Below are 57,671 nucleotides of genomic sequence, written 5' to 3' on the forward strand. Positions count from 1 at the left end.
CATCTAGGGTCGTCGTAGACGACGACGTTGATAGGCCACAGGTGTAAAGCCGGCGACGGCAAAGCCGAGTGGTACTAATCACCCGATAGTTGACGTTCGGTGGGTGAGATGATTCGATTAACGTTCCAAGCGATTGTCAAAACGATCGCTTGAAGGCATGAATGAATAATGGACTTTAAAGATATTTGTCACGGTTGGCAAGAGTGCCACGCTGGAGTGACGGTAGTTGGAAACGACTTTGAATGGTATTAAACGGTGTCTATAGCGACGGTGATCCACCTCTTCCCATCCCGAACAGAGAAGTTAAGCCCGTTAGCGCCGATGGTACTGCCGAAAGGTGGGAGAGTAGGTCGATGCCAAATTTAGAGAGAGCGAGTTCAAATGACTCGCTCTTTTTTATTGTTTGAATTTTTAATTCGTTCACTACCTCCTCCGACTCCTCTTGGGTAAGCTGGGCTGTTAAGTTTTCCATGTTTTGTCATCCTGAGCTTGCGAAGGATCTCCCGCGACAACGTGAGATATTGGCAGGAGATGCTTTGCGATGAAGTTCATTTTCAATTGTTTTACCTGATTTCTGGTAGTTCTATTCCTTTGATTTTCCGGTATAGATTTAGGGCGTAAGAGTCTGTCATTCCGGAAACATAGTCTGTTACGGTTTGAATTTTTGTGTAGATGGAATCGTCTTTGTGTACTTTGTATTGTTCCGGCATAACAGAAAGAATGTTACGGGCGTAATAGGTCTCCGGTTTTAGAACGGCATCGATATATTCTTTCAATATAGTAGCCAGGATTTTGAAACCTGCAATCTGAATTTGGGTAACGATGTTGGTATGGTAAATTCGTGAGTATGCCACTTCTGTGCATGCTTCGTATGCCATTTTGTTGGTTCCGCTCAAGTGACTGATTAGACTGCCCTCAAAGGTGCCGTTCATGATCGCTTCATAGTTTTGGCAAAAGATGTCGGCACAGGCATTGATTAATTTATTGATGATTCCGGCACGCAAGAACGCTATATATTCGTTTTTATCTGTTACGATTTTAAAGGTGCGTGCAATGGTTTTTAGGTCGTCCTTGTCTGTTTCTTTATCGTAAAAATTGAGTAGGATTTTGGTTGTTTCTTCATAGGATAGAATTTTCAATTTGTGAGAATCTTCGATATCCATAATTTGGTAACAGATGTCATCTGCGGCTTCCACTAGAAAAACAAGGGGATGGCGGACGTATCTTAACGGTTTATCGCTTAGTTGAATAATTCCGAGTTCTTTGGCGACTTCCATGTAAATCTCTTTTTCACTTTGAAAAAAACCATATTTATGTCCTTTGGGGGAGGCTTTGGATTCAAAAGGATATTTGACAATGGAAGCAAGAGTCGAAAGAGTCATTGTATAGCCTCCCGGACGCCGTCCGTTAAAACTGTGAGTCAATAGGCGGAAAGCGTTTGCGTTGCCTTCAAAATGGCTGATATCAGCCCATTCTTCGTCCGTGAGGAGTTTCTTGAGATATTGTCCTTCTCCTTCAATGAAAAAATAAGATATGGCTTCTTCCCCCGAGTGTCCGAAGGGAGGGTTACCTAAATCATGAGCGAGGCACGCTGTGCTTACAATCGTGCCGATTTCTTCCAAAATTTCCGGATGTTCCAGTGTTTCTTTTGTTTTGATGAATTGGGCTATTTTGTTACCAAGGGAACGTCCCACGCTAGCAACTTCAAGGCTATGTGTCAGCCGGTTGTGCACGAAGATGTTTCCCGGTAAGGGGAATACCTGCGTTTTGTTTTGTAAACGACGGAACGGGGAAGAGAAGATCAGGCGATCATAATCTCTTTGAAATTGCGAACGGTCGTGTGAGCGAAACATGGTGATTGTGCTTCCCGGTTGATAGCGCCTTGATGATAATAGTTTATTCCAATCCATCATAATGGTCATAAGTTTACAGATTACGAGTTGCAAGTTATAGTTTTGAAACCTGCAATGAATAAGGCAAAAATAGTAATAAAAAAAAGAGGAAGCAACCGGCTTCCTCTTTATTGTTCTTATTTTGAAATGAAGTGGTAGTGGCTACCAAATCTTTCGAATGCTGCTTTATCAAGAGATTCCCTGTGATCGGGGTGAGCGATGTTGATAAGCGCTTTCGCTCTGTCTTGAAGGGTTTTCCCGTAAAGATCGGCGATCCCGAATTCCGTAACGATGTAATGGACGTCGAAACGAGTGGTAACGACTCCGGCTCCGTTCAAGAGGGTCGGGCAAATTTTGCTGACGCCTTTGTTGGTTACGGCAGGAAGTGCGATGATAGGTTTACCTCCTTCGCTGGCTGCAGCTCCGCGAATGAAGTCTAATTGACCACCGCAACCACTGTAGAATTTGATTCCGAGTGAATCGGCATTTACTTGTCCGGTAATATCCACGGAGAGTGCAGAGTTGATAGCCGTCATTTTCGGTTGTTGGGCAATGATGAACGGATCATTCGTGTAGCCCACGTCCATCATGGCAACTCCTGGGTTATCATCGATGAAGTCATAGACTCTTTTGGAACCCATCAAGAAGGTTGAAACAATTTTACCTTTGTCGAATTTTTTGTTCATGTTGTTGACAACGCCTTTCTCGTATAACGGTAATACGCCGTCAGCGAACATCTCGGTATGGATACCCAGGTTTTTGTGGTTGCCCAGCTGTGAAAGTACTGCATTCGGGATTGCACCGATACCCATTTGTAGGGTGGCTCCGTCTTCGATCAAGGAAGCCACGTTTTTACCGATGGCAATATCCTGTTCGGATAAGGTGGCTGGGTGTGCTTCGATAAGCGGGGTATTGTCTTCGCAGAAGATGTCGATGTCAGATAATCTGATAATAGCGTCCCCCCATGCTCTGGGAACGTTCGGGTTGATAACACCGATAACAGTTTTAGCGTTCTGTACGGCAGCTAATGTCGCATCCACGGAAGTTCCCATGGATACAAAGCCATGTTTGTCGGGAGGACAAACTTGAATCATGACTACGTCTACCGGATGAATGCCGCTTCTGATTAATTTTTGGGTTTCGCTCAAGTGAACTGGTACGTAGTCTGCATAACCTTCTTGGGTGGGTTTGCGCACGTTGCTACCCACAAAATAAGATTCCAGACAGAATATGCCTTCAAATTCAGCTTCTGCATAGGGGGCACTACCCTCGGTGTGTAGATGTTGTATTCTCACGTTTTTTAATTCACCAGCACGACCTCTTTTGCAAAGTGCCTGGATTAAACCTTGAGGGGCACAAGCCACGCTGTGAATGTGAATCCGGTCGTTGGATTTTACAACTTTTACAGCCTCGTCAAATGACACTGTTTTTATTCCCTGATACATAGTAATTTATTTTATTTCTATTCCTTATGATTTAATAATAGCTATCTCTTAAAAAAACGCTCGCAAGTTAGCAACACTCTTTTAATTAAACAATTTTTTCCGTAATTATTAGCTTCCAAATAAGACCGGGAATTGCGGTTACATTAGCCCCTTCAGAATGGCTTTTCCGATAAATAGGTAAATATTCAGTCCGATAATATCATTTGTCAACGTGATAAACGGTCCCGTTGCCAATGCCGGATCTATTTTCATCTTGTTGAGTAGTAGAGGAAATGCCGTGCCGAACATGGAGGCAAACATAATCACGATGAATAAAGAAATCGTTACTGTAATGGGCATCGCGTAAGAGTTCAGACCAAAAAAGAGGGATAGGATGAAAATTATAGAAGAGCAAATAGAAGCATTGATTGTAGCACACGATATTTCTTTCGTGATGCTTTGAAAGATGTTTTTCGGGTTTAGCGAATTGGAAGCAAGTCCTTTTACCACGATGGCGGAGGATTGGATACCCACGTTTCCACCCATTGCCGTGATAACGGGAATGAACATTGCAGTGGCAGGGAATAGGGCAATATCCGCCTCGTAGAAGGAGATCATGTAGGCTGCCAGCATCCCCCCGAATAATCCGATAATCAACCAGGGGAGGCGGGCTTTGGTTTGATCCCATATCGTGTCCGAAGATTCTACATCCTGGGAGATACCGGACATCATTTGATAATCTTTTTCGGCTTCTTCCCGGATGACGTCTACCACGTCATCAATGGTGATACGTCCCACGAGCCGCCCGATGGAGTCGACCACGGGGATGGCTACCAAGTCATATTTTTGCATAATACGTCCCACGGATTCCGCGGGTTCGTCCGTTGTCACGTAAGTTACGTCCGGGTTGTAGATGTTTTTGATCTTCGTGGAGGTCGGGGTTAGAATCATTTTCTTTAAAGATAGCCTGCCCTTGAGAATATTGTCGTCGTCTACCACGTAAACGTAGAATATTTCGTCCAAATTTTCGGCTTGGCGGCTAAGTTCGCGGAGGCAGGTGAGTACGGTCCAATTCTCATTAACTTTGACTAACTCTTTTCCCATGAGTCCTCCGGCGGTGTCTTCGTCGTAATGCAACAAGTCGACAATGTCTCCGGCTTGTTCGAGGTCTTCCATGTGGGAGAGCACTTCTTGTTGCTGCTCGTTGGGCATACTCCCGACAAGGTCGGCGGCGTCGTCCGAGTCCATGTTGTCGACGAAACGTTTGGCGATGATTTCGGAGGGAAACGAATCGATGAAACGTTGCCGTTCGTCTTCTTCAATTTCAGCCAGCACGTCCCCAGCTTTTTCTTCATCTAGCAGTAGAAACAGGAATTGGGCTTCTTTGGTATCCAATTCTTCCATGATTTCTGCAATATCAGCCGGATGTAACGGTTCGACCAGTTTGGCTACGTCTTCTTTGTTATTCGCTTGAATGAGTTTCTCGAGATGGGAAACAAATTCTTCCGATAGTTCAAACTGTTGCATAATTTACTGAATTAGAGATTTAAAAGTCTATATCGTGGTGGCTTTTAAATGATTAAACGTTTCAATTTCTTTGCATAGTGCGATAAAATCCTCTACACTTAATTGTTCCGGGCGCAAAGATAAGCATTCTGAAACAAAATCGGGCGAAACTATTGGTTTTAAAGAATTGCGCAACGTTTTGCGGCGTTGGTTGAAGCCTGTCTTTACAACATTGAAAAATAGTTTTTCGTCACAGTCGAGTTTTTCTCTTTTGTTGCGAACCAGGCGGATGACTGCCGATTTTACTTTTGGTGGCGGATCGAATACTTGCTCCCCGACGGTAAAGAGGTACTCGATGTCATAAAAAGCCTGCAAGAATACGCTGAGTATCCCATAGGTCTTGTTACCGTGAGGGGCGCTGATGCGTTCTGCGACTTCTTTTTGAATCATGCATACCACTTGCGGGATAAGATCCCGGTTTGCCAAAATCTTGAAAAAGATTTGAGATGATATATTATAAGGCAGGTTCCCGATCACGGAAAATGGTTCCTGGTAAAATGACCGGATATCCGACTTTAAGAAATCTCCATATATGATCTGTTGCTTGTATTCGGGTAATTCTTCGTACAGGTAATCGATAGATTCTTGGTCGATGTCAATCGCTAACACGGAAAATTTAGTGTCAGCTAATAAATGACGGGTAAGCACACCCATTCCCGGACCTATTTCCAGAACCCCCTTGGTTACAGGTAATAAACTCTCCGTAATTTTGTGGGCGATATTCTGGTCTTTCAGAAAATGTTGTCCCAGATGTTTCTTGGCTCTAACAATACTCATAGAATGAAATCAGGGTGTTATGGGTTAAACTTCCAATTATTTATTTACTTTTGCATCCAGCTTACAAAATAATGATTTTATTTTGAGTTGTGAAAATTATTGGAATGCCAATCTTGACTAAAATTTGTTGATGAAGTCATTTTATAAACAGACTGTAAAGTTTTTTGCCTTCTTGTGCGTGACGGTGGTGCTGTTTTGGCTCGTGTACCGGGATCAGGATCCTGCCGAGTTGATGAAAGCGTTGCGGGAGGATGTGAATTACACGTGGATTTGGGTAGCTATCGTGCTAGGGATTCTTAGCCACGTGAGCCGCTCCCTGCGTTGGCAGATGCTGACGAAATCCATGGGATACCGGATTTCGTTCATGAATAGTTTTATGGGGGTGATGATCGGTTATTTTGCTAACTTGGCGATACCCCGGATGGGGGAGTTGACGCGTTGCGGGGTAGTGAGTAAATACGAGAAAGTGCCTTTCTCGAAATTGTTGGGAACTGTGGTGACCGAGCGGGTTTTCGATATGGTCATGTTGTTGTTGCTTACGTTGATTGTCGTGGTGACGCAGTTTAAACAGGTCGGGATATTTCTTGATAATAACGAGGATATAAAACAAAAGTTGATCGGGATGTTTTCCTCTCCCGTGACGTGGGTCGTGTTGGGAGTACTGGTACTGGGGCTGGTCGCTTTTATCTGGTTCTTGCGGAAAGGAACGTTCTTCACCCGGTTGCATCATTTTTTGACGGGAGTGAAAGAGGGGCTGCTGACCGTGAAGGATGTCGACCACAAGTGGCTGTTTATCGGGCATACCGTTTTTATTTGGCTGATGTATTATCTGATGCTGTACGTATGCTTCTTCTGCTTCAAGTTCACTTCCGGGCTGGGACCTATGGTCGGTTTGACTGTTTTCGTGCTTTCGAGTTACGGGATGGTGGCTCCGGTGCAGGGTGGAGTCGGGGCATGGCATTTTATGGTGATTGCCGCTTTGATGATTTATTTGCCGCACACGGAGGGCGTCGAGAGTATGACGAAGACTTTCGCTTTGTTGACACATGGCACGATGACTCTTTTGTACATTGTTGTCGGGGTGATTTGTTTATTGATATTGCCGATATATAATCGAAAAAGGTGACTATGGGAATTGTAGAGAAATATTTTACCGGATTGAGTGAAAAACAGATAAGCCAGTTCAACCAGTTGGAAGGGCTCTACCGGGAGTGGAACGAGAAGATTAATGTCGTTTCGAGAAAAGATATAGATGAATTGGAGATTCATCACGTGTTGCATTCTCTGGCAATCGCGAAAGTCATTTCATTCCAGCCGGGTACCCGCGTGTTGGATGTTGGTACGGGAGGCGGATTCCCGGGAATTCCTTTGGCTATCATGTTCCCGGAGGTGGATTTTTACCTGGTGGATTCTATCGGGAAGAAAATAAAAGTGGTCGAGGGTGTGGCTTCCGCACTAGGATTGAAGAATGTGAAGGCAGATCAAGTGCGGGTAGAAACCATGAAAGAAAAGTTCGATTTTATCGTTAGCCGTGCCGTCACGGCTTTCCCGTCGTTTATGACCCTTGTCCGGAACCGGATTCAAAAAGGAGGATGCAACGAGCTTCCGAACGGGATTATCTACTTGAAGGGGGGAGATTTTGAAGAGGAAATAAAAGATTTCAGGGAGCGGATTACCGTGTATAATATTCCGGCATTTTTTGACGAAGAATTTTTTGAGACTAAAAAGGTCATTTATATGAAATATCTTAAATAATTTTTCACTAACAATTTGTGAGTAAGAAGAATTCTTTATAAATTTGTCGCAGTTTAGCATTTCCACCTGGTTCATGCCGGGTGATTTTTACTTACTGAAAAGAAATAATCCAAATATAACGTAACTATATGTACGATATTTTAGAACTGAATGAAAAGTTGCTTTCAGAATTGCGTCAAATTGCAAAAGACCTGAATGTTAAAAGGATCGAATCCTATAAAAAGAAAGAATTAATATACAAAATCTTAGACCAGCAGGCGATGGTAACTACCGAGGAGACTGCTCCCGTGGAGCCAAAGGAGAAAAAGCCCCGGGTACGTGTGATAAGAGGTGGTGCCGAAAAAGTGGGAGACTCTAAAGGCGGACTTCCTAAATTCAACAAGAACAAGGATAATAAAAAGGTAGAGGGCAAACCGGAACAACAGCAAAAAGAAGGAGCGAAGGAAGCATCCGTGAAAAAGGAAGCAGTAGCAGTGAAGGAAGAAGTTCAGCCGGTAAATGTCGTACATAGTGATATCTTGGATAAGGATTTAGTCTTTAGCCGTACCGAGAGCGGGATTGTCGTGGAAAAGAAAGCGGAAGTACAACCGGAACCAAAAGCCGAAGTAAAAGCCGATGAAGTTGCGGAAGTTAAACCGGAACAAGCTGGTCAAAGACAAGAACGCAAGGTTTTTGACAAACGGAAGAGACAAGAGAATAAGAATGTCCCCGCGGTGGAAGAGAAGAAAGAGGTGAACGTGGAAGAGAAACCGAAAGAGGAGCAAGGAGGCGAGAGAGTTCGTCCTAAATTTATAAAACGTAAACGTGTTGAGCGTGACGAGGAAGCTGTCCGTCTGGATGAAGAAGAGGATAATTTTGACGATTCTGAAAATAAGGATATTATTTCAGAGAGAGAGAATGGAAATGAGGTTTATGATAATGCTTCTTCGGAGAATGAAGATAGAAGAGATTACTCGAATAATAAAATGCGTTTTGACAAACGAGATAAATATTACGAGTTTGAAGGTATTATCTTAAATTCCGGGGTATTGGAAATTATGCCCGACGGGTATGGATTTTTGAGATCATCTGATTATAATTACTTGAATTCACCGGATGATATTTACGTGTCTCAAAGCCAAATTAAATTATTTGGTTTGTCCACGGGTGATACCGTGGAAGGTACGGTTCGTCCCCCGAAAGAAGGAGAAAAATATTTCCCGTTAATCAAAGTTTCAAAGATTAATGGAAAGTCTCCAGAGGCTGTGCGTGACCGTATTCCTTTTGACCATTTGACCCCCTTGTTCCCGAACGAGAAATTTAATTTGACTGGAAGCGGACGGGCTACTATTTCTACCCGCGTGGTAGATATGTTCTCCCCGATCGGTAAAGGGCAGCGCGGTCTGATCGTGGCTCAACCGAAGACGGGTAAGACCATGTTGTTGAAGGAGATTGCTAACGCTATTTCAGCTAACCACCCGGAGGTGTATCTGATCATTCTTCTGATTGACGAACGTCCGGAGGAGGTTACCGATATGGCACGCAGCGTGAAAGCGGAGGTGATAGCTTCTACTTTCGACGAGCCGGCAGAACGTCACGTGAAGGTGGCTAATATCGTGTTGGAAAAAGCGAAAAGGATGGTAGAGTGCGGACATGATGTGGTAATTTTATTGGATTCCATCACTCGTCTGGCTCGTGCTTATAATACCGTGTCCCCTGCGTCCGGTAAAGTACTTTCCGGAGGTGTGGATGCCAACGCTCTGCACAAACCGAAACGTTTCTTCGGTGCCGCGCGTAACATCGAGAACGGCGGTTCATTGACCATTTTGGCTACCGCTTTGACGGAAACCGGATCAAAGATGGACGACGTGATTTTTGAGGAATTCAAGGGAACGGGAAACATGGAATTGCAGTTGGATCGCAAATTGTCCAACCGTCGTATCTACCCGGCTGTGGATATTACTGCTTCCAGCACGCGTCGTGACGATCTGTTACTGGATGAAAATGTGCTGAACCGTATTTGGATATTGCGTAACTATTTGACGGACATGAATTCCGTGGAAGCTATGCAGTTCGTGAAAGATCGTTTGGAGAAAACCCGGTCGAATGAGGAATTCTTGATTTCCATGAATGACAAATAATCGAATTTAGGGGAAATACCATAGTATATAACATAGAAAAGCAGGTTAAGCTATACTTAACCTGCTTTTTATATGTTTTGCAACATCCGGATTACAAAATCCGGCTTTTTTTATTACCTTTGCCTTGCAAAAGAATAAAAAATGGAGAGTTTACGCAACACGCATAATATTCTATTGAAAGAGAGAACGTCGGCTATCCGGTGCGGTCTGTTGGATACGATTGATTATCGTGCCCGTTTGATCGCGATAAAGGGGAGCCGGGGCGTGGGAAAGACGAATTTTCTGCTGGACTTTTGCAAAGAGCATTATAAAGGAGATCCCTCCTGCTTGTACGTGAATATCAATAATCTATTTTTCGCTATGGAGGGATTGTTCAATTTTGTGGAACGTTTCTACAAGCTCGGGGGAAAAGTATTGCTGTTAGACCAAATACACAAATACCCGAATTGGGATAAAGAGCTGCGCGAGGCTTACGACCGTTTCCCGGAATTGCAGATTGTATTCACTGTATCCTCCATATTAAGAGTAAAATCGAATAAATATCTTCAAGGTATCGTGGAGATGTATAACCTGAGCGGGTTATCTTTCCGGGAATTTTTGGAATTGGAGACGGGACACAAGTTTCCCGTGTATTCTTTCGAGGAGATCGTGGAGCGCCACGAGGAGATCGTGAACGACATTCTGGAAAAGGTACGTCCGTTAGCTTTTTTTAGTAACTATTTGAAATATGGTTATTATCCCATATATTTGGAGGAGAAATCACATATCGATTATTTGTTGAAAAATATCAACTTAACATTGGAGTTTGATATTCCGTATAATAATCAGATAGAACTGAAGTATTTGACGAAGTTGAAGCAATTGCTTTATATCGTGGCAAACGGTAACAGTAATATTAATATCAGCAAATTGAGTACGCAGATCGGGGTTTCCCGAGCAACGGTGTTAAATTACCTGCATTACATGAAGAATGCGCGGTTATTGTCGCTGTTGTTCGACAAGGAAAGTGACGACGAGAACGGGTTGAAGCCGAACCAGGTATTCCTGCATAATCCGAACTTGCTGAATGCGGTTTGTTTGGATAACACGGATTCGCTGATGGTTCGGAAAACTTTTTTAGTGAGTCAGTTGTGTGCCGTGGCGAAACTAAATTATTCGGGAAACGAGGACTTGCTCGTGAACCGGAAATATGAGGTTTCCGTGCGGCAGTCAGATGATAAAGGGCGGGTCAGGGATTCAGTGATTCTGATGACCGATATGATCGAACGGGGGGAGAAGAATATTATTCCTTTGTGGCTTGCCGGTTTTGTATATTGAGTGAAAAATAAAAATAAATAGAGTGATCAACTATTGTTAGTTAATGTTTAAAAAAATGGCAAAAGAAAAGAAATTTATCACATGCGATGGTAACGCTGCCGCTGCTCATGTAGCTTATATGTTCAGCGAGGTATCGTGTATCTATCCTATTACTCCGTCGTCCCCGATGGCAGAGTATGTTGACGAGTGGGCAGCGAAAGGTCGGAAGAACCTGTTCGGTGAGACTGTTCGTGTCGTTGAAATGCAATCGGAAGCCGGGGCGGCAGGTGCAGTTCACGGTTCTCTTCAAGCAGGTGCTTTGACCACGACTTACACTGCATCACAAGGTTTGTTGTTGATGATCCCGAATATGTACAAGATTGCAGGTGAGCTGCTTCCTTGCGTGTTCCACGTGAGTGCCCGTGCTTTGGCTGCTCATGCACTTTCTATTTTCGGCGATCACGCAGACGTTTACGCTGCTCGTCAAACCGGGTTCGCCATGTTGGCATCCGGCTCTGTACAGGAGGTAATGGATCTTTCTGCTGTATCTCACCTGACCGCAATCAAATCAAGAGTTCCTTTCGTGAACTTCTTCGACGGATTCCGTACTTCTCACGAGATCCAGAAGATCGAGGAGTTGGATATGGAAGCTATTCGCGGGTTGGTTGATATGAAAGCATTGCAGGAATTCCGTGACCGTGCACAAAGTTCAGAGCACCCGGAAACAAAGGGTACCGCTCAAAACCCGGATGTGTATTTCCAAGGTCGTGAGGCTGCTAATAAATTCTACGATGCCGTGCCGGATATCGTGGCTTACTATATGGATGAAATGTCCAAGATTACCGGACGTACCTATCGCCCGTTCGTGTATTATGGAGCGAAAGACGCTGAGAACATCATCATCGCCATGGGTTCTGTCACTGAAACTATCCGTGAAGTGATCGACTACAAGGTGGCTAAGGGTGAAAAAGTGGGTATGGTTGCCGTTCATTTGTATCGTCCGTTCTCTGCCAAATATTTCATGGAAGCAATTCCTGCTTCTGTAAAACGTATTGCAGTGCTTGACCGCACAAAAGAGCCGGGAGCTAATGGTGATCCGTTGTACCTCGACGTGAAAGAGGTGTTCTACGGCAAAGAGAATGCCCCGATAATTGTGGGAGGTCGTTACGGCTTGGGTTCTAAAGACGTGACTCCGGGACAAATCATCGGTGTTTACAAGAATCTGGCGATGAACGAGCCGAAGGATCATTTCACGATGGGTATCGTGGATGATGTGACTTTCCACTCACTGCCTGTTGAGCCGGAAGTGAAAGTAAACTCGGATGCCATGTACGAGGCTAAATTCTACGGATTGGGTTCTGACGGTACGGTAGGTGCTAACAAAAACTCTATCAAGATTATCGGTGGTGCAACCAACAAATATTGCCAGGCTTATTTCGCTTACGATTCCAAGAAGTCAGGTGGTTTTACCGCTTCTCACTTGCGTTTCGGCGACGAGCCTATTCGTTCTACTTATTTAATCACTACGCCGGACTTCGTGGCTTGTCACGTGCCCGCGTACATCCATATGTACGATGTGTTGAAAGGATTGAAAAAAGGCGGTTCTTTCTTGTTGAACTCTCTTTGGGATGAAAACGAGGTTGCCAACCACCTGCCGAATCACATGAAACGTTACCTGGCTGAAAACGATATCAATTTCTATATCATCAATGGAACCAAGATCGGTCAGGAGTTAGGTTTGGGTAACCGTACTAACACGATCATGCAATCTGCATTCTTCAAGATCACGAACGTGATTCCTTATGATTTGGCTGTTAGCGAGATGAAGAAAGCGATCGACAAATCATATGGTAAAAAAGGAGAGGCTGTAGTGAAAATGAACTATGCCGCAGTAGATGCCGGAGGTATCGATACGAACGTGGTAAAAGTAGTCGTGCCCGCTGAATGGAAGAATCTGAAAGACGAGAATTGCGCTCCCGACACGAATCGCCCGGAATTCATCCGCAACGTGGTTGACGTGATGAACGCTCAAAAGGGGGATGATCTTCCCGTTAGCGCTTTTGCCGGACGTGAAGACGGTTCATTCCCTGCCGGGACTTCTAAATTCGAGAAACGCGGTATCGCTATCAACGTGCCGGAATGGCAAGTGAATAACTGTATCCAATGTAACCAGTGTGCTTACGTTTGTCCTCACGCTGCTATCCGTCCGTTCTTGTTGACTGACGCCGAGTTGGCTGCCGCTCCTGCCGGAACGGAAACGAAACCGGCTATCGGTAAAGAGCTTGCCGGATACAAGTTCAAGATCCAAGTATCCCCGTTAGACTGTACCGGTTGCGGTAATTGTGCCGATGTATGTCCCGCAAAAGAAAAAGCGCTTATCATGAAGCCGCTTGAATCTCAGGAAGCGGAAATTGCTCGTTTCAAATATATGGACGAGAAGGTAGGTTACAAACGTGTTGTTGAGCCTAACAATGTGAAGAATTCTCAGTTCCAACAACCCTTGTTCGAGTTCTCCGGGGCTTGTGCAGGTTGTGGTGAAACTCCTTATATCAAGTTAATCACCCAATTGTTCGGCGAACGGATGATGGTGGCTAACGCTACGGGATGTACTTCTATCTATGGTGGTTCCGCCCCATCAACCCCGTATTGCAAAAACTACGTTTCCGGACGTGGTGTGGCTTGGGCTAACTCCTTGTTCGAGGATAATGCCGAGTACGGCTTCGGTATGGCTGAAGGAGCCAACCGTTTGCGCAATCGTGCTAGAAGATTGTTGGAAGAAAATATGTCAAGTTTTTCTGCGGACACGCAAGCTGCTATCAATGAATGGATTGCCGCTTACGAGGATGGCGACAAGACTTTAGTGGCAAGCGACAATATGTCTGCTGCGCTGGCAAAGGAAACTTCTGCTGTTGCCAAGGAGATCATGACGTTGAAACCCTACTTCCCGAAGAAATCTCAATGGATATTCGGTGGTGACGGTTGGGCTTATGACATCGGTTACGGCGGTTTGGATCACGTGTTGGCAAGCGGTCACAACGTGAACGTGCTGGTGGTTGATACCGAGGTTTATTCCAACACCGGAGGTCAATCATCCAAATCAACCCCCGTGGGTGCTGTTGCTAAATTTGCTGCCAGCGGTAAACGCGTACGCAAGAAAGATTTAGGCGCTATGGCTATGTCATACGGCTATGTTTACGTTGCACAGGTTGCCATGGGATCAAATCAAGCTCAATATTTGAAAGCGTTGAAGGAAGCTGAAGCATATGACGGTCCGTCTTTGATTATCGCTTACGCACCGTGTATCAATCACGGTCTGAAAGCAAGCATGGGTAAATCTCAGGCTGAAGAGAAGAAGGCTGTTGAATGCGGATACTGGCAGTTGTATCGTTACAACCCGATGTTGGAGGAAGAAGGCAAGAACCCGTTCCAATTGGATTCCAAGGAGCCGGATTACAGCAAATTCCGTGAATATTTGATGGGTGAAGTTCGTTTCAACTCGTTGATAAAAGCTGCTCCGGAAGAAGCCGAGAAGCTGTTCGCAAAGACTGAAGCTGACGCTAAATGGCGTTACGAGGGCTACAAACGTCGTGCTGAGATGAAATACGGTGAATAATTTTCATGATTAATATTTTGATTACGGGGTCACTTTCGGGTGACCCCGTTTTTGTTGCTACTACTTTGCGGTTGCTATTCACTTATATAAGCTGGGCTTGCCGTTTTGGTACCCGGAAAAAGTCAGGGGAAATATTGATTTGCTTTGGTTTATCCATAGCAGATTATCTCCATATAGCACGCGAAAACAAAAGCGTGGAACGGTCACGGATGTCCAGGCATGACAAGCTTTTGCCACGGTACGAGTGAAGGCGTGCTGTGTGAGCCTTCCCGGTGACACTAGATTGACGACTCCCTCTATCAGCTTGTTTGCGATAATGAATGCCATCGCCCGACACAAATCATGGATACTGATCCACGGGAAAGGTTGTGTTCCCGGTGCGATGACCGTTGCAAATTTCATTTTCAAGGGAAGCAACATCTGTCTCATGACTCCCCCGTCGGGGGAAAGGACGATACCGAAACGGGTGATAACCAATCTCGTCGCCGGGGGACAATGCCGGGCTTCCTGTTCCCATGCTTCGCAAAGTTCCGGCAGAAAACCGTCCCCCCGTTTGCCCGTGTACTCGTCGTGTGTCCCTCCTGTCGGGTAGTACCCGACGGCGGATGCCGAAATCATCAATTCCGGTTTACGGGGGCAGGCGTTCAATGCTTTCGTGATGCTTCGTGTCACTTTGATACGGCTGTCCCGTAATTCTTTCTTATACGATGCGCTCCATCGTTTATTGATGGGTGCGCCCGCGAGGTTAATAACTACGTCACAGCGTGAAAGTGTTTGTACCAGTTGATCGAACTTTTTTTCTTGAAAGAATGACCTGTCCAGCGGGACAACCTCGTGTCCCGATCCCGAGAGTGATGTCGTGAGGTGTTTGCCGATAAAACCGCTGGCTCCGCTGATCGCTATGTTCATATCCCGTGAATTGTTGTTAATGTATGGTATGAAAACGTATTTCTTACACGGAAAGTTGCTTTCAAAGGATAAAATGAACCGGAAGGATGAACATTTTCGCTCTCGAGGGTAACCGAAAGAGGAGGAAAAGCGTAAGTTGTAAAAATAAAACAAAGAAAATGATGGATTTAAATAAAATGTTGAATTTGACGGGCATGGTGGCTCTCGTAACGGGTGGCGGTAATGGCATCGGGTGCGGGAGTGCACACGTTTTAGCCCAAGCGGGTGCCGACGTGGTGATCGGTGACGTGAATCTGGCAGACGCCGAGGTTGTAGCGGAAGATATACGGTCGATGGGACACCGGGCGTTGGCGGTGAAATGTGACGTGACGAGAGATGCGGATTTGATGAACCTCGTGCAGCGCACGATTATGGAGTTCGGGAAGTTGAATATCCTGGTGAATAACGTGGGTGTCGGCGGGGGAGGAAAAGAGAATCCTTTTCGCGTGACAGAAGAGTATTTCGAGCGTATATTTAAAGTGAATGTCTTTAGTACTTGGCGATTGTGCCAGTTGGCTGTGCCTTACATGAAACAGGCTGGCTACGGCTCAATCGTGAATATAACTTCCATGGCGAGTATCAACCGGAGTCCGGGCATGAGTGCTTACGCCTCGTCGAAAGCGGCGTTGAACCACATGACGGCGAATCTGGCAATGGACTTCGGACCGGACGTGCGGATAAATGCCGTGGGTCCGGGTGCGGTGGAAACGCGAGCCCTGGAATCGGTGTTGACTCCAGAGATTGAGGAAAAGATGCTGGCACACACGCCCATCAAGCGATTGGGTGAAATAGACGATATTGCCGGAGCCGTGCTTTTCTTTGCCGCCCCTATTTCCGGTTGGGTCACGGGACAGGTATTGTTCGTGAATGGCGGCGGGGTTCAGACGCTGGATTAGGGAAAAAAGGGGCGGAATTCGTGTTTGGTGGTTCCGCCCAATATGTTGACAGTGGAATCTTAATGAGGTTTACTTTGAGCTCGATTCTTTTCTTTAAGTGTATCCGGGATAAGATGAAGAACTTCTGTATCTAATTGAAAATAAGCATGTATGCAAACAAGAGTCAATAAAAAGCCATCTAGTTCGTTTCTTTCTGTGATTGCAATTCCCGGATCTCTTTGTTAAGAAAGATGGAGAGAACGGTGCGTAGGACGACAATGCCGCCGAGGATGGCTAACTCGTTCAGGCCGGGTTCCAACACGGTTTTGAGTATATCGGATGCGATCAGAAATTCAAGTCCAAGAAGAAGATAAGTCCCCAAGTCTGCTCGGAGTTCACGAGTGGCAGTGAAAGAATATTGCCCCGTAATTCTTCGGGCTTCGTTGCGTAAAAAGGCACAGAAGGCGATAACCGCCCCGTAGATGACAATAATCAGACTGATGATGCTGATCGCCGTGGAAAGTATTTCCAGATAGTGCATGATTTTCATGATGTTGAGTTTATATCTATGGTTAAAAATACGGAATCGTTTGAGAAAGGTTGTTGCAATCTCCGTTTTTTCGTTAAAATCGTTATCTTTGGGGGCAGTATAAAAATAAATCATTTACTCATAATAAAAGATGGAGCAAGAAAACAAACAAATGAATTCACTCCCGGATAATGCTTACCGGGAACTCGCCCCGGGCGAGGAGTACAAGCCGATGATGCCGGCTAACACGAATCCCAAGGAGGTGACGCCTTACTCGGTGACGTTCGGTATTATCATGGCGATTATTTTTTCCGCGGCAGCCGCTTACCTGGGGCTGAAAGTGGGGCAGGTGTTCGAGGCAGCTATCCCGATTGCTATTATTGCCGTTGGTGTGGGCAACATGATGGGCAAGAAGAATATGCTCGGGCAGAACGTGATTATTCAGTCTATTGGAGCAAGTTCAGGCGTGGTGGTGGCGGGAGCCATTTTCACTTTGCCGGCTCTTTATATCCTGGGATTGGAAGCCCAGTTTTATCAAGTGTTCCTTTCATCTCTGTTCGGGGGATTCTTGGGCATTTTGCTGTTGATTCCTTTCCGGAAGTATTTCGTGAAAGATATGCACGGGAAGTATCCTTTCCCGGAAGCGACGGCAACGACCGAGGTGCTGGTGTCCGGCGAGAAAAAAGGTAACCAGGCGAAGTTGTTGGCGGTAAGCGGGCTTATCGGAGGTTTGTATGATTTCTGCGTGAGTACGTTCGGTTGGTGGGCTGAAGGGATCTCTACCCGTTTGATGGGGTGGGGTGAGATGCTTGCCGACAAAGTGAAAGTGGTATTCAAGATTAACACGGGTGCAGCTGTACTCGGTTTAGGATATATTATTGGTTTGAAATACGCGGCTATTATTTGTGCCGGATCTTTCACCGTGTGGTTCGTGTTGATTCCTTTTATCAGCCATTTTGCCGACGGGCAGACGTTGGCTGTCGGAGAGGGTGTCACGATGCTTTTGAGAGATATGAGCCCGGAACAGATATTCACGAATTACGCCCGTCATATCGGTATCGGTGGTATCGCTATGGCTGGGGTAATCGGTATCATCCGTTCATCCAGTATTATCAAACAGGCGTTGGGCTTGGCGGTGAGCGAGCTTGGCGGTAAGAAAAATATCGAGGGAAGCGTGGAGCGTACGCAAAGAGATCTTTCCATGCGGTTGATTCTCTCTGGCGTGATCTCTATTTTGATTGCTACATTCGTGTTCTTCCAATTTGGTGTGTTAGGAAATCTGATGCACACGATCATCGCTACCTTGATTGTGTTTATTATCTCTTTCCTGTTCACGACTGTAGCGGCTAACGCTATCGCTATCGTGGGTTCCAACCCGGTGTCCGGTATGACGTTGATGACGTTGATTCTGAGTTCGCTGGTGTTGGTGAGTGCTGGATTGAGTGGGACTAGCGGAATGATGGCTGCCATGATTATCGGTGGTGTGGTTTGTACTGCGTTGTCGATGGCGGGTGGTTTTATCACGGACTTGAAGATCGGTTACTGGCTGGGTACGACTCCCGCTAAACAGGAGGGATGGAAGTTCCTGGGAACTGCCGTTTCTGCCGCCACGATTGCCGGTGTGATGATGGTATTGAACAAAACTTACGGTTTCGTGGGTGACGGGGCTTTGGTTGCCCCGCAGGCAAACGCTATGGCTGCCGTGATTAAACCGTTGATGGAAGGTGGCGCAACCCCGTGGTTGTTGTATTTTGCAGGTGCCGTTTTGGCATTGATCCTGACTATGATAGGGGTTCCCGCCCTGGCTTTCGCATTGGGTATGTTTATCCCGCTGGATTTGAATACGCCGTTGTTGATTGGTGGTATCGTAAGTTGGTATGTAGGAAGCCGCAGCAAGGACGAGAACGTGAATAAGGCTCGCCGTGAACGCGGTACATTGATAGCTTCCGGATTTATTGCCGGTGGTGCATTGATGGGTGTGATTAGTGCTATATTGAAATTTGCCGGACTTGATTGGTTCATGGGATGGAGCGGAGCCGAGATGCTGGCAGTAGTGATGTATATCCTAATCATCGTTTACTTCATCTATGATTCGATGAAAGCTAAGCTAACGGATTAATTGGCGATTTATGATTTACGATTGAAGATTTCGATCTTCTCGTAAATCATAATCTAAATGAAATCATAAATCAAAAATATAGATAAGATGGATTTGAAAGATCGTTTTTTGAAATACGTGAGTTTCGACACGCAGAGTGACGAGGCAAGCGAAACATTTCCGTCTACCGAAAAACAGAAAGTATTGTTGAGGTACTTGGTAGAGGAGATGAAAGGACTCGGGTTGACCGAGGTGGAGATGGACGAACATAGTTACGTGATGGGAACTATTCCCGCTACACCGGGATATGAAGATCGTCCGGTGATCGGGTTTATCTCTCACGTGGACACCAGTCCGGATATGAGTGGGGCAAATATTAAGCCGCAGATCATCGAGAATTATGACGGAACGGATATTCGCTTGAACGAGAACTTGATGATGACCGTGAAGGATTTCCCTGAGTTGTCGGCATTCAAGGGACACACGTTGATTACCACGGACGGGACTACCTTGTTGGGTGCGGATGATAAGGCGGGAATAGCCGAGATCATAACGGCTGCCGAGTACCTGATGGCTCACCCGGAGATTAAACATGGTAAGATTCGTATCGGTTTCACTCCCGACGAGGAAGTGGGACGCGGTGTGGATTATTTCAACGTGGAGAGATTCGGTGCTAAATTCGCTTACACGATAGACGGCGGTTTCGAGGGAGAGTTGGAATACGAGAATTTCAATGCGGCGAGTGCCAGAGTGGTTATCCAAGGACGTAACGTACACCCGGGATACGCGAAAGACAAGATGATTAATGCCTTGCAAGTGGCTGCCGAGGTCAATAGCCTGTTGCCGGCGTGGGAACGTCCGGAACACACGGACGGGTACGAGGGATTCTATCATCTCGTGGGTCTGAGTGGTTCAGTGGAAAATGCTGAGATCAATTATATTATCCGCGACCATATCCGTGAGAAGTTTGAAGCCAAAAAGCAATTTATCACGAAAACCGTGGAGTTGTTGACGAAGAAATATGGTGAAGACGTGTTGACTTTGATATTGAAAGATCAATATTACAACATGCGCGAGATGGTGGAACCGCATCCGGAAGTGATCGAGAAGGCTTTCGAGGCTATGACTCAAGCCGGGGTGACCCCGATCGTGCGTCCTATACGCGGAGGTACCGACGGGGCACGTTTGTCCTACATGGGATTGCCTTGCCCGAACCTGTTCACTGGAGGTATGAATTTCCACGGGAAATTTGAATATTGTTCCTTGAATACGATGCATAAAGCAATGCAAACGATCCTGAATTTGGCTCAACTTTGGGCGAAGTAAGATTTTGGGGGATAACATGATAGAAGCACTTGGAATTTCACGATTTCAAGTGCTTTTATTTTGAGGAGATTGCAAGATTGCTTATTTTTAATGCAAAATATGAAAATATGGAAATTAAATCATTGGAAAATACGAGCTTCGACGAGTTGTTTGAGGCATTCGAGAAGGCTTTTGCCGATTATGAAATTCAACTGAATAAGGCGGAACTCGTGACTATGTTGAAACGGCGTGGTTTTGACCCGAGGCTTTCTTTTGCGGCGTTCGACGGGGATCAGATTGTTGCGTTCACCTGTAATGGAATCGGGGATTTTTACGGGACTTCAATGGCTTACGACACGGGAACCGGAACGCTGAAGGATTATCGGGGAAGGGGTTTGGCTACACGAATATTTGAATATTCTATTTCTTATTTAAGGGAAGCGGGGATAAAAGAATATTTGTTGGAAGTGTTGCAGCATAACACGGGAGCCGTTTCCGTGTACAGAAAATTGGGGTTCGAGGTGACACGCGAGTTTTATTACTTCAGACCGGAGAGTGGGCAGATCAACCGAGAAATGAAGGCTATCGATGGCCCTTATTCGTTACAACCGATCGATATTAACGAGTATGAAGTGATACCCGGTTTCTGGGATTTCAAGCCTTCGTGGCAAAATAGCTTCGATGCTATTAACCGGGTGCCCGAGGATTTCGTTTGCCTGGGTGTTTTCATGGAAAGCAAGCTTGTCGGTTACGGGGTCTTTGAACCGATGTCCGGGGATGTTACCCAGATAGCAGTGGACAAGGAATATCGACGTAAAGGTATCGGTTCGTTGCTGTTCCAAAAGATGTTGGAGTGCAATAAATATAGTTCTATCAAGATCGTGAATACGGAGGTTTCTTGCGATTCGATTACTGCTTTCCTCAAGTCAAGGAATATCGAACCGACGGGAAAACAGTTTGAGATGATAAAGAAGTTGTGAGAATTTAAAAGTGTTAACTTTGGCGGTAAATTTAGTAGATAAATAAAGCATGACAAATAGTACGTATGTAGCCGGACAAGCTACTCTCTTTCCTTTTACACCCCCGAAACATTCGGAGGACTTGTGTATTCCCGTGCAGACGTGGGAGTTTATGTGCCACACGCTATACTTGAAGCGGTATCCTTTTCTGCTCGGACCTAAAGGATGTGGGAAATCATCCATAGCCAAAGAATTGGCGAGTGCCATGGGAATGGATTATTTCGCCTTCGATATGGGACAAGCCTTCAAACCGAAAAAGATGTTCGTGGGCGGATTGATTATCGGTGATGACGGAAAGACCAAGGCGGTGCGCTCGGAGTTCTTCAAGGCTTTCGTGTCAACGAAACCGACATTGATTTTTCTTGACGAGTTGACCCGTACACCGATGGTGGCTGCGAATTTTCTGATGACGATCCTCGATAGGCAACAGTCTTATATTTATGACGAGGATTCCGGGAAACGCTATAATAAAGGGGAGAACGTGTTGTTCGTGGCTGCTGGTAACGTGGGATTCGCTTACGTGTCCACGCAGCGGTTAGACACGGCTTTCGAGGATCGTTTTATCAAAATCCGGCTGAATTATCTTACCGCAACGGAAGAAGCCGATTTGATCCGGGCTCGCTTCCCGAAAGTATCCCGTGATGCGGCTATCCAACTGGCTCGGGTGGCTGAAATATTGCGTTTGGCGGAACAGAAGGAAACCTTATCCGTGTCGCTTTCTACCCGGCAGGTGTTGGATGCGGCGGCGTATATGCCTTTGGGGTATAGGTTGAGCGAGGTGATCGAGCGGGTGATCCTCACGAACTATGTAATCACGGGCGAGGAAACGATTGCCCGCTCGTTGATACAGACCCTTTAATTGGACGACATGGATTTCCGGCGGATAGAAGAAATATATGATGAACAGTTTATTGATCGGGATTGGTGGGGTGATTTCCCGACTGCCCGTAATTTGCTGGATCGGGATTTAGGAACGACCGATATATTGAAGTTGGTTCCGGTATGTGCCAAGATTGCTTATCACATCACGGGAGAGATTCCTAAAATGGTGCTTTCGAACAGGGTGCCCGCCTTGTCAATGAACCCGAAGCATATTGCTTTGAATTTGAAATTACTCCGTTTCGAGATTTCGGATGAAACCCGGGTATTTGTCTTTTTCGGGTATTTCGTGCACGAGCTGGCTCACTGGATTTACACGGGAAAAGATATTGCCGGATTGGACGAGAAGGATTTGCTTTATACCCCGATGCACTATGACATGATCCATTTCATCGAGGATCGGCGGGTAGAATCCAAGCTGGTAAAGGATTTTCCAGGGTATCATTACTATTTGTATGCCGCCCGGAAGTTGGGACTTGCCATGGGACTGAATATCGTGGAATCCCGCATGGGGTATTACGGGGGACAGAGTGATGACGGTTTTCACCGGGGAGGTGACGGCTCGGAGGCTCTCTATGACTATATCTGCACCAAGATATTATATCCTAATCTGTTGGACGAGAGCAGTTATATGCGGGCAGTCTTGGATTTTCCCGGTAATGACGTGAAGGTAAGGCAAGTAAACGCCATATTGAAGGGGATTAAGAGTTATGCCGACTTGACTTACAAAGAGGTGGTCTGGTATGCCGGGGCATTGGCTGATTTGTTCCATGATAAGGAGGTTTGCCCGGATAATTTCTTCTTGCAGGAGATGAAGAAGGCGATGAAGGGAATCGAGGATTTCAAGACGGATAAGCAGATCAAGATGGCGGAAACGGTGATCCGGGATTTGCGGACGACGTTGAACGAGAATACCGTGTTTTCCCCGCAGTTGTTCGTGAGTTCGGAACGTTCCAAGCTGGAATGGAAGGGTTCGTTAGGCGTGTGTGACCGATTGGTGGAAGTGGATGCGGAAGTGACGGAAGTTTCTGATGATATATTGAACCGGGCAAAAGGGTTGGCTGCCAAAATACAATTGAGTCTAGCCATGTTTTCCGGGAAGATGGATAGGACAAGGGTAATATACGAGCAGGATTCGGGGGAATTGGATGAGGACGAATTGTATCAGTCCCGCTATAACCGAAATATTTTTTTCGAGGAGGTAATGGCTCCTTCGGCAATTTTGGAAGTAGTTATCCTGTTGGATCTTTCCGGTTCCATGTGCACGAAAGATAAAATCCCTTTGCAGATAGAAATATCAGCCGGGTTGGCTTTGGCTTTCAACAAGTACCCGAATGTCGTGTATTATTCCATCTACGGGCATCGCTGTGGGGATGACGGGATCGAGATTACCCGTTTCCATGACCGGGGCGAGAAATTGCAGCTTGGGAAGTTGTTCTCGCAACAGGCATTGAACGCCAATGCCGACGGGTATGCCATGTTGTATTGCTTTGATAAATTCAAATCTGACGCAAAGAATAAATTGTTCCTTATGATTTCCGATGGAGCACCTTCTGCCACGGGATATGACGGAGAGGATGCCCGAGAGCACGTGTGGGTCGTGGTGCAGGAAGCCAAAAAGCGAGGAATAGAGGTCTTGTCTATCGGAATAGATAATTTCGATCAGGCGGATATGTACGAGGAGTTTATCCCTTATTCCGGTCCGGAGATCACGACAAAAATATCCCAATGGATTCGTAAAAAGTTTATGTCGATGGCGGATGACAATTCGTTTTGAATTGTAATTAGGAATAAAGTAATAAAGTCCATAGAACTATTCTATGGACTTTATTACTTTATAGGTTGTAGGATTATAAACCCAATTTCTTACGGATAGCTTTCGGGATAGCATCTTTGTGAACCATGATTGCTACCGTTTGCAGACGGCAGAAAGGTTCGGACATGTAGAGGTAACCGCCGAAATCGCTTCTTTCCTCACCCCATGAATTTTTCGTTTTATAATACAGAGTTCCGTTTTGATCTTTGAGCAATCCGGTGATATGCATCAAATGGTCGTCCGTGGTTTGGCGGTTGTTGAATTTGAATTGACGTTTTGCATCATCCACTTTCATTTCCGGTACAGGGGATTCGAAAGATTGTATCTTATTTTTTCTTTCTTTTTCACTGAGGGTAGTCCATTTGTCGATCTCGGCGTTGATCATTTCTTCCGGGTTATCCGTCGGGAGAATAGCCAATCCGCTGGAATGGTTGAATCCGTTGTGGCTTACGTCGCCATCCCAACAAACGGTGTAACCGTTTTTGAGGGCGTTGTTCATCACTTCCATGAGTTCGTCGATCGGCAAGTTGTAGTACTGTCCGTGCAGCCAGTTGTCTGGGATGGGAAGTACCGTGGCTTGATAGAACGGGAAAGCCTCGAAGGACGTGAGTTCCACGTAATCGTCAAGGTTCAGGTCTAATGATTGGGCAAAACTTTGTGGCGTGTATTCTTTTCCCTCGTAAGTGAAAGTTTCGGGCGTATCGCCAAGATACGATTCGATGTATCTCATAAAGCCTTTTGTCCACACGGGAGTAATCTGGCGGTTCGGGTTTTTGTTGACCCCGTCAAGGATACCTTGCAGGGCTTCTACCATTTCAGCATGAATGTGAAAATCCCGCCCGTATTGTAGTCCGGTGTACACTTCTTCCGGAACAATACCGTATTTCTTGATCACGTGAATCACGTCGTGGGCTTGTCCACCTTCGCTGAAATTGGTCTTCCCGTGAAATTGAACGTAACGCAAACCTTTTTCAAAGTAAGCGTTTTTGGCAACGTAAAGTTCTGCCAGATCGTAGACCGGTTTCCCTTTGCGTAATAATTCTGATTCAAGGAATGAAAGAGCCGCGTAATCCCAGCAAGTGCCGACGCTTTGTTGATTCTTTACTGGGGTTGTTTTTAAATCGGCAACTGTCGTGAATTGATAGCCGGAACGAGGTCCGCCTTTTTGGGCGAATAAGGTCGTGCTGATTGCGGAAAGCAAAACGACCAAGCATAAAGATAGATGTCTAATCATATTTGAGTTATTTTTAGCATTTTTGTTCGATCACAAAGCTAACGAAAATTCTTCACGGGCTAAATTTTATTTGGATAAACTTTGCATCAGGTAGTAGCCGGTCCATGTTGCAGCGAGCCCAAGTACCACGCTTAACCCGATATTAAGGGAAAGTAAAAAATAGGCTTTCGTGCTCAATAATTGCAGGTTATCCAACGAGAAAGTGGAAAAAGTGGTGAAACTCCCGCAGAAGCCGACAGCCAGTAACAGGCGATGATTGTTCGTGAGAATATTGGCATGGGTTAATAATCCGGCGATGATGCCCATGAGAAAGCAGCCCGCGATGTTCACGATAAAAACTCCTATCGGGAACGCGGTATCGAAATTCTTTTGGATAAAACCACTTAACCAGTAACGGGAAACCCCGCCGAACATGGAACCGAGCGCAACAAACAATAGATTACTCATGTTATTTTTATAGATGGATAAAAAAATCTTTTCATCGCAAAATTAATGCTTTGTAGCGGATAATCTATATCTTTACCTTGTTTTTTGGATTTGTGTAGAAGAAGCGTTTAAAATATAAATTATCATCTATGAAAAAAAGAGTTATATTACTTTTGAGTGTTACCGCTTTGGTCGCCTCTTGCAAAGAGGGAGCCAGGCAGACGGAGAATCCGTTGATGCAGAAATTTGAAACCCCGTTTCAAGCTCCGCCTTTCGATAAGATCAAATTGGCTGATTACAAGCCAGCTTTCGAGGAAGGGATGAAACAGCATAAAGCTGAAATCGAGGCAATCGTGAATAACCCGGAGGCTCCGACTTTCGAGAACACGATCGTGGCTCTCGACCAATCCGGGAAATTATTGAACCAGACGTCAGCTATCTTTTTCAATCTTTGTGAGGCTGTCACGAGTGACGAAATGCTGGCTTTGGCAATGGAGATCAGTCCGGCTGTTACTGCCCACGGGGACGAAATTAACATGAACCCGAAGCTTTTTGCCCGAATCAAGGCGTTGTATGATAAAAAAGAGTCATTAGGATTGGATTCTTTGGCATCGCGCACGTTGGAGAAATACTATAATGATTTCGTTCGAGGGGGGGCTAACCTGAATGATGAAGACAAAGCTAAGTTGATGAAAATTAACGGCGAATTGTCCAAGTTGAGTTTACAATACGGCAATAACCTGTTGAAGGAGACGAATGCTTTCACGTTGGTCATTGATAATGCCAAGGATTTGGAAGGACTTTCCGATAATGCAATAGCTTCAGCAGCGGCAGAAGCAAAGAACAGAGGCATGGAAGGGAAATGGGTATTCACGGTGCAAAAACCGAGTATGCTTCCTTTCCTGACGTATGCAAAGAACCGTGATTTGAGAGAGAAGTTGTATAAAGGTTACTACATGCGGGCGAACAATGATAACGTTAATGATAATAAGGCGGTGCTTGCTCAAATGGTAAATTTGAGAACCGAGAAAGCCAAATTGTTGGGCTTCGATACTTATGCCGCTTATGTAATTGACGTGAATATGGCAAAGACGCCGGAAGCCGTGCATTCTTTCTTGGAAAGAGTATGGACTCCCGCGTTGAAAGTTGCCAAGCAAGAATTGGCTGAAATGCAAAAGATCGCGGACAAGGAAGGCATGAAAGAAAAGTTGGAGAGTTGGGATTGGTGGTATTATGCCGAGAAACTCCGGAAACAGAAATATGACTTGGACGAGTCCGAGATGATGCCTTACCTGAAACTCGAGAATGTGCGTGACGGCATGTTCGAGGTCGCGAATAAACTTTACGGGATCACGTTGGAGAGACGTACGGATATACCCTTGTATCACCCGGAAGTGGAAACTTACGAGGTGAAGGATGTGGACGGTAGTTCTTTAGGAATCCTTTACCTGGATTATTTCACTCGTGCGAGTAAGTCTGCCGGGGCGTGGATGACAGAGTTCCGTCATTACACGAAAGAAAACGGTAAGGAAGAGATGCCGTTGGTATCCGTGGTGTATAATTTCTCACCTGCCGTGGGCGATGCTCCCGTACTGTTGACTTGGGACGACACGGAAACGATGTTCCACGAATTCGGTCACGCTCTGCACGGCTTCTTTACTCGTGGCGATTATCAGCGTATAGCCGGAACGATACCTCACGATATGGTGGAGTTGCCGTCACAGGTTATGGAAAACTGGGCGAGTGAACCGGAAGTATTGAAAATGTACGCTAAGCATTACCAGACGGGTGAACCGATGCCGGATGCGTTAATCAAAAAGATTCAGGAGAGCGGGCATTTCAACCAAGGGTTTGCCACAGTAGAATATGTTGCCGCAGCATTGTTGGATATGGATTGGTATTCTCAAGCCACGATACAAGAGTTCGACGTGAATGCATTCGAGAAAGCTTCGATGGATAAATACGGTTTGATTAAAGAAATCTTGCCTCGTTACCGTACAACGTATTTCTCGCACATCTTTGACGGGGGATATTCTGCCGGTTACTACGTGTATCTTTGGGCTGAAGTGTTGGATGCCGATGCGTTCCAAGCCTTCAAGGCTTCCGGAGATATTTATAACAAAGAGTTGGCTGCAAAATTCCGGAAATATATTTTGTCTGAAGGAGGGTATGACGATCCTATGGGACAATATATTAAATTCCGGGGGCAACAACCGTCCGAGGAGCCGCTTTTGATGAAAAGAGGTTTAAAATAGCCCTTGATCATCTAGGGATAAATAAAATAAAACGACCGGTATGAAACATTATCGGTCGTTTTTCGTTTCTATAGATGTTTACAATGAAATACAAAGAACTTTTAAATATTTATAGTTATGATGAAAGGAAATATTGGTTTAGACGCCGCGATGATCAAATCAAGCAAGACGATTTTAAATAACTTACTTGCCGATCATTTTGTTTTACTTGCTAAAACATGGAATTACCATTGGAATATGAAAGGTGCAAGCTTTAGATCTTATCACACATTCCTGGAAGATCTTTACAATGGTTTGATTGAAGATATAGATAGCATAGCCGAACGTGTTCGTGACTTGGACGAGCGTCCTATTGGTTCCTTGAAAGGATGCCTGGAACGCAACCGTATCAAAGAGCAAGACGAGGAAAAGCCGCTTCCCGATGCAAAAGGTATGTTAGCCGCTTTGTTGGATGACAATGCGGAAGTGATACGTCAGATTCGTTCTGACTTGGAGACGATGGATAAGGAAGGGTCAAAGGATTTCGGAACATCCAATTTCTTGGAAGATATGATTGAGAAAAAGGAAAAAGTAACTTGGATGATCCGTGCACATTTGGAATAAGGATAGATTTTTATGTTATGAGTGAATGGAAAGGGACTGCCTGAAAAGGTGGTCTCTTTTTTGTTGCCCGAATAGGATACCGATGTTTTTTGTATCTTCGTACCCGATAATTTGGCGATATGGAAGATAGAGAGATTAGCGGTATTTTAATTCACTGGTACGGGAAAAACAAGCGGGAATTACCGTGGCGGGAAACGAATGATCCTTACCTGATATGGATTTCGGAGATTATATTGCAGCAAACCCGGGTGGTGCAGGGGTTGGATTATTTCAATCGTTTCGTGCGGCGCTTTCCGGATGTGCGTTCCCTTGCCGTGGCGGATGAGGATGAGGTGATGAAATACTGGCAAGGATTGGGGTATTACAGTCGTGCCCGGAACCTGCACGCCGCGGCGAAGCAAATCATGTCTTCTTGCGGGGGAATGTTCCCGCGGACGAGAGAAGGCGTTCTGGCGCTGAAAGGAGTGGGGGACTACACGTCAGCGGCAATCTGTTCTTTCGCTTACAGGCAACCCTATGCCACGGTGGATGGTAACGTGTACCGGGTGTTGGCCCGGCTTTTTGACATTGATACGCCAATTGACAGCGGGGAAGGGAAAAAGTATTTCACGGAGTTGGCACAATCTTTACTGGATGAACGCCGTCCCGATCTTTTCAACCAGGCAATGATGGAATTCGGGGCTTTGCAGTGTGTGCCGAAATCGCCCGATTGCACCCGTTGCCCTTTGAACGGAAAGTGCTTGGCTCAGGCTTCCGGACGGGTGGAACGATTGCCCGTGAAAGGCGGGAAAACCACGGTAAAATCCCGTTATTTTAATTATTTGCATATCCATGGTTGTGGGAGAACTTTACTTGCCAAACGTACTGGAAATGATATCTGGCGTAATCTCTACGAGTTTCCGCTGGTGGAAACAATGTCTTCTGTCTCTTGGGGCGAATTGCAGCAAGTACCTGAATTTGGTATGTTATTTGACGGAATGGAAGGTGTTAGCGTGAAACGGGAGTTCGTGGCTAAAAAACACGTGCTATCTCACCGGGTAATCTACGCCGTGTTTTACGAGATTCTGGTAGATTCTTTTTCTCCTGCCATGCGAAAGTACCTTCTGGTGCCGGATGCGGAGGTAGGTAATTATGCGGTATCCCGTCTCGTGCAATGTTATTTGGAGGGGATAGGAGATGTTTGCGCCCCCATTGGTCTATAGATACGCTACCTTATAAACCAATTATGAACGAATCATAAACGAATCATGAACGCAAATTTACGTTTATGCTACGTTTATGGTTCGTTCATAATTGGTTTTTGGGGGCGGGCAAGGGGCAAGCAACGGTTAGGCAATTGTAGTTCGGATGTGGGCAAGAGATTGCGGGAAAAAGTAGTGTCGATAAATAAATTTTTTCTTTTTTGATGTATCACTGGTGAAAAAGATTTATTTTTGTGTTGATGCGAAAGGATGATCGAGATATACTTGATAGATTCATAAAGAATCGTAAGGAGGGAATTCGGATGTTGTTCGATCGTTACTATCGTCCTTTGGTGTTGTATGCCGGGACATTGATTAGTGACGACACGATGGCGGAAGATCTCGTCCAAGAGTTTTTCGTGCGTTTGTGGGAAGACGATTATCTTGAGCGTATCAGGAGCAAGGCTCTTAGTTCTTATCTTTTTTCTTCCGTTCGCAATAGTTGTTATACTTACTTGCACAAGAACGATGTGCTGCGAGCCCGGGTGGATTACATGTCTGTCGATGTGGCAGCTGATTCGGCTGCTTTATTGAGCCAGGAAATCGTGGACCGGGTGAATGCCGTGATTGCCCGGATGCCCGAGCAAACGGGACGTGTGTTGAATTGCGTGTTAATGCGGGATATGAAATACCAAGATACAGCCGATGAATTGCAGGTTTCTTTGAATACGGTGAAAACTTTGATGCGTAATGGTATGCGTGTTTTGAGGGAGGAGTTGCGGGGAGAGCAAGAGCTGATTATGTTGTTTATCGCTATAGCTTCTCCTGAAGTTACCCAAGAGTGAAAAGTTATATTTTTTGCAAAAAAAATCTTGTCTCATTCACCCGTTTTGATTTTTATTTAGTCCTACTTGTAGAAAAATAAACTAGTATGGCTATATCGGATTATATAGAAGATTTAATTTACCGGGTCTTGGCAGGGGATGCGAGCGAAGAGGAGCGGCAGGTGTTCGAGGAATGGGTACGAGAGAACGAGGAGCATCGATTGTTTTTCCGGGAGGTTGAGCGGGCTTGGTACACCGGAAAGTATTCCGTGAAATGGAGGAACGTGGAAGAAAGTGCGGCATGGCAAGCGGTAGAACATAAGCGGGAGAGTCGGCGTCGAAAACGGATAATACGTATTGGTTGGAGTGTGGCGGCGGCTATTGTGTTACTGCTGGGGATGACGTGGGTGTTTTTCCCTTCGGGAAAGAAGACGCCTGTCGTGGCGGTGCAGTCTGTGGTAAAGCCCGGGGGGGCGAAGGCGGTATTGGTGTTGTCGACGGGAGTGCAGGTCGTTTTGGGAAGCGAACGGGCAGATACGATCCAGGAAAAGGGTTTCTCTATTTTGAACGTGGCGGACTATATAGATTATAGTCGAAAAGATAGCGTGGCATTGGGACGCCCGGTTTACAATGAATTGCGAGTTCCAACCGGGGGAGAGTTTCGTTTGGTGCTTGCCGACGGGACAGTGGTTTACATGAATTCGGAGTCTAGATTGAAATATCCCGTGCGTTTCACAGGTGATAAGCGGTTAGTGGAATTGGAAGGAGAGGCTTATTTTGACGTGTCTCGGGATGAAGTGCATCCTTTTGTGGTTCGCACGGAACGATTAGATGTGACAGTACTGGGTACTGGGTTTAACGTGATGGCATACAAGAAGGGGGCTCGCACGGAAGTTACTTTGGTAAGCGGGAGTGTGGATGTGACGAGTGGGAAAATTAGCGAGGTGTTGACCCCAAACCACCAGTTCGTGATGAATAACGAGAGCCGGGAGTACGAGGTGAAAACCGTGAACGTGGACACGTATGTCGATTGGAAGAACGGCATTTTGAATTTTGACGCAATGCCGTTGGATGAACTGGCTGACAAATTGGGACGTTGGTACGAGGTGAGTTTCTTTTTCAGCAAGGAGAGTTTGAAACAGTTGAAGTTTACGGGTGCTTTCCGAAAATACAACGATATCGACTATATCCTTTTTTTGATAGAGTCAACCACGAATGTAACTTTTAAAGTGAATGGGAATGTAATTACAGTTAACGAGAAATAAAGTTTAAAATCACTTCTGACGGGAATAAAATACCGGAAAGTGTTGGGAGCACGATCCGGTAGTCACTCCCGGGGGAGTTTTAAGTATCACTTAATTTACAAATGTATGAAAAAAAGTAATGTCTTGTGGCTTATTTTGTCAAAAAATAAGCGGCAACAATTGTGGAGAATTATGAAATTGACTTGGATTTTGTGCGTCTGTTTCGTGTGTACGTTATCCGCGAACGGGCTGGCACAGCAAAAATTGAGCATGAACTTGGGAGAAACGTCTATCAAGACGGTTTTCGAGGAGATTCGCCGGCAAACGAACAAGATTGTGATTTATAATGACGACCGTTTGACGTTGCAGCAAAAAGTGAAGGCAGATTTTAAGGATATGGAGTTATCTGCCGTGTTAGACCGAATTCTTGCCGGAAGTGGCATGACGTATCGGTTCGTGGATGATTATATCGTGATAACCCCTTTGTTGAAAATGGAAAATGACAGTGTACGAACTGTAAAAGTGAGAGGGCGAGTGTGTGACACGAAAAAGGAACCGTTGGTGGGAGTGACCGTTACCGTGAAAGGCTTGAAGATTGGGGTGGCAACAGATGTGAACGGGAAATATACATTAGTAATTCCTAACCCGCCAAAGAATTTTTCGTTGGTATATTCATTTGTCGGAATGGAAACGCGTGAAGTCGTTTACGCGGGAAATGAGGTGATAGATGTGATTTTGAAAGAGGTGTCTGAGACGATGGATGAGGTTGTTGTTACCGGTTACCAGAGAATCCGTAAAACGGATATGGTCGGTTCCACGAATACGGTTAAGCGTGAGGATATGGTTTTCGACGGGACGAACAGCATCGAGCAAATGTTGCAAGGAAAGCTTCCCGGGGTGGTGGTGATGAATACAGGGGGGATGGTTGGTACGCGTCAGAAAGTGCGCGTGCGGGGAACTTCCACCTTGTTGGGGAATCAAGAGCCGGTCTGGGTGGTTGATGGCATTATTCAAGAGGATCCGATTCCTTTTGATGCACAGGCTTTAAATGACTTGGGAGATAACTTTGATATGATTACCAATTTCGTGGGAAATAGTATCGCGTGGTTGAACCCGAATGATATCGAGGACATCACGGTATTGAAGGATGCTTCGGCTACAGTGTTGTATGGTGTGAAGGCTGCGAATGGCGTGATCGTGATTAACACGAAACGAGGTAAGAATGGGCGTTTGTCTGTTACCTATTCGGGTGGTTTGAGTGTTACGGAGAGATTGAACTACAAGAAGATGAATTTGATGAATTCGAAAGAACGTATTGATTTTTCTCGCGAGATTTATGAAAAACGTTTGTTAGGTCAAATCCCGACTACTTCCGTGGGATACGAGCGGGAGATAGAGAGATACATTAACAAAGAGATTACGTTTGACGAGTTTAATGTTGCCGTGAAAGAGCTTGAAGAAATGAACACGGACTGGATGGATATATTGTACCAAACGCAAATGAGTCATAATCATAGTCTAAGTGTATCGGGCGGTAATGATAAAGTGACTTATTATAGTTCGTTGAATTATGTGCAGAATAAAGGAGCGGCTAAAGGAAATAAATCAGAGCAACTGGCTGCTTCTTTCCGTATGGATGCCCATTTAAGTCATAAAATTCGGGCTGGTATTGGAATGAATGCCAGTTATGGAGTGACGGATGGATTTTATACCGTTGATCCTTATTCTTACGCGTTGTCCACGAGCCGGGCAATCCCGTGTTTTGATAAAGATGGAGGTTTGTTTTTTTATAATCGGGCGGACGGCTATAAGTTCAACATATTGCATGAACTTTCCGAAACGGGAAACACGAATGACAGAAGAAGTGTTAATATAAACGCGAATTTTAATTATGACATTCTTCCGGGAGTACGTTTCGAGTCGTTGGCAAGTTTCGGTTCCAATAATACGGTGGGAGAGGCGTATGCATCGGAATATAGTTATTACATTACGGCGATTCGCGGATATGAATTCGGGGAGTATTTGAAGGGTGATTCTAAATATGAACAATCGAAATTACCTCATGGAGGAGAATTAAGTACCACGGAGTCCCGGAGTACCTCGTTCACGTGGAGAAATAGTTTGACGTATGGTCAATTATTTGGAAAGCATCGTGTCGGTTGGGTTATCGGTCAGGAGAGTCGTAGCACGAAATATGACCAGGTGTCGGCGGTAACTTATGGCTATTTCCCGGATAGAGGTAAAAATGTGACTCTACCACCGCAAATGATTTCTGCAGGAATAAATCCTATTTATCAGAAGATTAAAACGAATATAGTGGATCGGACTTCTAATTTCCTGTCTTTCTATAGTAGTATGACGTACTCTTTTGATGAGCGTTACGTGTTTACGGCGAGTGTGCGTTCGGATGCCTCGAATCGTTTTGGGCAGGATAGTAAGTCAAAATTTCTCCCGGTATGGTCGTTGGGTGCGCGTTGGAACGTGCATAACGAGGTGTGGATGCAAAAACAGAAGGTGTTTAGTGAATTGAATTTACGTCTCTCTTACGGTTGGCAAGGGAATGTTGCCGAGAATTTCGGTCCGGACTTGATTGCCAAGCTCCCGACAAACGTGGTGAATAACGTTACCGGTGAGTATGAGTTGGAAATTAGTTCATTGCCTTATGCCGATTTGCGTTGGGAAAAGACAAAAACGATTAATATCGGGGCGGACATGGGATTATTTAAAAATCGAATCATGCTGTCTGTCGAGTATTATATGAAGAAGGCGGAGGATTTGATTATTTACAAGGATGTTCCGGTTTCTTACGGGATAAAGCAGATGCCGATTAACGGTGGAACGATGAAAAATGATGGTATCGAGTTGAATTTGAGCACGACATTGCTACGCATGAAGGATTTTGTTTGGAATATTTCGTTGAATACGTCTAAAAACCGGAATCGGATTAAGAGTACGCTTCTTCCCAATAATTCTTGGTTGGCGGCAGTGAGTGGAGATTTGAACAAGGCGGGTTATCCGGTTTCTGCATTCTGGGCTTTCGAGTTGCAAGGACTTGATCCGCAGAATGGTACTCCTGTATTCAATATCCCGACCAAAAATAATAACGAGGAAGGTATTGGGGTCAATGATGCCACGGAGTACATGAAATATATGGGAAAGATGGAACCGGATTTTACAGGAGGTTTGTCCATGTCGATTAGATATCGGAATTTATCGTTGAGCGGTGGTTTTACTCTGAGCCTTGGTGGAAAACGATTCCTGCATTCGTTATTCCAGAGCAAGAATTTCCCCTATTCGTTGCCGAGTGCCTATGACAATTATTCAAAAGATTTCGTGAATCGCTGGAAAAAATCCGGGGATGAAAAATCTACGAACATACCGTCCATCCCTTCCGTGGGAACGGGAAACGTGAATATCAGTTTCCCCGGAGGAAATCTTGTTAGTAACGTGTATGAGATGTTTGATTATTCTGATGCGCGGGTGGTTGATGCCTCTTTTTTCAGATGCAACAATTTAACTTTGACGTATAATTTGCCGCAGAATTTGGTGAAATACATGACATTGAAGGCTGTGTCGATATCAGGGTCGGTAAGCAATCCATTCATGATTGTAAGTAAGGATTACAAGGGGGTAGACCCTGAGGTGGCAACCGGGGGACAACCTTTGGCGAGAAATTATTCAGTACGTTTAAATATTACTTTTTAATAGCATTTGAATATGATACGAATTGGTAAAAATATATGGTATTTAATATGTCTACTCGTTATGTGTGGATGTGGTGATTTCTTGGATGAGACGAGTCAGAACGAGATGAGGCCGAGTTCGGCGGATGATTTGCAGCAATTGTTGATGGGGGAGGTTTACGTTGCCGGACATAGTGAAAACGTGTTCCACATGTACCTGGATATGATGACGGATGATGTCACTTGCGTTTATTCTAAAGACCAGATGGTGCAGCAATATTATAAGCGGTATTTGCCGGTGTATGCCTGGCAGTCTGATATGTTTGAACAATTGGAGAGTGGCGGTGTGCAAGGAGCAGATACGTACGAACATTATTATCGGGCGATAAAAGGGTGCAATGTTGTTTTGGATATGCTCGACAAAGTGACGGGAACGGAAACCCAGAAAGCCAATGTTAAAGGGCAGAGCTTGGCCATGAGGGGATATTTTTACTTCATGTTGGTGAATCTTTTCGCGAAGCCTTATAATGCGGAGGGTATTGATGTGGAAAAGGCACCCGGGGTACCTTTAATCACCTCATCGGAGGTTTCGGACGATTACCCGAAACGGGCTTCTATCGCCAAGGTATATTCACAAATCGAGAGTGATTTATTGGAAGCGTTGCCACTTTTGGAGCAATTTGGAGTGGGGAATAGCAAATTCAAGGCTTCGGATGTGTTCTGTTACAATTTGTTGTCGCGGTTATATCTTTATATGGAAAAGTGGGACGAGGCTGAGAAGTATGCTTCCTTGGGCTTGAAGAAAAAATCTTCGTTATTTGATTTGGCAAGTGCCCCGTGGCAGACTTGGGGAATGATTTACGCCCCAAATGAAAATATATACGGACGGAAAAGTGAAGAGGTGATATGGTTGGGATACGGGAATAGTTATCAGTATGATTTTGCCCAGTCTGGATTTACTTTTGTTCCCTCGACCGAGTTGGTGCAATTGTATGATTTTACGGAAAGTAACGTGAATAATCGGGGGGATTTACGTTTGCGCTATTATTATGAATACGCACGCGATTTTTTCTCCACGCCGGCTGTAATTAAGATCAAATATGGAATACGAAAAGAGTATACGGTGGAGACGAATTACCCGATTAAAGGGATGCGTGTGGCTGAACTTTATTTGAACCGGGCAGAAGCGAATATTCGTCGTTATCTTCGTGACGGAGATGAAAGTTTGAGGAAGTCAGCCTTGAATGATTTGAATACGTTGCGTTCTCATCGTTATGATACTCGTAACGAGAGTTATGATGATGTAGATTATTCAGGGGAGGCGTTGTTAACATTTTATCAAGAAGAACGTCGGCGCGAACTTGCGTTCGAGGATCATCGTTGGTTTGACTTGAGAAGATATGGAATGCCGGAGATTAGACACGAGTATCAAGCGAGTGAGACTGATGTGCCTGTTACTTACGTGCTTCCGCAAGGCGGAGATCGTTACGTGCTCCCGATTCCTCGTTCGGCTTTGGATAAGAATTTCAATTTGGAAGTAAATCCTTGATGAATAGTGGTATTAATTAATTTGGATGAAAATGGAAAAGATGAAATATAGTTTATTGATATTGTGCCTTGCTTGGGGTTTGTCAGGATGTTATCATGAAGACTCTTTACACGCTTCACCGGAAAAGGAAAACGTGTATAGCGAGTATGATTTGCCGCAGGGAGATCATGATTACGATAAGATAATCGTGGAAATGTTCGAGAAATACAATACGTTATTTCTCTATAAATATAATCCGGTAGATGTTTATTATGACAAAGATAAATATCTAAATGGAACGTATTTCCCCGAGCAAGACAGTACGGCAAGCGGACTTTTTTACGTGCCTTCAGATGAAGCGTGGGTGGGAAAACAGGTGGAATTGTTGCAGGAATTATGGTTGAAGTATTATCCCGATGCATTCTTGAAACGCTTGCCGCTAAAGGTTTTCTTGGCTGATAGTTTGTATTCGGCAAAAAGCGGATTGGGAACACCCGTGGAGCTTTTGAATATAACTTATTTGGTGCGCCGCGGCATTGATTACATTATGGTTACTTATGGTAGCAGTCGGATAGAAAAGATGACCCAGGCTGAGAAATATGAATTCAAGAGATCGCTACATCGGGTATTCTTGGATCATTTGGATTTGCCGGTAACGTCGGAATTTGCCGAGGTTAGTAACTATACGATTTTCTCGAATACGAATAATAAAAAGTATATTCACTTTTATGGTTTTCTTAACTGGGAAAATTCAACGACACCACAAGATGACTGGTTCTCGTATATCGACGCAATTGTAGATCATCCGTACGATGAGTTGATTTCTGACGGGGAGTATGGTTATTTGCACCCGAGTAAAGATACGCAAAAGAGAATACTTCAAAAGTATAATATGGTGATAGATTATTTTAAAAACAATTATCAAATTGACTTGCAAAAGATAAGCAACGATTTGTCAACTTTCGGGGAGTGAGAGTCGTTTGTGGGATGATTTTTTATATACAATAAATTATGGAGAATGCAGTTTTAAAGATCGAGAATTTATCGCATCGTTATAGTGTGCAATGGGCTGTAAAGGATATTAGTTTTGAGATTCCGGAAAGGGGAATTTTTGGTCTACTTGGTTCCAATGGAGCGGGAAAATCAACGATAATGAATATCATGTGTGGGGTGTTGAGACCTACGCAAGGGAATGTTTGGATAAAGGGAATCTCCATGACGGAGCATGCGGTGGAAGCGAAACGTTATATCGGATTTTTGCCTCAAAATCCGCCCGTGCAGACGGAATTGACCGTAAATGAATATCTTTCTTATTGCGCGGGATTGCGTGATGTGCCAAGAAGAGAGGTGCAAAAAGCGGTAGATAAGGTCATGGATCGTTGTGCGATTTCTCATTTTAAAAAGCGTGTGATAAAAAATTTGTCAGGGGGATACCGCCAACGGGTGGGGATAGCGCAAGCTATAATACACAATCCTGATTTCGTGGTGTTGGATGAACCTACCAATGGGCTTGATCCTAATCAGATTCTGGAAATTCGCCGTTTGGTGAAAGAAATCGCGGAAGAACGCACGGTGATGTTGTCGACTCACATGCTTTCGGAAGTTCAGGCATTGTGTAATGATATTCGTATGATAGAACAAGGACATGTTGTATTCGCGGGAACTGTTGATGATTTTAACAATTACATAACTCCTAATTCGGCGGTTGCGACTTTGATGGCTATGCCAACGAGGGTTGAATTGCTAAAACTTCCAGGGGTAATTAGGGTCGAAGAGTTGGGTGGTCCGCGGTATCGTTTATTTTTTGAACGTTCTTCCGATGCGATGGAACAGATCGTGGAAACATGTGTGAATCGAGGTTGGAGATTGACAGAGATTAATCTCGAGAAGAGTTCATTGAATGATATATTTGCAGAATTGTCAAAAAAATAATAGGGTATGAGGAAAATTTACGAGATTTCAAAAACGGAGTTACAGACATTGTTTTATTCACCAATTGCTTGGCTTATTATTATAATTTTTGTATTTCAAATTAGCTTGGCGTTTACCTCCGCCTTGGACATGCGTGTAACACAGATGATGTTGGGGTATCGTACTCCGATGTTGACTCAGGATTTATTTGCCAATCCGGCAGGAGGACTTCTGTTTAACGTTCAGAATTATCTTTACCTGTATATTCCCTTGTTGACAATGGGGTTGATGAGTAGAGAATTGAGTAGCGGTTCAATCAAATTGCTTTATTCGTCTCCGGTGACTAACACCCAGATTATTTTAGGGAAGTATTTCTCCATGTTGGTGTATGCTTTGATATTGATTGCTATTGTTGGTATATACGTGATTTTTGGTTGTTGCGTGATCGAAAACGTGGAATGGCGTTGGCTGTTGACCGGTATGTTGGGATTGTACTTGTTGATATGTACTTATGCTGCCATCGGACTGTTCATGTCAAGTTTGACCGCCTATCAGGTTGTTGCCGCAATAGGAACGTTGGCGATTCTTGCCGTATTAAACTATGTCAAGATGATGTGGCAGGATATTGAGTTTGTGCGGGATATTACCTATTGGTTTTCAATGTCAGGACGTTCAACTTCATTCCTGTATGGTTTTATAGGTAGCGAAGACGTGCTTTATTTTTTAATTGTAATATTGCTTTTCCTTTCATTGACGATTGTTCGTTTGCAGGCTTGTAGGCAAAAAGCTACCTGGACGACTTCCATTAGCAAGTACGTTGTGATTTTTGTCATTACGGTGGTTTTGGGATATATTACATCCCGGCCGGTCATGAAATCTTATTATGATGCCACGACAACGAAAGCCAACACGTTGACTCCTAATAGTCAAAAAGTGATAGAACAGATGGATGGGGGATTGACGATTACGACTTACGTGAATTTGTTTGACGAAGTGGGGCAATCAATAGCGTTTCCTCGTTTTGTGAATACGGATATGTCTCGTTTTAGCCATTATTTGCGTTTTAAACCGGAGATCAAGTTGAAATATGTATATTATTATGATTCTATATATCATCCGGGTTTGGAGCAGCGCTTCCCTAACATGACAACTCAAGAACGGGCCGAGCGGTTAATGGAATTGTACAAGGTGAATCGTAAATTATTCTTGAAACCGGGTGAAGTGGATAAATTAGTGGATCTTTCCGGAGAGGGTAAGAGATTTGTGCGGGAATTGGTCCGGGATAATGGAGAGCGGACGTTTCTTAGAATTTTTAATGATTTCGAGAGATTACCTTCTGAAGCGGAAATTACCGCGGCATTTAAACGAATCACGATGAAACTACCGGTCGTGGGGTTCTTGGGAGGGCATGGTGAACGCTCGATTAAAGAAGATAATAATCGCAGTTATTCCACCTTTGTGAATTACAAGTCATTTCGTCCCGCGTTGATTAATCAAGGTTTTGATGTCGAGGAGGTAACTTTGGAAAAACCTCTTCCGGCGCATATCCGGATTTTGGTGATTGCAGATCCTCTGCAAAAGTTTACCGAGGAGGAACAGCGTAACTTAGAACAATATATTGAACGTGGAGATAATTTAGTAATTGCGACAGAACCGAAAAGACGTGATATTACAAGTTCTTTGTTGGAACGTTTCGGGGTGAAGTTTGTGCCGGGAATTTTGGCAAATTCCGGAGAGTATTCAAATTTAACGCAATCCCGTCCGATGATAGGAGTGAAAGATATTTCTGAATTGTATTTGTTAGATGGATTACGTCGTTGGGGAGCTGTCGTTTCTATGCCTGATGCTGCCGGTTTGGAATATTCGACAGATAAGGGATTTCATGTAACAGAGCTTCTCGCGACGGATTCACTTTCTTGGAATGAGTTGCAGACGACTGATTTTATGAACGAGGAGCAAAAGGCTACTTTTGACAGCAATCGTGGGGAAGAACAGAGAAGGCATGTGACTGGTTTGGTCTTGACTCGCAACGTGGGCGAAAAAGAGCAAAAGATTACTATTTTGGGTGATGCGGATTGTCTTTCCAATGGAGAATTAAGTTCGGCACGAAGAGGTGTGCGAGCTTCGAATTTTACTCTTGTTCAGAGTCTATTCTTTTGGTTGTCTGATGGGGAAGTGCCGATTGATGTGCGTAGACCGGTATTTCCCGATAATAACCTGCTTATCGGAGGAGATGATATGGGATGGATTTCCGTGGTATTTCAATGGCTCTTGCCTTGTTTTGTCTTGATTTTTGCAATCGTAATTTGGTTGAGAAGGAGAGGACGTTAAATTTTTTGAATAGGGAAATTTCTTTGATTTAAGGAAAAAAGTAAGGTGTGTTGCTATCCATGTAATAAAATGAGATGGGCGACACACCTTTAAAAGTCAATAATCCATTTCCCAAGGTTACGTGTTTCTTTATTGAAAGAAACGCCTATTTTTACAAGTTGCCGCTTGTCGACCGTGTAGGGGATCAGGTATCCTTTTTCTTCAATTTGGCGGAGGGCGGCTTCTGCCGAACCGTTAAGTTTGAATTCGAAAACATATATGTAGTCATTGGTTTTGACCACGGCATCGGCTCTGCCACGGGTGCTTCGCACTTCTGCTTGGGTGTATTGCCCTAAAAGTTTGAACACGATGAAAAAGATGACCTGGTAATGGCGTTCCGTTTGGTCGTTTAACTCGTAGGGAATATTCCCGAAGAAGGAACACAGGCGGGTAAGAAAGGCTTCCACGTCGCCTTCCCGGAGTTCCCGGACGAATTTGCCGATATGGAATGCCGTGTTATTCTCGGAAACGGGCGTGTAGAACGAAGCTGCGAAATTGAGGAATCCGTATTTGACTTCTTCATTGGGGAACCCCAGTGTATAGGTTTGAAATTCTTCCTCGTACTTTTTGATCGTGAGGTAACCGCTCTGGTATACCATGGGAATGGGGTTGTTGATGTCTGCCCGGTCGTCGCTGAGTGAGGCGGCGGGAACTTCAATACTATCCAATTGGCGTAAATCGAAATCGGTTTTCTTGAGCATTTCAACGAGGAAGGTCGGGGTGCCACTGGCGAACCAATAGCTGCCGAACATTCTCTTTTGTAGTGTGTTGAGCACGCTGAACGGGTTGAACATCGGGGTGTATTCTTCCCGTGGGGTGAAGCGGTAACCGTCATACCGTCGGGCAAGTTCGTTTATGGCTTCTGCCGTGGTCATGCGGTTGTCTTGTGCCAGGCGTTCCAATTCGGGGAGAAATGTCGTTTCAATCTCCTTTTTGGTCATGCCGCACAAGGTATTGTATTCCTCGTCAAAACTGATGTCGTTCAACTGGTTAAGGTTGCTGAATATTCCCATTTGGGCGAATTTCGTTACCCCCGTGATTAGAACGAATTGCAACCACGGGTCGGCATCTTTGAGAACCGTGTAGAAAGCGGTGAGTATCTCCCGGAAATCTTGTTGTAGTTGAGGGTTGTCAAAGCTTCGTAATAAAGGTTTGTCGTATTCATCAATAAGTACGACAACACGACGCCCTGTAGTTTCAAACGCTTTTTGAATTACCGTCATGAAACGGATGGAGTAACTGGAATTAATATCCGTGATACCATAACGATTTTCCCATGCTGTCAACTGGCTCTCGAGAAGATTGATTAGTTTTTCTTTCGCATCGTATCTTTCCGCATTTAAGCTGAGATGTAGTACCGGATATTCAAACCAGTCCTGTTCTAGTTTTTCGATAGCTAACCCTTGGAATAATTCCCGTTTACCCAGGAAATACGCTTCAAGCGTGGATAACAACAAGCTTTTGCCAAAACGACGGGGACGGCTAAGGAAACAGGGATTTCCCATTTTTGCCAACCTGTAGACAAGAGCGGTTTTATCTACATACAAGAAATTTTCTTCCCGTAGTTTTTGAAAGCTCTGAATCCCGATCGGGAATTTAGGGGGTAATGTCCTTAGCGTGTCCATAGCTCCGTTTTTATGTTTGTTTTATGCAAAAGTAGTGTTTATATTTGAAATTTCGCCGGTGATTCGGGCAGAAAAGTTTGATCCTTCATTTTGGGATATTATGAGAGAATCATTACTTTTGCGATATCATGGGTGTTGTAATTAAGTCAGATAAGGAATTCGAGAAATTCTTCCGGGAGAATTTTCCAGCCGTGCAGGCGTTTATGCGGCGTTACACGGGTGACGATGAATTAGCGGCAGATTTGGCACAGGAGGCATTCATGCGGGTGTTCGAGCGGCGGGGAGAGATTGTTTCGGTGGAATTCGGGAAGGCTTTTTTATACACGGTGGCACGGCATCTATACTGGAACCATTGTAAACATCAGCGAGCGGTGGAGAATTATTTCGCGCAATTGGATGAAAATGATACGGATGATTACAATTTTTTGGAAGAGGTGACCCGGCAGGAAACCATACGGATTTTATATGCGGCAATAGAGCAATTGCCTCCCCGGACTCGTGAAATCATTCAAATGAACCTAAAAGGTATGAATAATACGGAGGTCGCCGAAGAGTTGCAAATTTCCGTGAACACGGTGAAAGATTTGAAAAAGTCGGCTTACGTAACATTAAGAGGTTTATTATCAAAAAATTATTTCCTGGTATTGACTTTCCTTTTGGGGAATTGAGTGTTAAAATCGTCTTTTTTTGAATTTTTTTTGTTGTTCTACCCACCCACTTTCGTGTTAAAGTAATCTCTAGGGTAAAATAGCAATAGATATATGGATTTATTAGAACGACGAATGAGGATTGCCCGGTTGATTGCGAAAGAACTGGCGGGAACGATCGGTGAGGGGGAACGGGAGGAATTATCCCGTTGGCTTGCGGAAGACGGGCTGCATCAAGAGGAGTACGGGCGATTGAAAATGTCGTTGGAAGCAAACGACAGGGTGTGGGAGGAACAAGCCGCGGGACGTCGGATGACGGATGCCTATTGGGAGCGAGCGAAACGACGGATCAGGAAACAACGGCGCGTCGCGTGGAGTAAGTATGCAGCGGCGATTGTACTTCCATTGGCAATAACGGCGTTTTGGCTGATGAACCGGGAAACACCGCGGGTGCAAGTACCCGTGCGGACGGCTGCCATCACTCATGGCGTCGTGAAGGCTCAATTGCAATTGGCCGATGGGCGTAAGGTGGAATTGAACGACACGACACGCTTGTGTATAAAAGAAACGGGAGGTGCCGAAATTCAAACATCGGACAAAATGGTGAAATACACGGGGCGTGATACCGTGGAGATGCCGTTGACCGGGGAGGATAGGTATAACACGTTAATCGTGCCTCGTGGCGGAGAGTTTGCTTTGGAACTGGCAGACGGTACCCGGGTTTGGTTGAATTCCGAGTCCACCTTGAAATATCCCGTTCATTTCGCGGGAAATCGGCGGGAAGTGGTGATGACAGGAGAAGGATATTTCGAGGTGGAAAAAGATGCAGGCAGGCCTTTTATTGTGGCGGTAAACGGGGTGAATGTTCGGGTCCTGGGTACGAGTTTTAATATTTCGGCGTACAATGAAAAAGTGGTTACTACCTTGGTCGAGGGAAAAGTCCAATTACAAAAGGGAATAGATAGCGTGACCTTGACGCCTGATCAACAGGGTATATGGCAGGCAGGAAAATCCGGATTTGAGGTGAAACGGGTGGAAGCCCGGAATTATTCGTTGTGGCGTGAGGGAATTTTCTGTTTTGAGGATACGGACTTGGAAACAATTTTGGATGCTATGGCTCGTTGGTATAACGTGAATATTTTTTACATGAACCCGAGTCTGAAATCTATGAAATTTTCAGTAGAAGTAAAACGTTATGAGAATATAGAACAAATATTGAGAAAAATAGAACAGACGAAGCGTGTGGAATTTGATATAAAGGATAGAAGTGTAATAGTGCGTGAATAAAAAAAAGACAGGCAACGCCCCCACGTTACCTGTCGGAATACATTCAATAATACATTCAATGTAAAATTTAGAACAAAGTTATGGAAAAAAAGTGTAACTCGAGCGGTCTTGTGAAAATAAGGCTGCGAAAAAAGTTGTTGGCTATGAAATTTTTTGTGCTTTTTTTCTTGTTATCCTTGTCAGTGTCGGCAACGACTTATTCGCAGGATGCAAGATTAACGCTTTCGATGGAAAACGTTTCTTTGACGGAAGTGTTTTCCACGATTAGGAAAAACACCTCGTTCACGTTTATTTATAACGTGGATGACGTGAGGAATTTACGGGTGAAATCCTTGAACGTGAAGGATGCCACGGTGCAACAGGTGTTGGACGAGGCGCTTCAAGGTTTGGGATTTATTTACCGGATCGAGGATAAGGTCATTGTGATCCAACCACAAGAGGTGAAAGAGGAAAAGAAATCAGTGCGAGTGAAAGGACGTGTTTCTGATGAATCGAAAGCTCCGCTTCCGGGTGTAACGATTACCGTGAAAGGGTTATCGTTAGGGACTGTCACGGATAAGGATGGTAAATTTTCCTTGAATTTACCGGAGATGGGAAAATTATCATTGGTTTTTTCTTTTATTGGGATGGAATCCCAAACCATTGCGTACACGGGGCAGGATTCAATTAATGTGGTGATGAAAGAAGATGTTGCCACGCTTGAAGAAGTGACCGTGGTGAGCGACGGTTACCGGGATATTGATCCTCGCATGACGACCAGTGCGATTACTTCTGTTCGGGCTGATGATATAGTGGTGCCGGGTATCACCACGATCGACAAGATGTTGGAAGGACGTATTCCGGGAATGACCTATATGCTGAATTCCGGGCAAGTTGGTGCGGTGCCTCGTTTGCGTATTCGAGGAACTTCTTCCGTGTTGGGTAATCAAGAACCGTTGTGGGTGGTTGATGGTATTGTGCAACGCGATCCGGTGAATGTAGATCCGCAACGTTTGAATGATCTTGATTTCGTGAATTTGTTGGGTAATGCTATTTCTGGCTTGAACCCGGAGGATATTGAGCAAATCGATGTGCTGAAAGATGCTTCGGCTACGGCAATTTATGGTACAAAGGCATCTAACGGGGTAATCGTGATTACGACCAAAAAAGGGAAACAGGGACCTCCCTCCGTGGGGTATTCTTTTGCTGCTACTTTGACTCGTCGTCCTCATTATGGGGAAAAAAGTGTGAATATGATGAATTCCATGGAGCGAGTGGCTCTCTCCCGGGAGTTGATGGAGGCTGGCGTGTTGTATCCGAGTATTGATTCGTGGGTCGGTTACGAGGCGGTAATGCGGGATTATTACAACAAGCTAATCTCGTATGAGGAAATGAAACGTTTAGTAAACAAGTACGAAACGATCAATACCGACTGGTTCGAGCTTTTGACTCGCGATGCCTTTATGCACTCTCATACGATCAATTTGTCGGGAGGATCTTCTCACTTGAAGTATTATGTTTCAGCCGGGATGCAGAATAATCAGGGAAATAATCTTGGAGAGGTAAATCGGACGTACACTACGGCAACGAATATCAACGCTACGTATGATCGTTTCACGATACGTTTCGGGTTGAACGGTAGTGTGGAAAAACGAAAATACAGACCTTCTGATGTGGGTGCCATGACGTATGCTTATCAAATCAGTCGCGCTGTTCCTGCGTATAACGAGGATGGTTCTTATGCTTATTATAATAGGTCGGTATCAGGAGGTGAAGCGAATGTTCGATTCAATATTCTGGAGGATATTGCCAATTCGTTCTATAATATAAACACGAATAAATTGTCGTTTTCGACAGCAGTCACTTATCGGATAACAGAGGATTGGAATGTGAACGGTACGTTTGCTTATAGCTTCTCAAATAGTTACCAGGATACGTATCATGGGGAAAATACTTATTTTACCAGAACCTATAAGTATCCGAATGGTGAAAGAAATGCCGCTTTGGGAGAAGCTAATTTTAAACAATCTACAACTGTACCATATGGAGGAATTCTGGATGAGGAAGATCAACAAAACACCTCTTATACCATTCGTTTACAGTCAACTTACAACAAGTATCTGGATGAGGATCGAAACCATCACATTAATGTGACGGCGGGATGGGAGCTTGCTTCGAGTCGTTATTTGGGTACGAAGAAACAAGTACGCGGTTATCTTCCTGATAGAGGGAAACAAATAGCCCAAGTGGATTTGGATGAATTCCCGAGGTTAAAGGAATGGTATCGGGATGACGAGATGGCGGTGGGAAAATACACGGATAATTTGACGAATACGGTTTCCGGTTATGCCAGTTTTTCTTACACGATGTTTAGTGATTATACCTTTAACGTGAATGCCCGTGCGGATGCTTCGAATAAATTCGGTTCAAATAGTAATGATAAGATTTTACCGATTTGGTCTGTGTCCGGGCGTTGGGATGTGAAAAACTCCTTGTTGCGGGGATTGAATTTTGTAAACGAATTTACATTACGTTCTTCATTCGGTTATCAAGGAAATATGTTGGAAACAGAGAGCCCAGAGATGATATTGAAACGTGGATCTTATTCGGCAAGATTCGGGGAATTCGTTTCCACGATGTCTAAATTTGCTAATCCTAATTTGAAATGGGAAAAAACGTCATCTTTTAATCTTTCATTGGATTTTTCTTTCTTGAAAGGGCATTTAAGTGGAGTGTTCTCTTATTTCTACCGGAAAACAACGAATGCTTTCCTTGCGAAACAAGTTTCGTATGTCGAGGGAATTAATTCTTATACGGTGAATCAGGGAACCGTGACGAATAAAGGGATTGAGTTGGCTTTGAGAGTTCGTTTGATTGATAATAATCTTGGTGCTATTTCACAAGGAAAGGCAGACGGGTTCCGTTGGGATTTTGACCCGGGTTTGGGACAAGTCGTGAATAATTTGGTTGATAAAGCCATTAATGGGAATGGAAGAAAGGACAGAACTTTGCATGACGAATATAAATACGATGATTACCTGAATGGAAACGTGCAAATTCCCGGACGTGCGTTGAATTCGTTTTATTCCTATCGCTTCAAGGGATTGGATCCCAAGGACGGACGTCCCATGTTTTATGGTGCGGAACAATATTACACGGTTGATGGACAGGAAGTATTGGATGACGGGGGAAATAAGATTTTGAATGACAAACGTTACGAGGAGATGACCCGGGAGGATGTGATCTTGGGTGAAATCATGTCTTATTCCGGGAAACGAGTGCCGGTTATTCAAGGAAATGTTTCTAATACCTTCTCGTGGAAACGGATGATTTTGTCTGTCAATTTAAGTTATAGTTTGGGTTCGAAAATACGTTTGCTCAATATGTATGAGGATGTTTCACAAGCAAACAATTCGATTGCTCCGGTTCCCTTGGAAAGTGTGCGTCGGGAATGGCTCGATCGTTGGAGGCATCCGGGGGACGAGAATTTTACGAACATTCCGGGTATTTTGAGTGGAAATGAATATGTTAGTACGATTAATAGCCAGGATATTCGTTATTGGAGAGGGAAACCTTACGAGTTTGCCGGTACGATTTGGGATATGTATAACTATGCTGATATTCGTGTGGTGCGTGGCGATTATTTGAAGTTGCAGTCATTATCATTCCGTTATAATTTGCCGGAACAAATTTGCCGGAAGATCTTTTTGAAGACGGCTTATGTCGGCTTCTCGGCAACGAACCTGTTTACTATCTGTAGTAAAAAACTGAAAGGTCAATCGCCCACGCAAAGTGGAGGATCAGGCAAGGAGATCAACATGAGTGAACGCCCGTCGTTCTCCCTTAATTTTAATGTAACATTTTAATGCGTGAATGGTTATGAAAAGAATAAGTTTATATTTAATTATCGGCTTGTTTTTGATGGCATGTTCTGATTTTTTGGAGGAATATTCCCAGGATCAGTTCCATCCTACCTGTGCTCTCGATCTGAACGAATTGTTGATCGGTAGCGGCTACTGGCAAACTATAGCTTTCGGGGGACTGGAGGCGTTGTCGGATGATGCGAGAGAATACCGTAATGGTAATTTTCAAGGTAATCCACCCTCTACTTATGGCTTTTACACTTGGGCGGAGTTCCCGTACTATGATCAAGATGATGCTATATGGAACAATTTGTATAAATCAATAGGGACGGCAAATGCTATTATAGAGAAAATAGAAGAGTACTCATCCGATTCGTTATATAATAAGGTGAAAGGGGAAGCCTATTTTATCCGGGGTGCCAGCTATTTCTTTTTGGCAAATCTCTATGCCCAACCTTATGCGAAGGAGAAGGCCTCCAGTACGTTGGGAGTTCCGTTAAAATTAGTTCATTGGGTAGTTGGGAAGGATTGGGATCGATCCCCGTTAGATGAAGTTTATGAAGTTGTTGTGTCTGATTTACAAATGGCTGCTACTTGTTTGGCTGGCGTATCGCAACCATCCGTATTTAGGGCAAACGAGAATGCGGCGTATGCTTTGTTGAGCCGGGTATATTTGTATATGGGAGAATTCGAGAATGTGATTGCTATGGCGGATAAAGTGTTGGAAAGAAATGAATACAGTGTGAGCAATCTGGCTGGAGTTTCTTCCGATAGTTGTTTTATGAATGTTGCCGCTTCTGAAATTATTTTCTCGCAAGGGGGACGTTTATGTGCTATACGCGATATTGCTAATCAAGGAACTGATGAGTTCCCGTATTGGCATACGACGTATCAAAGTTATTGTGTGATGCCTTCTAAGAATTTGAAACAGGTTTATACGCTTGAAGATTATCGTCCGGGAGTTTTTTTTCGTAAAAATGAAAACACTCGTTTCCCGGAAATACAATATCCTTGTTACAAGGAAGCGTATGATGCTTCGAAACCACTCTCCGATTACGGTACGATTCGTTTGAGCGAGGTTATTTTGAATAAAGCGGAAGCGGAAGCTCAATTGGGGCAGGAAAATGTTGCAAAAACTTTGGAAAATTTTTTGAGAGGTCGTTATGAAGAAATTCCTGTTTTGCCTGTTGCCGAACGAGATCTAGTGGAATGGGTGCGGGATGAACGGCGTCGGGAATTATGTTTCGAGGGACACCGTTGGTTTGATTTGCGACGTTATGCCGTAGATGCAAAATATCCTTTCACGAAAGAAATTTTGCATGTCGAGTATTATCAAAATGAGAATTTGTATATCGGTATGGAACCGAGAAATGTTTATCGTTTGGCTCCTTATGATGAGGACAATCGTAACTGGTGTTTGCCAATCCCTGAAAACGAAACGAAATTATCGACGTTGATGACGCAAAACGAAAGGGTCAGTACTTCTGTAATTGTATATGATAAAGAAAAACATGAGCAATATGAATAAAATATATTTTTTGATAATATGTTGTATGCTGGGAATATGTGTTGCGTGCAACTTGGAGGAAAATAATGATGTGCGTGCCACGGATCTGGATTTGGATTATTTCGTGGTATCGGATGATTACGACAATCCGGTGGATTCCTTGCGATACGAGATTTTTGAGAAATACGGGGTTCCTGTTTATTATGATGACACGATTGGCGTTTATGACCGTGGTGAGAAGGATCGAAATGGTAACCCCGTTTTGTTCTATCGTGTGATTCGTCCGCCTTATTCGATTACAGACTTTAGTTCGCGAATAACATGGACAGAAGTGGAGGATATAAGCGTGTTAATTCCGGTTTTAGAAGCGTTACTTCATCACACATTTGAGGTTGATTTCCCTATGGATTTGCTTCCGAGGTCGTTGTACCTTGTAAATACAATGCGAACATCGGAAAGTAGCGAATACTATGCTTCTATGGAAACAGGTTTAATTAATATAACCGGTAGAGGGAATGATATTGTGCAAATAGGACGCAAACTTCGAGGAGATATGGGGGGAGGTGGATTGGAGAGATATAAATCTCAAGAAATTGCTCCGTTTTATACTGTTTCTTTGAATCTGGGTAATTTGTATGCGAGGATATTGCCGAATATAAATAGGGAAGATGGAAGAGAGATATATCATCCGGGTGATGAACCTATGAAATTCGGTTTTTTGCGATATATAGAGAAAGTTTCTTATGATTTTATGTATGAGTATGCAGATCCTCAATATGAATCTTTTTGGCATCCCGAATTGGGATATCCTTTTGTGATTCTTCCCAATACACTGGAGAGATATGAGGATTTGGCAGATTTTGTAGATTTGGTTGCTAATGAATCTCGGGAGGATGTGTATGCGAAATACGCCGAATGGCCCCTTGTGATTGAAAAGTATGAGATCATATCAAAAATTTGGGATAATCTGAAATAGAGTTTGTTTTATAAATACCGTGTCCTTTTTTCGGGGGAAGTTTTTCCCCCGGACAGGAAAGGTTTGTTTGTAAAAGTGTATGTTGAACTGTAAAAATGAATAGTGATGTTAAAAAGGAATGCTTTGTATGTATGTGTATTATTGTTGTTGAGTTTGACGGGGTATGCCGGAGAACTTAGAATAGAAGCTGATTCTTCACAATTGGAAGACTTTGAGAAACGTTTGTTACGTATTTTGGATGATGAACGCGAGAAAAGGGGAATTACACTTCCGGAAGTTAATTTTGATTTGGAGCAAACTCGGGTAGGGTATGCCTATTTGATGTTCGATTCGTTAATGCAACCGGGAGGAATGTATGCTATTAATTTGGATAACCCGCAAGAATATAAATTGATAGGAGAACCTAACTATTACAGCGTGTGGGGTGGAACTTTTGCAGAAGATAAATACTATGCTTATGTGGCAATGGGCGGTGGTGCTAACCAGCCGGTAGGTTTTTATTCTATCGATTTACATACGGGGTGGAGAACTCGGATTGCCAATTATGAGGGGCGGCGTGATATTCCTTTGTTGGGGGCTATGGCTTACGACCCTGTTTCCCGGGAGATCATTGGTTTGCACGATCAGAAAATGTATTCGGTGGATCGTGAAACGGGAAAAATGAAACAATTGGCGTTAATGGATAGAGGGTTTATGACTTTTGCCATTTCGAAGGATGGTGTTATGTATGGCATTGATCGGGATGGAAATTTATGTCAGATCAATCGGCAGGGAGGCGTGAGAATAATTGGTTTTACTGGAATTCAAACGTGGGGAATGCAATCAATGACTTTCAATTCGGAAGATGGAAAATTGTATTGGGCAATGTGGAGTGACGAGGTTGTCCCGGCGTTGTGCGTGGTGGATTTGGAAACAGGCAAAGCTGTTCGAGTGGCGGATATGGGACATCGTTCGGAGTGGAATGGTTTTTATATTCCCACTCGACGTGTGGAGGGGACTCCGGGTAAAATGGAGAATCTGACATTTATTCCCGATCAAGAAGAATGTGCTAAAGGTATTTTGCGTTGGGAAAGTTTTACCGTGAATCATCCGGATTTATCTAAGGTGACTAAAATCGAAATATTCCGTGATGGAAAACTTTTGAAAACCTTGAAGGGAAGCATGCGTTCTTTCGAGGATGTCTCAATTCCTTTCGGGGAACATGTTTACCGGGTTGTCGCTTGGAATAAGTTTGGAGAAGGAGAGTCAACGTGTGTGCGGGTTTTTGTGGGGGCGGATGTACCTGCTGCGGTGACAAACGTGAAATTTGTGCGGGATAGCGCCACGAGAGGAAAAATAACGTGGGAACCTGTTACCAAAGGTAGAAATGGAGGTATGTTGGATGCTTCTTTTTTACGTTATCATGTTTACCGTTTCCCCGGAAATGAGAAAATATTGGTAACCAGCCAGACTCAATTTATAGATAATGTTTATCAACCGAATTGTTATTATTACGGGATTCAGCCGGAAACAGAAGCCGGGATGGGCGAAATAGCATATTCAAATAAATTGGTATCGGGTAACTCGTTTCCGGTACCGTATTCCTGTAATTTTGCGGAATCGGAAGGATGTTTGTGGACTGTGTTGGATAAGTTGGGAAATGGAAAAAATTGGTATTTGGTGAATCAAGTGGATAATTTTTGCTTGGCTTACGAGAGTCCGCGAAAAGGAAACCATGAAGATGATTTGTTGATTTCTCCCGCGTTATTTTTGAAAGAAGGACACTTTTACCGATTGAAATTTGATGTGAAAATATTTGCGGGCAGACCTTCGGTACACGTGACTTTCGGGGAGCATCCCACGGCAGAGTCACAACGGGAGATATTTGCTCTTGATTCGTTAAAGAATATGGTATATCGTACCTATGAGATTGATTTACCAAGGGTTTCGAAACGTGCTGGATATCATATCGGGTTCCAGAATTATTCAACAGAAGGAGAGGGAAGAACCGGGGTATTTATAACTAATGTGCGAGTGTGTGAGATTGTCGATCCCGAATTAGCTGTAAAATTGGAAAAAGTTCCATCTATAGACAATGACGGAGAAACGTTGTTGTTTGTCGGTTATCAAATGCCGAATCTTTCCGGGGGAAAAACGTTGGACGCTCAACCTTTCAATTTGTATGGAATGGGAGGAAAGTTGAAATTACTTGACGTGTGGGGAGCTGCGAATAAAAATTATCTCGGGAACCGGGCTGAGATACGGAATCTTTACAAGGATTTTCATGCTAAAGGATTGAATGTCGTGAGTATTTCTTGTGACACAGATCGGGAAGCGGTAGCCTCGGCAATTAAGGAGTATCAAATGGAGTGGCCGCAAATAGCGGAATTTATGCCTTGGCAGAATAATGTATTTGCGCAAGTGTTATACCTGCAAGGGCTACCGTGCGTGATATTGCTCGATGAAAACAATCGTGTCTTGGCGTTTGTACAGGATGCTAAACAGTTACGTCCTTTGATAAAAAGTTTATTAACAGATGATAATAAATAATTTAGATGGGAAAAAGTAAACTGGTAATCGGTTCCATTTTATTTTGCTTCTTTTTCTCGGAAGCATGGGGGCAAAAGGCAAATTATCGGGAAGCCGAGCGATTTGCCAGGGGAGGCGATGCCTCCCGTGCTCTTAAATGGCAAAATGTGCATTTGGAACCGATAGAGAATAGTGGCAGATTTTGGTTTCGTCATTTCACTGGAGATGCAATTCGTTATTATCTCGTTGATCCCAAAGCGAGAAAAAAGACAGAGTTGTTCGATTTATCCTATATGGCGCAAGAAATTGAACGGGTAATTTCTCGCCCGATAGACGAGAAAAACTTGGATATAAATATACGTTTTCTCAATAAAGGGAAAGCTTTGCGGTTCACGATCGATACATTTCGTTTGGAGTATGATTTGAAAACGAAAAAACTGACAGGTGAAAAATGGGATCCTATGACGGAATACGGTAACATACCCGTGACGAAAACTCGGGAAATCGGGAAACGAAAAGCGAAAGGATACCAATCACCTTATAAAGTGTACAGCCGGGGATATAATCTTTGGGTGTTGGATACGAGAGATTCCACGGAACGGCGATTAACGAGTGACGGAAGTGCCCATTATCCTTACGTGTCAACGTTCGTCGTGGACACGACAAGACGGGAAGAGTATTTCCCGCGGTGGTTTGAGGGAAGTGATTGTTTTTGTGTTACTCGAAGAGTGGAGGCGGGAGATATTCAAAAATATGCGTTGGTGACAGATTTATATGATAGCCCGATAGCGCGGGAATACAATTACGAGAGGGCGGGAATGAATAAAGTGGATCGATATGAAATGGTTATTTTTAACGCTCGTACGGGGCAACGCGTGGAAGTTCCTGTTGATAAATGGTCGGGACAAGCGATAGCAGCACTCGGAATGCGATTGAATGGGCGATACTTTTATTTTACCCGTGAACGTCGCACTCATGACGAGTTGGAACTTTGCCGGGTAGATTCTACAGGAGCGGTGACGGTGGTCATAAACGAGGTGTGTAAACCTTATTTTAACGTGGAACTTAACGCTACTCCGCATTGGTTTTTGGATGACGGGAATGAGATTCTTTGGTGGTCGGAACGGACGGGACATGGGCATTATTATTTGTATGATCGGGATGGTAATTTAAAACATGCCGTGACTTCGGGAGATTGGACGGCAGGTAAATATGTTTCTCTTGACGAGAAAAAAAGAGTGTTATATTTTGAAAGTTACGGTCAAATTCCCGGGGAAAATCCTTATTACAAAAGGTTGAGTAAAGTTTCGTTGGACGGGGGGGACGTGAAAATATTGACTCCGGAGATGGCAACCCATGATGTTTTATTGATGGAAGAGTATCTATGGGATAGTTTTTCTCGTGCTGATTTGGAACCGCGGAGCGTGTTGCGTGATTTGGAGGGAAATTTGATCGTGGAATTGGCTCGGGCGGATTTAAGCACGTTGTATGCTACCGGCTGGAAAATGCCGGAACCATTCACGGTGAAAGCTGCCGATGGAAAGACGGATTTGTATGGCGTGATGTGGAAACCTTATGATTTCGATTCTACCCGGCGTTACCCGATTATCTCGTATGTCTATCCCGGTCCCCAAACGGAGGAATTGGCATTGGAATTTTTTGGGGACGTGAATATGAAAAATGCGGCATTAGCGCAAGTAGGCTTCATCGTGGTCGGGTTCGGTCATCGTGGTGGCAGCCCGGTGCGGGATGCGAAATATCACACGTACGGTTATGGTAATTTGCGTGATTATGCTTTGGAAGATGATAAATGCGGGTTGGAACAGTTGATCGAGCGTTATCCTTTTATTGATGGTTCCCGGGTAGGCATATACGGTCATTCGGGAGGGGGATTCATGTCCACGGCGGCAATTTGCACTTATCCCGATTTTTATAAAGCGGCAGTTGCTTCTTCGGGTAATCATGATAATCGCATTTATAACCGGCGTTTCGTGGAAACTCATCACGGGATTAACGAGGTGCGCAAAGAAGTTCGGCGTCGGGTGAAGAGTGCCTCGGGTAAAGATTCTCTCGTGATGGAGAACAAAACCGTGTTTGAATTGAATGTACCCGTGAATGCTGATTTGGCTGGAAACCTGAAGGGGCATTTGATGTTGGTTACCGGTAGTGCTGACGACAACGTGCATCCTGCTCATACCTATCGGATGGCAGCGGCATTGCTTAAAGCGGGGAAAAATTTCGAGTTAGTCGTTTTGCCTGGGGCAGAACATAACTATTTCGGGGATCAGTGGACGTATTACGAGCGGAAAATGTGGTTCCATTTCGGGAAATATTTATTAGGCGATTACTCTTCGGAAGGACAGTCGGATATAAAATTTTACATGAATCTAAAATGAGGCGTGTATGAAAAGATTCATATATTCATTGATAAGTTGTTTCTTGTCAATTACTTTTTTGGAAAATTGCCGGCAAGCGGATTCTTTTGTTATTGAGGGAAAAGTGGCAGGTGTGGAAGAGGGAAGCATTGTGCAATTGGCGCTTGAACTTTCAGCAGCTATGGCGACTCGTCCTTTCGTGGAAACTCGGGTCGAAAACGGACGGTTCGTGTTACAAGGCGGGCTAGAAGGTCCTCGTTATTGCAGGTTACAGGTTATAGACGGGCGGAAGAAGTACATCACGCATTTGATGGTGGAAAATAGTGAAATTGCCATAACTGCGAAAGCGGGAGAGGGAAGTGCGTGGTGGGAGGAGTTCGAGGTGAAAGGTTCGTCGTCCGATAAACTTTTGCGGGAAAAGATAGTATTCCAGGAAGAGTGCCGGAAAGCGTTGGATAATAAGCAGAAAGAGTACTTTGCGCTTGTCCGGAAAATGAAAAAGAATAAGACTTTGGACGAGAGCGATTCGTTAAAAATGGCGAAATTGCAAAAAGAAATCCCCGAAGCGGAAGAAAAGTGGGAAGTTGATAGAGTGCGGATGGCAAAAGAGGCAATAAGCCGAGACAAGGAATCTTTCTGGGGACCTTTGTTGATGATTGCAATTAATCGTGGTAGTTTTAATTTGAGAAGTGAAACGAATTTGGAATTGTACCAACAATTCTCGGTGGAAGCCCAAGAAAGTTATTACGGTCATATATTGAAACAAATATTATACCCGAAAGAGTTCGAGAAAAGGCTGCCCGCTTTCTCTGGAATGGATCGTGAAGGGAATATTCGTACAGACAGGGAATTGTGGCAAGGGAAAAAATGTGTGGTCATTGATTGTTGGGCAAGTTCTTGCGCTCCTTGTCGTAAGCATATTCCGGAGTTGAAAAAATTGTATGCCGATTATGCTGACAAGGGATTGGAAATTATTGGTGTTTCAGTGGACCGAAAAGAAGAATCTTGGAAAAAGGCATTGGATGAGGAACAAATGCCTTGGGCGAATTTGTTCGATTGCGAGTATGATTTTTATAATAAGTTGAAAGTCTACGGAATCCCATTGATTTTACTAGTAGATAGGGAAGGGAAAATTATTGCTAGGGGAGGTAGTGAATTGATGAAGGATTTGCGGGGAAAAGTGAATGAACTTTTAATAGAGTAATATTAAAATGGAGGTAATATGAATAGAATTGTATTATTGTGGATTTGTTGTTTGGGATTTTGTTTCGGGGGATTTGCTCAAGGAATAGAATTTCAGACAGGGAGTTTCGAGGAAATCATGAAAATAGCCAAGGAACAAAAGAAGTGGGTATTTATTGATGTGTATGGACCGATATGTCCTCCTTGCCGGCAAATGGAGAAAGAGGTTTTTCCCGTTCCGGAGGTAGGTGAATTTTATAATTCCCATTTTTTGTGCATGAAAGTGAACGGGCAAACGGAAGAAAAGGAATTAGTGGCGACTTATCGGGTGCGTATGTGGCCCACCTATCTTTTTTTTGATTACGAGGGAAATTTGAGGTATCAATCGAAAGGAAGTATGTCTGCGGAAGCGTTTATTGCCGAGGGGAAAAAAGCTTTTACCGCTGATAGCGAGTTGAAAGAATACTCGTATTGGTTGAAACAGTATATCGTTGAAGGGGGATCTGCTTTATTTTTGTCCGATTTCTCGGGTGCGATGATGAAAAGAGGGA

38 protein-coding genes, 2 rRNA genes and 1 pseudogene (1 of these 41 running past the window's edge) are annotated in these 57,671 nt (G+C 44.3%); 32 read left to right on the plus strand and 9 right to left on the minus strand.

Translation table 11 applies throughout. The features are described from left to right. A 23S ribosomal RNA gene (locus BN8899_RS20895) occupies positions 1-97 on the plus strand; the annotation flags it as partial. A 154-nt stretch (positions 98-251) separates the two neighbouring features. Then, positions 252-362 (plus strand): 5S ribosomal RNA (gene rrf / locus BN8899_RS00100). 201 nt (positions 363-563) lie between these two features. Here the strand turns inward: rrf and BN8899_RS00105 are convergent. The 4 genes from BN8899_RS00105 to rsmA all read right to left on the minus strand — a co-directional run bounded on the left by BN8899_RS00105 (position 564) and on the right by rsmA (position 5,659). Beyond that, positions 564-1,913, minus strand: a complete 1,350-nt coding sequence (locus BN8899_RS00105) for a deoxyguanosinetriphosphate triphosphohydrolase (RefSeq protein WP_148375191.1) — start codon at positions 1,911-1,913, stop codon at positions 564-566. 116 nt (positions 1,914-2,029) lie between these two features. Further along, positions 2,030-3,337 carry an acetyl-CoA hydrolase/transferase family protein gene (locus BN8899_RS00110; protein ID WP_018338596.1) on the minus strand — a complete coding sequence of 436 codons (1,308 nt, stop codon included), beginning with the start codon at positions 3,335-3,337 and terminating at the stop codon, positions 2,030-2,032. 138 nt (positions 3,338-3,475) lie between these two features. Next, complete coding sequence (gene mgtE, locus BN8899_RS00115; RefSeq protein WP_018338597.1) at positions 3,476-4,843, minus strand: magnesium transporter; 1,368 nt, start codon at positions 4,841-4,843, stop codon at positions 3,476-3,478. Positions 4,844-4,870: 27 nt separating this feature from the next. Further along, positions 4,871-5,659, minus strand: coding sequence for a 16S rRNA (adenine(1518)-N(6)/adenine(1519)-N(6))-dimethyltransferase RsmA (gene rsmA / locus BN8899_RS00120; protein ID WP_018338598.1), 789 nt, complete (start codon positions 5,657-5,659; stop codon positions 4,871-4,873). A 130-nt stretch (positions 5,660-5,789) separates the two neighbouring features. On the opposite strand from rsmA, the gene BN8899_RS00125 reads away from it, so the two are divergent. From BN8899_RS00125 to nifJ, 5 genes are all read left to right on the plus strand, one after another. After that, positions 5,790-6,785 carry a lysylphosphatidylglycerol synthase transmembrane domain-containing protein gene (locus tag BN8899_RS00125; RefSeq protein ID WP_026207689.1) on the plus strand — a complete coding sequence of 332 codons (996 nt, stop codon included), beginning with the start codon at positions 5,790-5,792 and terminating at the stop codon, positions 6,783-6,785. A gap of 2 nt (positions 6,786-6,787) precedes the next feature. Then, positions 6,788-7,414, plus strand: coding sequence for a 16S rRNA (guanine(527)-N(7))-methyltransferase RsmG (rsmG, locus tag BN8899_RS00130; RefSeq protein WP_065217814.1), 627 nt, complete (start codon positions 6,788-6,790; stop codon positions 7,412-7,414). A gap of 128 nt (positions 7,415-7,542) precedes the next feature. Continuing rightward, the gene (gene rho, locus BN8899_RS00135) at positions 7,543-9,534 is read left to right on the plus strand and encodes a transcription termination factor Rho (protein ID WP_065217815.1); all 1,992 of its coding nucleotides are present in this window, start codon (positions 7,543-7,545) and stop codon (positions 9,532-9,534) included. A 141-nt stretch (positions 9,535-9,675) separates the two neighbouring features. Then, entirely contained in the window at positions 9,676-10,851 is a 1,176-nt protein-coding gene (locus BN8899_RS00140) for an AAA family ATPase (protein WP_065217816.1), read from the plus strand. A 55-nt stretch (positions 10,852-10,906) separates the two neighbouring features. Continuing rightward, positions 10,907-14,443, plus strand: a complete 3,537-nt coding sequence (gene nifJ / locus BN8899_RS00145; RefSeq protein WP_065217989.1) for a pyruvate:ferredoxin (flavodoxin) oxidoreductase — start codon at positions 10,907-10,909, stop codon at positions 14,441-14,443. An 87-nt stretch (positions 14,444-14,530) separates the two neighbouring features. Here the strand turns inward: nifJ and BN8899_RS00150 are convergent. After that, positions 14,531-15,352: pseudogene (locus BN8899_RS00150) on the minus strand (TIGR01777 family oxidoreductase); the annotation flags it as partial. A 158-nt stretch (positions 15,353-15,510) separates the two neighbouring features. Between BN8899_RS00150 and BN8899_RS00155 the strand changes: the two are divergent. Then, on the plus strand, positions 15,511-16,287 hold the full coding sequence (locus BN8899_RS00155) for a glucose 1-dehydrogenase (protein WP_197496235.1): 777 nt from the start codon (positions 15,511-15,513) through the stop codon (positions 16,285-16,287). A gap of 178 nt (positions 16,288-16,465) precedes the next feature. Here the strand turns inward: BN8899_RS00155 and BN8899_RS00160 are convergent, their stop codons facing one another. Continuing rightward, a complete protein-coding gene (locus BN8899_RS00160; protein WP_051082743.1) occupies positions 16,466-16,816 on the minus strand; it encodes a DUF1622 domain-containing protein in 351 nt (116 codons plus the stop codon). Positions 16,817-16,946: 130 nt separating this feature from the next. Between BN8899_RS00160 and BN8899_RS00165 the strand changes: the two genes are divergently transcribed. The 5 genes from BN8899_RS00165 (at position 16,947) to BN8899_RS00185 (ending at position 23,873) form a co-directional block, all read left to right on the plus strand. Continuing rightward, entirely contained in the window at positions 16,947-18,914 is a 1,968-nt protein-coding gene (locus tag BN8899_RS00165; protein ID WP_018338608.1) for an OPT family oligopeptide transporter, read from the plus strand. Positions 18,915-19,001: 87 nt separating this feature from the next. Then, positions 19,002-20,219: a peptidase T gene (gene pepT / locus BN8899_RS00170; protein ID WP_065217817.1), complete on the plus strand. Its 1,218-nt coding sequence runs from the start codon at positions 19,002-19,004 to the stop codon at positions 20,217-20,219. Positions 20,220-20,326: 107 nt separating this feature from the next. After that, positions 20,327-21,178: a GNAT family N-acetyltransferase gene (locus BN8899_RS00175; protein WP_065217991.1), complete on the plus strand. Its 852-nt coding sequence runs from the start codon at positions 20,327-20,329 to the stop codon at positions 21,176-21,178. A 49-nt stretch (positions 21,179-21,227) separates the two neighbouring features. Continuing rightward, on the plus strand, positions 21,228-22,076 hold the full coding sequence (locus BN8899_RS00180; RefSeq protein WP_065217818.1) for an AAA family ATPase: 849 nt from the start codon (positions 21,228-21,230) through the stop codon (positions 22,074-22,076). A 9-nt stretch (positions 22,077-22,085) separates the two neighbouring features. After that, positions 22,086-23,873, plus strand: a complete 1,788-nt coding sequence (locus BN8899_RS00185; protein ID WP_018338612.1) for a cobaltochelatase CobT-related protein — start codon at positions 22,086-22,088, stop codon at positions 23,871-23,873. Positions 23,874-23,946: 73 nt separating this feature from the next. Here the strand turns inward: BN8899_RS00185 and BN8899_RS00190 are convergent, their stop codons facing one another. Both BN8899_RS00190 and crcB read right to left on the minus strand, forming a co-directional pair. Continuing rightward, a complete protein-coding gene (locus BN8899_RS00190) occupies positions 23,947-25,146 on the minus strand; it encodes a C1 family peptidase (RefSeq protein ID WP_040371871.1) in 1,200 nt (399 codons plus the stop codon). Between the two features lie 66 nt (positions 25,147-25,212). Continuing rightward, positions 25,213-25,593 (minus strand): fluoride efflux transporter CrcB, encoded by a 381-nt coding sequence (gene crcB, locus BN8899_RS00195; protein WP_018338614.1) that lies wholly within the window; start codon positions 25,591-25,593, stop codon positions 25,213-25,215. Between the two features lie 128 nt (positions 25,594-25,721). Here crcB and BN8899_RS00200 point away from each other — a divergent pair, with 128 nt between their 5' ends. From BN8899_RS00200 to BN8899_RS00245, 10 genes are all read left to right on the plus strand, one after another. Then, complete coding sequence (locus BN8899_RS00200; RefSeq protein WP_018338615.1) at positions 25,722-27,827, plus strand: M3 family metallopeptidase; 2,106 nt, start codon at positions 25,722-25,724, stop codon at positions 27,825-27,827. Positions 27,828-27,944: 117 nt separating this feature from the next. Further along, the gene (locus BN8899_RS00205; protein ID WP_018338616.1) at positions 27,945-28,430 is read left to right on the plus strand and encodes a Dps family protein; all 486 of its coding nucleotides are present in this window, start codon (positions 27,945-27,947) and stop codon (positions 28,428-28,430) included. Between the two features lie 119 nt (positions 28,431-28,549). Further along, positions 28,550-29,632 (plus strand): A/G-specific adenine glycosylase, encoded by a 1,083-nt coding sequence (gene mutY / locus BN8899_RS00210; RefSeq protein ID WP_065217819.1) that lies wholly within the window; start codon positions 28,550-28,552, stop codon positions 29,630-29,632. 239 nt (positions 29,633-29,871) lie between these two features. Beyond that, entirely contained in the window at positions 29,872-30,456 is a 585-nt protein-coding gene (locus tag BN8899_RS00215) for a sigma-70 family RNA polymerase sigma factor (RefSeq protein WP_065217820.1), read from the plus strand. Between the two features lie 86 nt (positions 30,457-30,542). Further along, on the plus strand, positions 30,543-31,700 hold the full coding sequence (locus BN8899_RS00220) for a FecR family protein (RefSeq protein WP_065217821.1): 1,158 nt from the start codon (positions 30,543-30,545) through the stop codon (positions 31,698-31,700). A 105-nt stretch (positions 31,701-31,805) separates the two neighbouring features. Next, positions 31,806-35,384, plus strand: a complete 3,579-nt coding sequence (locus BN8899_RS00225; RefSeq protein ID WP_065217822.1) for a SusC/RagA family TonB-linked outer membrane protein — start codon at positions 31,806-31,808, stop codon at positions 35,382-35,384. Positions 35,385-35,444: 60 nt separating this feature from the next. After that, the gene (locus BN8899_RS00230; RefSeq protein ID WP_065217823.1) at positions 35,445-36,911 is read left to right on the plus strand and encodes a RagB/SusD family nutrient uptake outer membrane protein; all 1,467 of its coding nucleotides are present in this window, start codon (positions 35,445-35,447) and stop codon (positions 36,909-36,911) included. Positions 36,912-36,942: 31 nt separating this feature from the next. Then, positions 36,943-37,863 (plus strand): zinc-binding metallopeptidase, encoded by a 921-nt coding sequence (locus BN8899_RS00235; RefSeq protein ID WP_148375193.1) that lies wholly within the window; start codon positions 36,943-36,945, stop codon positions 37,861-37,863. A 38-nt stretch (positions 37,864-37,901) separates the two neighbouring features. Next, on the plus strand, positions 37,902-38,822 hold the full coding sequence (locus BN8899_RS00240; protein WP_065217825.1) for an ABC transporter ATP-binding protein: 921 nt from the start codon (positions 37,902-37,904) through the stop codon (positions 38,820-38,822). 6 nt (positions 38,823-38,828) lie between these two features. Then, positions 38,829-41,132 (plus strand): Gldg family protein, encoded by a 2,304-nt coding sequence (locus tag BN8899_RS00245; RefSeq protein WP_065217826.1) that lies wholly within the window; start codon positions 38,829-38,831, stop codon positions 41,130-41,132. 89 nt (positions 41,133-41,221) lie between these two features. On the opposite strand, the gene BN8899_RS00250 is transcribed toward BN8899_RS00245, so the two are convergent. Continuing rightward, the gene (locus BN8899_RS00250) at positions 41,222-42,796 is read right to left on the minus strand and encodes an ATP-binding protein (RefSeq protein ID WP_065217827.1); all 1,575 of its coding nucleotides are present in this window, start codon (positions 42,794-42,796) and stop codon (positions 41,222-41,224) included. A 128-nt stretch (positions 42,797-42,924) separates the two neighbouring features. Here BN8899_RS00250 and BN8899_RS00255 point away from each other — a divergent pair, with 128 nt between their 5' ends. From BN8899_RS00255 to BN8899_RS00295, 9 genes are all read left to right on the plus strand, one after another. Then, on the plus strand, positions 42,925-43,464 hold the full coding sequence (locus BN8899_RS00255) for an RNA polymerase sigma factor (RefSeq protein WP_065217828.1): 540 nt from the start codon (positions 42,925-42,927) through the stop codon (positions 43,462-43,464). A 93-nt stretch (positions 43,465-43,557) separates the two neighbouring features. Next, positions 43,558-44,730 carry a FecR family protein gene (locus BN8899_RS00260; protein WP_082986837.1) on the plus strand — a complete coding sequence of 391 codons (1,173 nt, stop codon included), beginning with the start codon at positions 43,558-43,560 and terminating at the stop codon, positions 44,728-44,730. Positions 44,731-44,873: 143 nt separating this feature from the next. Beyond that, a complete protein-coding gene (locus tag BN8899_RS00265; RefSeq protein ID WP_231932221.1) occupies positions 44,874-48,575 on the plus strand; it encodes a SusC/RagA family TonB-linked outer membrane protein in 3,702 nt (1,233 codons plus the stop codon). Between the two features lie 13 nt (positions 48,576-48,588). Continuing rightward, positions 48,589-50,100 carry a RagB/SusD family nutrient uptake outer membrane protein gene (locus BN8899_RS00270; protein WP_187376692.1) on the plus strand — a complete coding sequence of 504 codons (1,512 nt, stop codon included), beginning with the start codon at positions 48,589-48,591 and terminating at the stop codon, positions 50,098-50,100. Beyond that, positions 50,093-51,055 (plus strand): hypothetical protein, encoded by a 963-nt coding sequence (locus BN8899_RS20900; RefSeq protein ID WP_187376694.1) that lies wholly within the window; start codon positions 50,093-50,095, stop codon positions 51,053-51,055. Before BN8899_RS00270 ends, BN8899_RS20900 begins: the two co-directional genes overlap by 8 nt. 105 nt (positions 51,056-51,160) lie before the next feature. Beyond that, positions 51,161-53,584 (plus strand): thioredoxin family protein, encoded by a 2,424-nt coding sequence (locus BN8899_RS00280; RefSeq protein WP_065217833.1) that lies wholly within the window; start codon positions 51,161-51,163, stop codon positions 53,582-53,584. 5 nt (positions 53,585-53,589) lie between these two features. Continuing rightward, entirely contained in the window at positions 53,590-55,959 is a 2,370-nt protein-coding gene (locus BN8899_RS00285; protein WP_065217834.1) for a S9 family peptidase, read from the plus strand. Positions 55,960-55,966: 7 nt separating this feature from the next. Then, the gene (locus BN8899_RS00290) at positions 55,967-57,142 is read left to right on the plus strand and encodes a TlpA disulfide reductase family protein (protein WP_065217835.1); all 1,176 of its coding nucleotides are present in this window, start codon (positions 55,967-55,969) and stop codon (positions 57,140-57,142) included. A gap of 18 nt (positions 57,143-57,160) precedes the next feature. Beyond that, positions 57,161-57,671, plus strand: partial view of a thioredoxin family protein gene (locus tag BN8899_RS00295; RefSeq protein ID WP_065217836.1) — the beginning only. The gene runs 737 nt beyond the window's last position; the window shows 511 of its 1,248 coding nt (coding positions 1-511); its start codon is at positions 57,161-57,163; its stop codon lies beyond the right edge, outside the window.

It is taken from the genome of Butyricimonas sp. Marseille-P2440, assembly GCF_900091675.1.
GTDB lineage: Bacteria > Bacteroidota > Bacteroidia > Bacteroidales > Marinifilaceae > Butyricimonas > Butyricimonas synergistica.

Bases quoted from the DNA above. Each gene is read 5' to 3' on its own strand.
- BN8899_RS00105 (WP_148375191.1), bottom strand. From the start codon at position 1,913: ATGATGGATTGGAATAAACTATTATCATCAAGGCGCTATCAACCGGGA.
- BN8899_RS00110 (WP_018338596.1), bottom strand. From the start codon at position 3,337: ATGTATCAGGGAATAAAAACAGTGTCATTTGACGAGGCTGTAAAAGTT.
- mgtE (WP_018338597.1), bottom strand. From the start codon at position 4,843: ATGCAACAGTTTGAACTATCGGAAGAATTTGTTTCCCATCTCGAGAAA.
- rsmA (WP_018338598.1), bottom strand. From the start codon at position 5,659: ATGAGTATTGTTAGAGCCAAGAAACATCTGGGACAACATTTTCTGAAA.
- BN8899_RS00125 (WP_026207689.1), top strand. From the start codon at position 5,790: ATGAAGTCATTTTATAAACAGACTGTAAAGTTTTTTGCCTTCTTGTGC.
- rsmG (WP_065217814.1), top strand. From the start codon at position 6,788: ATGGGAATTGTAGAGAAATATTTTACCGGATTGAGTGAAAAACAGATA.
- rho (WP_065217815.1), top strand. From the start codon at position 7,543: ATGTACGATATTTTAGAACTGAATGAAAAGTTGCTTTCAGAATTGCGT.
- BN8899_RS00140 (WP_065217816.1), top strand. From the start codon at position 9,676: ATGGAGAGTTTACGCAACACGCATAATATTCTATTGAAAGAGAGAACG.
- nifJ (WP_065217989.1), top strand. From the start codon at position 10,907: ATGGCAAAAGAAAAGAAATTTATCACATGCGATGGTAACGCTGCCGCT.
- BN8899_RS00155 (WP_197496235.1), top strand. From the start codon at position 15,511: ATGATGGATTTAAATAAAATGTTGAATTTGACGGGCATGGTGGCTCTC.
- BN8899_RS00160 (WP_051082743.1), bottom strand. From the start codon at position 16,816: ATGAAAATCATGCACTATCTGGAAATACTTTCCACGGCGATCAGCATC.
- BN8899_RS00165 (WP_018338608.1), top strand. From the start codon at position 16,947: ATGGAGCAAGAAAACAAACAAATGAATTCACTCCCGGATAATGCTTAC.
- pepT (WP_065217817.1), top strand. From the start codon at position 19,002: ATGGATTTGAAAGATCGTTTTTTGAAATACGTGAGTTTCGACACGCAG.
- BN8899_RS00175 (WP_065217991.1), top strand. From the start codon at position 20,327: ATGGAAATTAAATCATTGGAAAATACGAGCTTCGACGAGTTGTTTGAG.
- BN8899_RS00180 (WP_065217818.1), top strand. From the start codon at position 21,228: ATGACAAATAGTACGTATGTAGCCGGACAAGCTACTCTCTTTCCTTTT.
- BN8899_RS00185 (WP_018338612.1), top strand. From the start codon at position 22,086: ATGGATTTCCGGCGGATAGAAGAAATATATGATGAACAGTTTATTGAT.
- BN8899_RS00190 (WP_040371871.1), bottom strand. From the start codon at position 25,146: ATGATTAGACATCTATCTTTATGCTTGGTCGTTTTGCTTTCCGCAATC.
- crcB (WP_018338614.1), bottom strand. From the start codon at position 25,593: ATGAGTAATCTATTGTTTGTTGCGCTCGGTTCCATGTTCGGCGGGGTT.
- BN8899_RS00200 (WP_018338615.1), top strand. From the start codon at position 25,722: ATGAAAAAAAGAGTTATATTACTTTTGAGTGTTACCGCTTTGGTCGCC.
- BN8899_RS00205 (WP_018338616.1), top strand. From the start codon at position 27,945: ATGATGAAAGGAAATATTGGTTTAGACGCCGCGATGATCAAATCAAGC.
- mutY (WP_065217819.1), top strand. From the start codon at position 28,550: ATGGAAGATAGAGAGATTAGCGGTATTTTAATTCACTGGTACGGGAAA.
- BN8899_RS00215 (WP_065217820.1), top strand. From the start codon at position 29,872: ATGCGAAAGGATGATCGAGATATACTTGATAGATTCATAAAGAATCGT.
- BN8899_RS00220 (WP_065217821.1), top strand. From the start codon at position 30,543: ATGGCTATATCGGATTATATAGAAGATTTAATTTACCGGGTCTTGGCA.
- BN8899_RS00225 (WP_065217822.1), top strand. From the start codon at position 31,806: ATGAAAAAAAGTAATGTCTTGTGGCTTATTTTGTCAAAAAATAAGCGG.
- BN8899_RS00230 (WP_065217823.1), top strand. From the start codon at position 35,445: ATGTGTGGATGTGGTGATTTCTTGGATGAGACGAGTCAGAACGAGATG.
- BN8899_RS00235 (WP_148375193.1), top strand. From the start codon at position 36,943: ATGGAAAAGATGAAATATAGTTTATTGATATTGTGCCTTGCTTGGGGT.
- BN8899_RS00240 (WP_065217825.1), top strand. From the start codon at position 37,902: ATGGAGAATGCAGTTTTAAAGATCGAGAATTTATCGCATCGTTATAGT.
- BN8899_RS00245 (WP_065217826.1), top strand. From the start codon at position 38,829: ATGAGGAAAATTTACGAGATTTCAAAAACGGAGTTACAGACATTGTTT.
- BN8899_RS00250 (WP_065217827.1), bottom strand. From the start codon at position 42,796: ATGGACACGCTAAGGACATTACCCCCTAAATTCCCGATCGGGATTCAG.
- BN8899_RS00255 (WP_065217828.1), top strand. From the start codon at position 42,925: ATGGGTGTTGTAATTAAGTCAGATAAGGAATTCGAGAAATTCTTCCGG.
- BN8899_RS00260 (WP_082986837.1), top strand. From the start codon at position 43,558: ATGGATTTATTAGAACGACGAATGAGGATTGCCCGGTTGATTGCGAAA.
- BN8899_RS00265 (WP_231932221.1), top strand. From the start codon at position 44,874: ATGAAATTTTTTGTGCTTTTTTTCTTGTTATCCTTGTCAGTGTCGGCA.
- BN8899_RS00270 (WP_187376692.1), top strand. From the start codon at position 48,589: ATGAAAAGAATAAGTTTATATTTAATTATCGGCTTGTTTTTGATGGCA.
- BN8899_RS20900 (WP_187376694.1), top strand. From the start codon at position 50,093: ATGAATAAAATATATTTTTTGATAATATGTTGTATGCTGGGAATATGT.
- BN8899_RS00280 (WP_065217833.1), top strand. From the start codon at position 51,161: ATGTTAAAAAGGAATGCTTTGTATGTATGTGTATTATTGTTGTTGAGT.
- BN8899_RS00285 (WP_065217834.1), top strand. From the start codon at position 53,590: ATGGGAAAAAGTAAACTGGTAATCGGTTCCATTTTATTTTGCTTCTTT.
- BN8899_RS00290 (WP_065217835.1), top strand. From the start codon at position 55,967: ATGAAAAGATTCATATATTCATTGATAAGTTGTTTCTTGTCAATTACT.